The organism is Providencia sp. PROV255 (assembly GCF_028478065.1).
Lineage (GTDB): Bacteria > Pseudomonadota > Gammaproteobacteria > Enterobacterales > Enterobacteriaceae > Providencia > Providencia rettgeri.
In genome coordinates, this window is record NZ_JAMPMI010000012.1 from 1 (window position 1) to 57,671 (window position 57,671).

General features: G+C 39.2%; 52 protein-coding genes, 1 tRNA gene and 3 pseudogenes. 30 read left to right on the forward strand and 26 right to left on the reverse strand.

The genetic code is table 11. From position 1 onward, the window contains the following. Positions 1–555 precede the first annotated feature (555 nt). Positions 556–1,113, reverse strand: a complete 558-nt coding sequence (locus tag PR725_RS14365; RefSeq protein WP_004266220.1) for a tyrosine-type DNA invertase — start codon at positions 1,111–1,113, stop codon at positions 556–558. A gap of 339 nt (positions 1,114–1,452) precedes the next feature. Between PR725_RS14365 and PR725_RS14370 the strand changes: the two genes are divergently transcribed. Together PR725_RS14370 and PR725_RS14375 are read left to right on the forward strand one after the other, a co-directional pair. After that, the gene (locus PR725_RS14370) at positions 1,453–1,815 is read left to right on the forward strand and encodes a YibL family ribosome-associated protein (RefSeq protein WP_109912301.1); all 363 of its coding nucleotides are present in this window, start codon (positions 1,453–1,455) and stop codon (positions 1,813–1,815) included. A gap of 349 nt (positions 1,816–2,164) precedes the next feature. Then, positions 2,165–3,185, forward strand: a pseudogene (locus tag PR725_RS14375) (IS3 family transposase); the annotation flags it as partial. A gap of 876 nt (positions 3,186–4,061) precedes the next feature. On the opposite strand, the gene PR725_RS14380 reads toward PR725_RS14375, so the two are convergent. The 10 genes from PR725_RS14380 to PR725_RS14425 all read right to left on the reverse strand — a co-directional run bounded on the left by PR725_RS14380 (position 4,062) and on the right by PR725_RS14425 (position 13,360). Further along, a complete protein-coding gene (locus PR725_RS14380; protein WP_109912300.1) occupies positions 4,062–5,231 on the reverse strand; it encodes a hypothetical protein in 1,170 nt (389 codons plus the stop codon). 79 nt (positions 5,232–5,310) lie between these two features. Next, the gene (locus PR725_RS14385; protein ID WP_272569519.1) at positions 5,311–7,905 is read right to left on the reverse strand and encodes a fimbria/pilus outer membrane usher protein; all 2,595 of its coding nucleotides are present in this window, start codon (positions 7,903–7,905) and stop codon (positions 5,311–5,313) included. Between the two features lie 114 nt (positions 7,906–8,019). Next, a complete protein-coding gene (locus tag PR725_RS14390) occupies positions 8,020–8,850 on the reverse strand; it encodes a fimbrial biogenesis chaperone (RefSeq protein ID WP_117162897.1) in 831 nt (276 codons plus the stop codon). Then, on the reverse strand, positions 8,826–9,590 hold the full coding sequence (locus PR725_RS14395; RefSeq protein WP_109912298.1) for a fimbrial biogenesis chaperone: 765 nt from the start codon (positions 9,588–9,590) through the stop codon (positions 8,826–8,828). The genes PR725_RS14390 and PR725_RS14395 overlap by 25 nt, the downstream gene beginning before the upstream one ends. A 10-nt stretch (positions 9,591–9,600) precedes the next feature. After that, positions 9,601–10,200, reverse strand: coding sequence for a fimbrial protein (locus PR725_RS14400; protein ID WP_109912297.1), 600 nt, complete (start codon positions 10,198–10,200; stop codon positions 9,601–9,603). A gap of 29 nt (positions 10,201–10,229) precedes the next feature. Then, positions 10,230–10,808 (reverse strand): fimbrial protein, encoded by a 579-nt coding sequence (locus PR725_RS14405; protein ID WP_117162896.1) that lies wholly within the window; start codon positions 10,806–10,808, stop codon positions 10,230–10,232. Between the two features lie 8 nt (positions 10,809–10,816). Continuing rightward, positions 10,817–11,389, reverse strand: coding sequence for a fimbrial protein (locus PR725_RS14410; RefSeq protein WP_196719955.1), 573 nt, complete (start codon positions 11,387–11,389; stop codon positions 10,817–10,819). Next, positions 11,373–12,095, reverse strand: coding sequence for a fimbrial biogenesis chaperone (locus PR725_RS14415; RefSeq protein ID WP_272569523.1), 723 nt, complete (start codon positions 12,093–12,095; stop codon positions 11,373–11,375). The genes PR725_RS14410 and PR725_RS14415 overlap by 17 nt, the downstream gene beginning before the upstream one ends. A 75-nt stretch (positions 12,096–12,170) precedes the next feature. Continuing rightward, on the reverse strand, positions 12,171–12,695 hold the full coding sequence (locus PR725_RS14420; RefSeq protein ID WP_109912293.1) for a fimbrial protein: 525 nt from the start codon (positions 12,693–12,695) through the stop codon (positions 12,171–12,173). A 308-nt stretch (positions 12,696–13,003) separates the two neighbouring features. Next, positions 13,004–13,360, reverse strand: coding sequence for a helix-turn-helix domain-containing protein (locus tag PR725_RS14425; protein ID WP_109912292.1), 357 nt, complete (start codon positions 13,358–13,360; stop codon positions 13,004–13,006). Between the two features lie 1,044 nt (positions 13,361–14,404). On the opposite strand from PR725_RS14425, the pseudogene PR725_RS14430 reads away from it, so the two are divergent. Further along, positions 14,405–14,575: pseudogene (locus PR725_RS14430) on the forward strand (PAAR domain-containing protein); the annotation flags it as partial. 180 nt (positions 14,576–14,755) lie between these two features. Here the strand turns inward: PR725_RS14430 and PR725_RS14435 are convergent. Both PR725_RS14435 and PR725_RS14440 read right to left on the reverse strand, forming a co-directional pair. Further along, a pseudogene (locus PR725_RS14435) lies at positions 14,756–14,920 on the reverse strand (Arm DNA-binding domain-containing protein); the annotation flags it as partial. Between the two features lie 127 nt (positions 14,921–15,047). Continuing rightward, positions 15,048–15,142: transfer RNA gene (locus PR725_RS14440), tRNA-Sec, on the reverse strand. 309 nt (positions 15,143–15,451) lie between these two features. Between PR725_RS14440 and prlC the strand changes: the two genes are divergently transcribed. Both prlC and rsmJ read left to right on the forward strand, forming a co-directional pair. Continuing rightward, a complete protein-coding gene (gene prlC / locus PR725_RS14445; RefSeq protein ID WP_272569526.1) occupies positions 15,452–17,494 on the forward strand; it encodes an oligopeptidase A in 2,043 nt (680 codons plus the stop codon). Continuing rightward, the gene (gene rsmJ, locus PR725_RS14450; RefSeq protein WP_109913165.1) at positions 17,487–18,257 is read left to right on the forward strand and encodes a 16S rRNA (guanine(1516)-N(2))-methyltransferase RsmJ; all 771 of its coding nucleotides are present in this window, start codon (positions 17,487–17,489) and stop codon (positions 18,255–18,257) included. The genes prlC and rsmJ overlap by 8 nt, the downstream gene beginning before the upstream one ends. An 83-nt stretch (positions 18,258–18,340) precedes the next feature. On the opposite strand, the gene gdhA is transcribed toward rsmJ, so the two are convergent. After that, the gene (gene gdhA, locus PR725_RS14455) at positions 18,341–19,675 is read right to left on the reverse strand and encodes an NADP-specific glutamate dehydrogenase (RefSeq protein WP_109913166.1); all 1,335 of its coding nucleotides are present in this window, start codon (positions 19,673–19,675) and stop codon (positions 18,341–18,343) included. Between the two features lie 266 nt (positions 19,676–19,941). Continuing rightward, the gene (gene uspA / locus PR725_RS14460) at positions 19,942–20,376 is read right to left on the reverse strand and encodes a universal stress protein UspA (protein ID WP_004263149.1); all 435 of its coding nucleotides are present in this window, start codon (positions 20,374–20,376) and stop codon (positions 19,942–19,944) included. 450 nt (positions 20,377–20,826) lie between these two features. Here uspA and uspB point away from each other — a divergent pair, with 450 nt between their 5' ends. Further along, positions 20,827–21,162, forward strand: coding sequence for a universal stress protein UspB (uspB, locus tag PR725_RS14465; protein ID WP_004906561.1), 336 nt, complete (start codon positions 20,827–20,829; stop codon positions 21,160–21,162). Between the two features lie 131 nt (positions 21,163–21,293). Here the strand turns inward: uspB and pitA are convergent, their stop codons facing one another. After that, entirely contained in the window at positions 21,294–22,784 is a 1,491-nt protein-coding gene (gene pitA, locus PR725_RS14470; protein ID WP_004906562.1) for an inorganic phosphate transporter PitA, read from the reverse strand. A gap of 375 nt (positions 22,785–23,159) precedes the next feature. On the opposite strand from pitA, the gene PR725_RS14475 reads away from it, so the two are divergent. Together PR725_RS14475 and PR725_RS14480 are read left to right on the forward strand one after the other, a co-directional pair. Then, a complete protein-coding gene (locus PR725_RS14475) occupies positions 23,160–24,362 on the forward strand; it encodes an NAD(P)/FAD-dependent oxidoreductase (protein ID WP_004906564.1) in 1,203 nt (400 codons plus the stop codon). Between the two features lie 496 nt (positions 24,363–24,858). Further along, positions 24,859–25,557, forward strand: coding sequence for a pirin family protein (locus tag PR725_RS14480; protein WP_109913168.1), 699 nt, complete (start codon positions 24,859–24,861; stop codon positions 25,555–25,557). A 67-nt stretch (positions 25,558–25,624) separates the two neighbouring features. Here PR725_RS14480 and pckA read toward each other — a convergent pair whose 3' ends face one another. The 4 genes from pckA to PR725_RS14500 all read right to left on the reverse strand — a co-directional run bounded on the left by pckA (position 25,625) and on the right by PR725_RS14500 (position 30,928). After that, positions 25,625–27,244: a phosphoenolpyruvate carboxykinase (ATP) gene (gene pckA / locus PR725_RS14485; protein ID WP_004906570.1), complete on the reverse strand. Its 1,620-nt coding sequence runs from the start codon at positions 27,242–27,244 to the stop codon at positions 25,625–25,627. 203 nt (positions 27,245–27,447) lie between these two features. Beyond that, positions 27,448–28,320: an Hsp33 family molecular chaperone HslO gene (gene hslO / locus PR725_RS14490; protein ID WP_004263166.1), complete on the reverse strand. Its 873-nt coding sequence runs from the start codon at positions 28,318–28,320 to the stop codon at positions 27,448–27,450. A 39-nt stretch (positions 28,321–28,359) separates the two neighbouring features. After that, positions 28,360–28,770, reverse strand: a complete 411-nt coding sequence (gene hslR / locus PR725_RS14495; protein ID WP_196718880.1) for a ribosome-associated heat shock protein Hsp15 — start codon at positions 28,768–28,770, stop codon at positions 28,360–28,362. Between the two features lie 64 nt (positions 28,771–28,834). Then, the gene (locus tag PR725_RS14500; RefSeq protein WP_210782698.1) at positions 28,835–30,928 is read right to left on the reverse strand and encodes an IgaA/UmoB family intracellular growth attenuator; all 2,094 of its coding nucleotides are present in this window, start codon (positions 30,926–30,928) and stop codon (positions 28,835–28,837) included. Between the two features lie 326 nt (positions 30,929–31,254). Here PR725_RS14500 and nudE point away from each other — a divergent pair, with 326 nt between their 5' ends. Further along, on the forward strand, positions 31,255–31,806 hold the full coding sequence (gene nudE / locus PR725_RS14505) for an ADP compounds hydrolase NudE (RefSeq protein ID WP_004906579.1): 552 nt from the start codon (positions 31,255–31,257) through the stop codon (positions 31,804–31,806). 156 nt (positions 31,807–31,962) lie between these two features. Here nudE and mrcA read toward each other — a convergent pair whose 3' ends face one another. Continuing rightward, positions 31,963–34,479 carry a peptidoglycan glycosyltransferase/peptidoglycan DD-transpeptidase MrcA gene (gene mrcA / locus PR725_RS14510; protein ID WP_004906580.1) on the reverse strand — a complete coding sequence of 839 codons (2,517 nt, stop codon included), beginning with the start codon at positions 34,477–34,479 and terminating at the stop codon, positions 31,963–31,965. Positions 34,480–34,595: 116 nt separating this feature from the next. Here mrcA and PR725_RS14515 point away from each other — a divergent pair, with 116 nt between their 5' ends. The 11 genes from PR725_RS14515 (at position 34,596) to trpS (ending at position 44,344) form a co-directional block, all read left to right on the forward strand. After that, on the forward strand, positions 34,596–35,435 hold the full coding sequence (locus tag PR725_RS14515) for a pilus assembly protein PilM (RefSeq protein WP_109913171.1): 840 nt from the start codon (positions 34,596–34,598) through the stop codon (positions 35,433–35,435). A gap of 3 nt (positions 35,436–35,438) precedes the next feature. Beyond that, entirely contained in the window at positions 35,439–35,984 is a 546-nt protein-coding gene (locus PR725_RS14520) for a PilN domain-containing protein (protein ID WP_196719952.1), read from the forward strand. Next, complete coding sequence (locus PR725_RS14525) at positions 35,977–36,525, forward strand: hypothetical protein (RefSeq protein WP_272569530.1); 549 nt, start codon at positions 35,977–35,979, stop codon at positions 36,523–36,525. Before PR725_RS14520 ends, PR725_RS14525 begins: the two co-directional genes overlap by 8 nt. Beyond that, on the forward strand, positions 36,518–37,582 hold the full coding sequence (locus PR725_RS14530) for a transporter (RefSeq protein ID WP_227024235.1): 1,065 nt from the start codon (positions 36,518–36,520) through the stop codon (positions 37,580–37,582). The genes PR725_RS14525 and PR725_RS14530 overlap by 8 nt, the downstream gene beginning before the upstream one ends. Positions 37,583–38,089: 507 nt before the next feature. Further along, a complete protein-coding gene (aroK, locus tag PR725_RS14535; protein WP_004906592.1) occupies positions 38,090–38,611 on the forward strand; it encodes a shikimate kinase AroK in 522 nt (173 codons plus the stop codon). Positions 38,612–38,656: 45 nt separating this feature from the next. Continuing rightward, positions 38,657–39,745 (forward strand): 3-dehydroquinate synthase, encoded by a 1,089-nt coding sequence (aroB, locus tag PR725_RS14540; RefSeq protein WP_004906595.1) that lies wholly within the window; start codon positions 38,657–38,659, stop codon positions 39,743–39,745. Positions 39,746–40,008: 263 nt separating this feature from the next. After that, the gene (locus PR725_RS14545; RefSeq protein WP_004906598.1) at positions 40,009–40,920 is read left to right on the forward strand and encodes an SPOR domain-containing protein; all 912 of its coding nucleotides are present in this window, start codon (positions 40,009–40,011) and stop codon (positions 40,918–40,920) included. An 82-nt stretch (positions 40,921–41,002) separates the two neighbouring features. Continuing rightward, entirely contained in the window at positions 41,003–41,905 is a 903-nt protein-coding gene (dam, locus tag PR725_RS14550) for an adenine-specific DNA-methyltransferase (protein ID WP_004906600.1), read from the forward strand. 15 nt (positions 41,906–41,920) lie between these two features. Continuing rightward, positions 41,921–42,595: a ribulose-phosphate 3-epimerase gene (rpe, locus tag PR725_RS14555; RefSeq protein ID WP_004263207.1), complete on the forward strand. Its 675-nt coding sequence runs from the start codon at positions 41,921–41,923 to the stop codon at positions 42,593–42,595. Continuing rightward, complete coding sequence (locus PR725_RS14560; RefSeq protein ID WP_109913175.1) at positions 42,592–43,284, forward strand: phosphoglycolate phosphatase; 693 nt, start codon at positions 42,592–42,594, stop codon at positions 43,282–43,284. Before rpe ends, PR725_RS14560 begins: the two co-directional genes overlap by 4 nt. A 16-nt stretch (positions 43,285–43,300) precedes the next feature. Further along, on the forward strand, positions 43,301–44,344 hold the full coding sequence (gene trpS / locus PR725_RS14565) for a tryptophan--tRNA ligase (RefSeq protein ID WP_109913176.1): 1,044 nt from the start codon (positions 43,301–43,303) through the stop codon (positions 44,342–44,344). 481 nt (positions 44,345–44,825) lie between these two features. On the opposite strand, the gene PR725_RS14570 is transcribed toward trpS, so the two are convergent. Together PR725_RS14570 and PR725_RS14575 are read right to left on the reverse strand one after the other, a co-directional pair. Continuing rightward, on the reverse strand, positions 44,826–45,356 hold the full coding sequence (locus tag PR725_RS14570; RefSeq protein WP_222960134.1) for a hypothetical protein: 531 nt from the start codon (positions 45,354–45,356) through the stop codon (positions 44,826–44,828). Continuing rightward, positions 45,271–45,987 carry a winged helix-turn-helix domain-containing protein gene (locus PR725_RS14575; RefSeq protein WP_110731515.1) on the reverse strand — a complete coding sequence of 239 codons (717 nt, stop codon included), beginning with the start codon at positions 45,985–45,987 and terminating at the stop codon, positions 45,271–45,273. Before PR725_RS14575 ends, PR725_RS14570 begins: the two co-directional genes overlap by 86 nt. A gap of 560 nt (positions 45,988–46,547) precedes the next feature. Between PR725_RS14575 and PR725_RS14580 the strand changes: the two genes are divergently transcribed. From PR725_RS14580 to PR725_RS14625, 10 genes are all read left to right on the forward strand, one after another. After that, the gene (locus tag PR725_RS14580; protein WP_109913231.1) at positions 46,548–47,135 is read left to right on the forward strand and encodes a fimbrial protein; all 588 of its coding nucleotides are present in this window, start codon (positions 46,548–46,550) and stop codon (positions 47,133–47,135) included. A gap of 53 nt (positions 47,136–47,188) precedes the next feature. After that, the gene (locus PR725_RS14585; protein ID WP_109913232.1) at positions 47,189–47,713 is read left to right on the forward strand and encodes a fimbrial protein; all 525 of its coding nucleotides are present in this window, start codon (positions 47,189–47,191) and stop codon (positions 47,711–47,713) included. Between the two features lie 56 nt (positions 47,714–47,769). After that, the gene (locus PR725_RS14590) at positions 47,770–50,262 is read left to right on the forward strand and encodes a fimbria/pilus outer membrane usher protein (protein WP_272569531.1); all 2,493 of its coding nucleotides are present in this window, start codon (positions 47,770–47,772) and stop codon (positions 50,260–50,262) included. A gap of 15 nt (positions 50,263–50,277) precedes the next feature. Next, the gene (locus PR725_RS14595) at positions 50,278–51,000 is read left to right on the forward strand and encodes a fimbria/pilus periplasmic chaperone (RefSeq protein WP_109913233.1); all 723 of its coding nucleotides are present in this window, start codon (positions 50,278–50,280) and stop codon (positions 50,998–51,000) included. Positions 51,001–51,012: 12 nt separating this feature from the next. Further along, complete coding sequence (locus tag PR725_RS14600) at positions 51,013–51,630, forward strand: fimbrial protein (RefSeq protein ID WP_109913234.1); 618 nt, start codon at positions 51,013–51,015, stop codon at positions 51,628–51,630. 1 nt (position 51,631) lies between these two features. Next, positions 51,632–52,135: a fimbrial protein gene (locus PR725_RS14605; RefSeq protein ID WP_248445451.1), complete on the forward strand. Its 504-nt coding sequence runs from the start codon at positions 51,632–51,634 to the stop codon at positions 52,133–52,135. A 20-nt stretch (positions 52,136–52,155) separates the two neighbouring features. Next, entirely contained in the window at positions 52,156–52,905 is a 750-nt protein-coding gene (locus tag PR725_RS14610) for a fimbria/pilus periplasmic chaperone (RefSeq protein WP_109913236.1), read from the forward strand. Between the two features lies 1 nt (position 52,906). Continuing rightward, positions 52,907–53,419, forward strand: coding sequence for a fimbrial protein (locus PR725_RS14615; RefSeq protein ID WP_109913237.1), 513 nt, complete (start codon positions 52,907–52,909; stop codon positions 53,417–53,419). Then, positions 53,385–54,233 (forward strand): MrpH family fimbial adhesin, encoded by an 849-nt coding sequence (locus PR725_RS14620; protein WP_109913238.1) that lies wholly within the window; start codon positions 53,385–53,387, stop codon positions 54,231–54,233. Before PR725_RS14615 ends, PR725_RS14620 begins: the two co-directional genes overlap by 35 nt. A 135-nt stretch (positions 54,234–54,368) precedes the next feature. Then, the gene (locus PR725_RS14625) at positions 54,369–54,731 is read left to right on the forward strand and encodes a helix-turn-helix domain-containing protein (protein ID WP_109913239.1); all 363 of its coding nucleotides are present in this window, start codon (positions 54,369–54,371) and stop codon (positions 54,729–54,731) included. Between the two features lie 282 nt (positions 54,732–55,013). Here the strand turns inward: PR725_RS14625 and PR725_RS14630 are convergent, their stop codons facing one another. The 3 genes from PR725_RS14630 to PR725_RS14640 all read right to left on the reverse strand — a co-directional run bounded on the left by PR725_RS14630 (position 55,014) and on the right by PR725_RS14640 (position 57,576). Further along, a complete protein-coding gene (locus PR725_RS14630; RefSeq protein WP_164528237.1) occupies positions 55,014–56,222 on the reverse strand; it encodes a lactate oxidase in 1,209 nt (402 codons plus the stop codon). A gap of 14 nt (positions 56,223–56,236) precedes the next feature. Beyond that, positions 56,237–56,803, reverse strand: coding sequence for a YceI family protein (locus PR725_RS14635; RefSeq protein WP_109913240.1), 567 nt, complete (start codon positions 56,801–56,803; stop codon positions 56,237–56,239). A gap of 95 nt (positions 56,804–56,898) precedes the next feature. Next, positions 56,899–57,576, reverse strand: coding sequence for a hydrolase (locus tag PR725_RS14640; protein WP_004906617.1), 678 nt, complete (start codon positions 57,574–57,576; stop codon positions 56,899–56,901). Positions 57,577–57,671 lie beyond the last annotated feature (95 nt).

Consider the following 57,671-nt stretch of genomic DNA (forward strand, 5'->3'; position numbering starts at 1 on the left):
TTATGTTGCATTATAGATTGATTTTTATAGATATTTTATTTATCCAATTGATTATCATTGATAATTGATTAATTTTTTTGTTATATATTATATTGCTGTATTTTACAGCGGAAATTAAAAGTTTTTAACTTACAAAAACCAAAAACATGAATTTATCATCTAAATAATTTCACTTACATCCTACCATTTCACAGAGTGGCTTTATTTAGCAATCAAAAATGGACTATTATTGTAAAAAAAATGATTAAAATATGATAACAATTAGTTAACAACGAAAGTGATTTGCTGTCACTCTTAATTGGAGTAATTAAATCATGATAATTCAAAAAAAAAAAGAATAAATAAAATTATTAACTAATTTTATTTTTAAAGGCTGTGAAATAAATTAGTTGAGTATGTTGTTTGTGGCTTTCAAAATAATTATTGCCCTTAATATGCACAAGAATACCTCAGTTTTATCAAATCAATTGCCTAAATAACTGAGGTATTCTTGGTGTTTAGTTCATATTATTATGTTTAGTGCTAGCCTTATGTTGATACAAGTCATTAAATTGCTTATTGATTCAACCAAATACCACTAAACCTTTTTTCATTACTCGCAGTATAAATTACAGTATGAGCGATATTTCGATGCCCTAAATAATCTTGAATTAATCGTGTATCCCGGCCCAAATCAGCTAATGCATAGCCGCATGCATGCCTTAGCATATGAGGATGAAGCTTTACAGGAAGCCCAGCTATTTTTCCATACTGCTCAAATAAACGATAAATTTGATAACGAGAAATTTGGCTTCCCTTTTGTGAAATAAATAAACAATCTGATCCCGCTGTTTTCCAAGAATCTCTTTCAGCTAGCCATTTTTCAATCGCATTAAACTCTTCGGGAATTATAGGCTGTACGGTAGACAGCCCTCCTTTTAGTCTCCTAATAAATATCACTTTCTGCACTAAATCAATATCAGCCATTGTGATATGAGTGAGCTCGCTAACTCTTAACCCATGCAAAAAGCTCATTAATAACAAGCAATAATCGCGATTAGGATAGCGACCTTGCTTTGTAGCATCCAATAAAGAATTCACCTCTGTACGTGTAATAAATTTACGTTTAGTCATTATGATCTCATCTATACCTCGTTATATTTTGCTATATACCAACGATAAATTAACTAAAAATAATAATTTTTCAGAAAATTAAATATAATATGTCAGAAAGGTCAGTGATGATACCGAAATGCAAGCACTTAATCATGATATCACTAAGGCATAAAAAAACAGAATTGTGAGTGGTTGAGTGATAAGTTGATTTATAAGGTAATTATGTTGTTTTCATTGCATGAATGATGAGCGATAAAGGCGTCCTCACATGGGGTGTTAGTCTATATCCCTTTTCACCCTCTAATACGAAATAGTGTATACTTGCCGACAAGAAATTTATTCACGGTTAATTAAATAATGAAAGAAATTGAAAAAACACAAATTAAGCTTCTTAGCGACCGCTTAGACCTTATTCGTCACCAGATGGCAAGTATGCAACTGACGAGCGATGCAGAAAAATACGCAGAACTCGAAAAAGAAAAAGTGACGTTGGAAACTGAAGTTACTCGCCTGAAAGCAGTGCGTAACCAAAAGCTCAGCAAAGAAGCACAGAAGTTAGTCGATATGCCATTCAAACGCCCAATCACTAAGAAAGAACAAGCCGATCTTGGCAAGCTGAAGAAGTCCGTGCGAGGTTTGATAATTGTCCATCCAATGACGGCATTAGGCCGCGAAATGGAACTGGATGTTATGACTGGTTTCTCTAAGGCTGATTTTTAGTTAGGGAATCAACCTAACTAAAACCTGTAATGACTCACTAATACTAAAAGGTTCTTAGTACACTTTTCGTGGTTATGAACCGTTAGTGAGTATGAGTTCCCTCTTGTTTACTACGACCACCTCAGGTACTAAGCTAATTTTAGCAATTTAACTAAAAATAGTGATTCTACTATTTTTCTACTTTCCTATTTTCAGTAAATCTTTCAGCGCCGCGATATTCGCTCTCGCTCCTTCCGCTTCTTTTAACCGACGACGTTTTTGAGCAAAAATATCAAATTGAAGTGGCTTAATAAATTTGGCCACCTGAATAGAGGTGATATGCTCACCTCATAACAATAAAGATGCCTTAATGAAAAAACGCAATTTCAGTGCAGAATTTAAACACGAATCCGCCCAGCTGGTTGTGGATCAGAACTATACGATTGCTGATGCAGCTAAAGCGATGAATATTGGTCTTCCCACCATGACTCGATGGGTAAAACAGTTACGAGACGAGCGGGCGGGAAAAACGCCAAAGGCACCCCCATCACGCCCGAGCAAATTGAAATACGTGAATTAAAGAAAAAACTTCAACGTATTGAAATGGAAAACGAAATATTAAAAAAGGCTACCGCGCTCTTGATGTCAGACTCCCTGAACAATTTACGTTAATTGGGAAGCTCAGGAGCCCCACCACCTTAGTCATGGCTCAGCAGGCGCAAGGAGTATCGCTATAATGGCAACATACAGAGGCTTGCCGGTAGGCTCATGAAAAAACTCGGACTTGTAAGCTGTCAGCAACCGAGGCACCGCTATAAACGCAGTAGACAAGAACATATTGTTATACCGAATCATCTTGAACGTCAGTTTGCGGTCGCTGAGCCCAATCAGGTGTGGTATGGCGACGTGACTTATATCTGGACAGGAAAACGTTGGGCATATCTCGCTGTTGTACTCGACTTGTTCGCTCGAAAACCCATTGGATGGGCTATTTCGTTTTTGCCTAATAGTCGGTTGACAATCAAAGCACTGGAAATGGCTTGGGAAAGACGAGGATATCCAACGAATGTCATGTTCCACAGCGATCAGGGTAGCCACTATACCAGTAGACAGTTCCGGCAGTTACTATGGCGTTATCGGATAACACAGAGTATGAGCCGACGCAGAAACTGTTGGGATAACAGCCCGATGGAGCGGTTTTTCAGAAGCCTAAAAACGAGTGGGTACCGGTAACAGGCTACATAAGCTTTAGTGATGCAGTTCATAGCATAACGGATTATATTGTCGGATATTACAGCACACTCAGACCTCACGAATATAACGGCGGGTTACCCCCAAACGAATCTGAAAAAAGATATTGGGAAAATTCTAAAGCGGTGGCCAGTTTTGCGTCTCAATTACCAATGAAAATTACTTCCGGTACACAACAGAGTTCAGGGACTGTGTATCGTACCGTTAACATCACAAGCACGGTGGATAAACTCACGATTAATACTGTGCAAGTCAATCGGGGACAATGCTGAGATAGTGTTGGTAACCCCGTTCGTCCTTACGCATTGCCATTTGGTAAAACACAAACATACCGTTATATGATTTATAACGGTATGAGTAGGACGAATTACAATTGTGACATTATCGAGATTGTCATTAAAACCAATCAAGGCGATTGGACCGTTAAACCTTGATTTCTTAATCGGTTATAACGTCATTTTATTTTCTTCATAACGCGTTACGAGCTATTAGTCAATCACTTCAAAAACACTTACCACCGCTATCGATGCTTTTTATTGCGTCGTTAGCGACCTCATCATCAGAACGATCCATTTTATTTTTATCCGTTTTTGAACACACCCATTGCGGGTCATCCTCACTGTCTTTGAATGTTTTTACGTCGAAATAATAGTTCTAACTCAACGTTATCATTCAGTTCGTAAAAAAAGATCACGAGATGTTACTTAATTAAGGTGTGCGCTGTACGAGTTGAATTTACTGAGTGTCGTGAATAAGGGTAAGTCGTACGCAGATAAATAACCAGCTCTTCTATGTATTTTGCAACGCGTCTTGTTGAATTCTCAAGACAGGGAGTGTGTCCTAAGTCCATTAAATGAGGACTCACTCCCACGGGTTTAAAAGTGAAGTCTAATCATGGCTAAACACACAGATTGAAAAATTGAGAAGATAGCCAAGCGCTAACTATTAAGCCCCATGAAAGTCAGTTAGCAATATACACGTTAGCGTAAATGGCTCGACTAAAATACATTCATTACTTAATCCCAATTAATATTAATTGTGGCTTGTGCATTACCACGGCCGAGTAAACTAGCCCCATTGGAACACAGTGACCAGGTCATCGGCACTTTAGTTATACCGTTTTGTACGCCTTTAATCGTCTTCGTGCCACTCGTTCCATTAAAACCAACCTCATTGACGGTATCTGGAGCACAAGAACCACTGGCATTAATGTATCGACCTCTGATATACCCCATCACTTGACTATCACTGTTTGTCACACTTAAACGCCCCCAATAATTGCCTTCAGGAAATTGGCCAGAAAAAGCAAGGGTCATATCAGCGACCGCATCAACCGTATCTGAGGCACAATTAATTTCTAAATCTTTAGACTGTGTAGCCAAGAGTTGATCTGCTGACTTCCCAGTAATATTAACGGTTCCAAAATCAATTGAGGTTGGTGAGACGATTTGACACGCCAAAGGTCGCCTCACCGTAATTGAACTCCCTTGTAAAGTAGATGCGGTGTATTGAACGGTACCACTATCATTTATTAATCCTTGCCCTATAAATAGCTTTGGTATTGTGTACGTTCCCGCTGCGGCGGTCGATGAAGCGTAAACGCCCCAGCTGACTGAGCCCGTCGAGGTCCCCGAACCGCCTTCGATTCGAACCCACCGGTATGGCTCACCAATGTCTTGTAAAATACTGCACCAAAGAGTAGGATTGGACTTTGTCCCAACATTATTTCTCAGTCCTTTACCGTTGGTACTCACACTCGAGTTGTATTTTTTGATATCAGTCTCATTGCCAGTAACACTGTTCGCAAAGCCGCCGGAAGCCGTGACATTTAAATTCATCGGCACTAAAATAACCCCTTCAGCTATTTTTATACCATAGTACCCATCGAGTGACACAACAGGATAAATAGAATAGGTATCAGTACTCCACTTATTTACGGTACCAGAGCACAAACCTGTTGAATCGACTGATCCAGTAAACCCCACCATATTTGGACCAGCGCTTTCATATTTAGCAAAATTTTTTGCTGGTATAGATGTCGTCCAAGTATCGCCCACGTCTAATGGCTGAAAAGCCCCCGCCTTGACGGTGTAGGTTGCTGCCGAACTCACAGAAATATGCAAGCAAGATGTTAAAAACAATACGTGACAGAAAAAAGAAAAGAAAAAATTACGTGCACTTTTCATCGGATATACTCTTATAAAAACAATAATATTTAGGGCGATGACTGATAAAAGCCGCTCACACTCAATGGGCAGATTTATCTTATTCACAACGGTAAGTTGCTTTACGTATCGGGTTGTCTGGCGTTATCTTTAATGAACCCAATTCGAACCTTACGCGGCATTGACGATCGGGTTCATTCCCCCACTTGACAAGGAGTTCACCTTTTTCAGGTAACCCCGCTAAATAAACCTGTCCACCGTCACTCACAATGCCATTAATCGCCGTCTCTTCTGACGGATTATCAGTAATAAGGGTGGCAATCGCCCCAAAAGGCAGCGGTTGGTGATCCGATTGTTGAAGATTCATCAAGACTTGATAGCCTGCGTGGGTAGCAATGTCGACTTTGATGACCGCGCCTTTGGTCGGATAAACGTTAGCATTAGAATAGGTGACATCCACATCGTCTGGGAGCGTTGTCGGATCAATGCCGACACTATTTTGCATGTAGTTTGATAAATACGGAACCACGGCATAACCTTGCCAATCGACCTTATCATAACCGTTCATTAAGCGAGTTCCTGAAGCCTCGGGGGCATAGATCAGCGCGACGGAATCACCGAGCGAGCTCGAAAAGGTGATACCGCCGGAATGCGCTAATAGACCGCCACTCGCATTCATATTGACTGCTCGCGTCTCATTACTATAGCTATACCCACCGCTCAGCGAGCCTTTGCTCCCTTGATACCCGATGTTGGCATTACTCACCGCGGTTTGATTTTGATTTCCCCAACTCTGAGCGAAGCTATATGACATTGCACTGTCCAATGTATTCCCACTGATCCCCATTTGATTAGTGGTCCGGCCTTGGTTATCATGGGTTGTGGTGGCCGTCGCATAAAGCGACGCTAACCCGTCATCATGCCCAAAAATCCGAAAAGGAATACTGATATTCAGGCTAACCTGGCGATTTTCGGGCCAACGCCCCCGCGTATCTTTTATTCTATCGATGTTATAATTAAGGCCAAAACTGATCCCCTTTGCTGTGCCACTATAGCCAAAAGACAACCCAGTTAACGTTTTGCTATTTCCCCAATAATCATCCCGATTAGCACGAAAACGCAATGTTCCATATTCGCCTAGTTGCTGGCTCAGTTGGGTTTGAAAGCTGCTACGCCGGCGTTGTAATGTCCAAGGATTAAGCCCTGAATCGAGACTATAACCTTGACTATTAAATTCACTAAAATTATAAAAGTGTTCCGTAGAATAACGTAACGCCGTCAAGTCGACCGAAGTACCGGTGGCCATCAAACTTTTAGAATACCGTAAACGGTAGGATTGCCCTGTCCTTTGGCGAGTCTCATCGGCGTTGACAGATAACCTTGCAATAGAATGGGTCATGTCTGCAGAGATTGCGCCAAAGGTACCAAGAGACACGCCCGCTCCCCCGTTAACGGCTTGATAATCGGGAGCGAGTAATGCACCACCAAATCCAGTGATCCCATTTTTCAACCCGTACATCAACGTGCCTAATATAAAATTAGAGTGACGAGATCCTTGTGTTAATGCCCCGTTATAACGTCCCGCCGTTAACTCATATTTCCATCCGCCAGGGCGTAACATGGAGGGTAATGCGGTATACGGCACAGTAAAACGTCGCTCTGTGCCGTTAGACTCTGTCACTAAAACATCATAGTCACCAGATAACCCTGCTTGCTGAATGTCATTGATATAGAAAGGGCCCGGGGCGACATAGGTTTCATAAATAACATTACCATTTTGTCGTATCGTGACTCGCGCATTCGTATTGGCAATACCGCTAATGCTAGGGGCATATCCCCGTAATTGACTGGGTAACATTTGTTCGTCTGACTGTAATGTGATGCCCTTAAATTGAACACTATCAAACACTACCCCCCCAGTACTCGCTTCGCCCATCAATAAAGTAGAACGTAATCGACGAATATCTCTAAATAAATAGGTATCCGAAAAGCGCGTCTGTTGTTCAACACGGTTAGCGTTATTATCTGTCCCGTTATTTTTTGTTCGAGTATACGTCGCAGTACTGCGTAAACGCCAAGACGCTAGGTTTATCCCCCCTCGAACAGACGCAAATATGTTATCTGACTGCGTGGTGCTGCCGTTTGATGGCGAATTTCGATTTCGACCTGCACTGATGTTATAGTTTAATAATAATGCGGGGATACCATTATCCCATAAGGTTGGATTATCGCCTCTTATATACTCGGGATCCATGGCGACTTGAGGGACACTAATATCAAGGCGTAAACGCGCCAAATCTAAGGTTGACGTGGCATAAGGGATATACGCCGATACGTTATTTAATGGGGTATCTTGGGATAATGACTTAAGCTCGGGCAGATTGGCAACATTAACGCCCCATGCCTTGAGTAATTTAGGGGTTAACAAAGGTGAAATTCTGTCTTGGCTATTACGTTCAAAGGTGAGATCAAATTGCCCCATATCTTGGTTATTAACGAACACCGAGACCGTATAATTCCCTTCAGCAATGCTGCCCTCTTTCTCAAAAACGGACAAATCGACAGCGTCATGCTCACCACTGATACTCAAAAAGCTGGGGTCAAAATAGTCGTCAGCGAAAACCCAAGACGAGACGCCCAGCGTAGCCCCCGAACTTAACGTACAAAAATAGAAAAAAAGTGGTAATCTCGGCATCCTCGTTACCATCATAAGGTCTCTTCGCTTTATCCCTTGCATACATCAATTCTCATCATCAAAACAGAAATACGGGAAATGAACCGCCAATATCCCGATAGAAACCATCAGGGGTCACCGTGCCTTTAAGGACAGCGGCTGCTTATATTCCTGGCTCTTCACGCCTTCATCGGTAATCATTCGCCAAGTCACCACGCCCATTTTCCCTGTCGTGATTGACGTCTCATAATCTCGAGAAGAGAAAGGCGCCAGCATATTAGCGGTTGTGAGCAAAACCGGTATGCCATCAATATCCACATCACTGACCGTAATGTAATACGGTGTCGGGTTGTCGATACGAAGTACGCTGTGCTCAAAAGAAAATTGCAGTCCCTTTGCTTGGGCGTCTATATCCATATTCAATAGATGGTCGGGGCGATAAAATAATTTAAGATTATTTTGCAGCGCTAAAATAACTTGAGCACTCCCGCTGTCCATTTTTCCTGCTCTACTTGGCGATTGGCTTGGAATGGCTTTTAATGCCAACATAAAAACAGACTCCTTATCTGAGGATAAGTGACTATCAATCAGCCGAATTCGTAGCGTCATTTGCTCTTTGGGATTAACTCTCACCAGTGGCGGAAGAACAATAAAAGGAGAAGAAACCGCTGATTTTTCTGTCATCTGGTGCGCCTTGTCTAAGGATCCATCCCCCCCATTCGACCAAGGTAGTACTCGAGACTGCAAGAGATACACGTTTGACGTGTTATTCGTAACAGTAAAAGAGATCCCTTTTTTTGCATTGCCCGTGTAAATCACCCGCGTACTTTGTAATGCAATACCAGCTTGATTATCCAATTCGTTAGCCTGGGCCGTCATACCACTCAATAGGCATCCCCATAAAAGACCACACCAGATAATTGTCACACCGCGACATAGGCTCATTGCGTTACTGTATTTGTCCATGTAAACCTCTGACTAAGACCACCAAAATCGTTGATGACTGACCATGAAACCTGTTTAATGATAACTTGGGGGGCGTTATAATATTGCGTTGAGAAGGGGGCCAGCATGGCACCTTGTTCTCGAATACTTATCGGTTGGTCATTAACGAAAAGTTCCGCTAACGTCAGGTAATACGGTGTCGGATTTGTAATCTGTAATTGATTTTTACCTTGCTTAACGGTTAATTTTTCTGGCGCAAGGGAAACTGGCATGTCTAACCCTGTCGGCCGATAAAATAATTTGATCACCGTACGTATACCAAACGATACCTGAGTGGTTGTTATCTCGGGGCTTTCTGCCGATTCAGCGGAGGGTTTTACCGACGGGATCGCCAAAAAACTCAAATAAAAAAGAGATTCGCGATCTTTTGCTAAGGTTGACGTATCATTGCGGTTAATTAGCACCGCATTATTACTGTTTTTTTCAAGACGAAATAACGGGGGCGTGACCATAAAAGGGAGACGGTCTGTTGATCTCGCGAGCCCATCGGGGGTCGATAGAACACGACTATCGATAAGGTAAACTTGATCACTTTGGTTATTAATAAGCACTTTCTTGCTTTTAGCGTTTTGTTCAAACACGACGCGGGTTTGGCTCAGGCTTATTCCGCCCTCCGCTAACCCCACTTTAATACTGGCAAAAAAAAGGGAAATAAAGCCAGCGACGATAGCCACCTTAAGTGTGGAATATTGATTGAGCATATTTATGTCCTTAGTCATAGAGAAATGTGAACGTCACTGTGGCAGAAAATTTACCGCCTTGACGTGCCCCATAGACACAATTACCACAGCGTAATACGGCAAAAATGGGGATCGAGGTATCAATAGTGGCAAGTTGCTTTTCTGTCGACCAATTCTCATTGGCTGAGATGGTACCGTTGTATCCTAAATTGTTGTTTTGTTTAAATGACGTATTGCCGTCTGTTTTTAGGTAGACACCGTACCCATCGGAATCCCCAGAGCCTAATTGATTCGATCGAAATAATGTTGAGCCAAACGCCGTCGTTTTATCCCCCGTCACTTTAATTTTGGGGATAAGCCCCCACCCGCTGCAATTACTCAACATAATATTAAAAGAGGCCGATGTTTTAGGGGTTCCCGCTTCTGTTGCGGCTTCAATCTCGGAAGGTAATAGTGGATTTCCATTGTTAAATTGAATAGTTGGCGGAACACTGATACCACACCCGCCTCCAGCAAATAGGGTTGTAAAATTTAATACACTGCTTGCTGTACCCGCGAATAACGCTGGGGAGGATACGCTGATAGCCCCGCCAAGACAGAAGGCTAAATACATCGAATGTGCTGTTTTCATTTTTTATCGTTATCCTGCCGCTAAATACCCTACTCAAATATCACATTTAACATTAATGAGGCTTGAAAACGCCCAGCGATAATCGTTGACTGAAAAGGCCCAACCATGCCCACCCAGAGGGTTGATTCGCTCTGGTATTGGTTATCCGGCGTTAACGAATTCAGTGAAACGACTGTCGTGGTATTACCGATAGCAACATCCGGGCGGTAAAAATCGGCCAAAGAGATGGGTTTTCCATCGGTAGTTTGACGGACCATAAAACCAATCCCGTTGATTTTCTCATCTAAGAAAATCACCTTATAACTATCGGTAGGATAAGGCGTCACACCTTGCAATGTTAATTTAGGTTGAAGAATTTGAGTTTCATTAACACAGGCTAACCTGACCATTAAAGGCTGGATCTCATAGGTTTGTACGGTCCCTTTTAACTGATTCGCTTGAAGGGGTTTAAATCGCAATAATGTTTGGGGAAGTGTAATCTCACACCCAACACCTTTATTGGCGATCACCGCCTCCATCAAAACACTTGGGTTTGTTGTTGAGGCAAATGCATTGGCGATGAAAATTCCCAGAACAATCGCGCCATATTTCAGAAAAAACAGTCGCATTACTCACCTCATTCATACTGGAAATCAAACGTCACGCTAGCATTCAACTTACCTCCAACGCGATCCGCTGCGGTGCAATTAGCACAAGTCAATGCCGCACTGAGTGGCAATGTTCCATTGATGGTTGCTAAATTGGTATTGACGTTCCAACTTTTAACGGCTGAGATTTGTTTGTTTGTGGCTAAGTTTGAGTTTGCTTGGAATGTCGTATTCCCTGCGGTTGATAATAAAATACCGTATCCCACCGCAGTTGATCCTGAATCTAAAAATAAATCTTGACCGTAAGTGGAGTTGACATTCCCACTCACGATAATTTTGGGGGTGACTTTTATACCTTTACAGTTAGCAAGTATTAAATTGAATGTTTGCTTGGTAACATCGGCTTTTGCTTCAATTTGGCTGGGTAAAATAGCTTGGCCGTTATTAAACGTTATCGTCGGTGTCACTGTAATTTCACAAGCACCTTCGTAAGCTATTTGTGCACTGAAATTTACGGTTGCGGCTGACGCGCTCCCCAAGAAGCTCATCAGATAAGCCCCTGTCCCAAGGCCTGTTCTCACTAATCTATTGAATATTTGCATAAAATTTTTCCACCCCGCCATGATCATTAATTGCTTGCCATGTAATCTTGTTCGCCGTATTCACATTCGGATAAACCACTGACCCAAACGGGGGGATCATGGTATTTTGAGCCTCAAGACTCAGATGGATATTATTTTCCCCCACATGCAAAGACGACAATGTGATAAAGTAAGGGCTTGGATTACTGACTGTTAACGACTGACCTTGTCGTGAAAATTTTAATGACGACATGGCCTGCTGTTGACTGATTTCAAAATTTTTCGGTCGATAAAATAATTTAATAATACTGCCCGTCGAGACAACAACGGCACTCTGTGAGTCTGACTGAGACGGTTCATTCCCAGGGTGCCGAGCAGGCAAAGCCATCACTCGGAGATAAAAGAGTGACTCTTTGTCATGCGGCAATATTTGATCGCCCGTCTTAATAATACGAAGTTGGTTTGTCGCCCCAATTTCTAAACGAAATAATGATGGCGAGACGGAAAAAGGCGTTTGTGTATTGTTCCCCTTAATATCGTCTAAAACCTGTGCTTTAACCAAATAAGGGACGGTTGATTGCTGGCTACTGGTAACCCCAATGGTTTGCCCTTTATCCGTATTAGAAAAAATAAGTCGCGTACTATCCAATGAAATTCCAGTAAAGACACTTGCGCAAAAGAAATAGACACCGACAAAACTGATGTTGATGAAACGAAAAAAAACCATTCGCGTGACCCATTAACGGATTAATAGAACAGATAGAACGGATGTGTTCTATCTGCCTGTTTATTTTTTTGAAAATTAGTTAACGATATAAGCCACTAAAATAGGGGCGGTGTACGCGCCACCTATAGGGGATTCAGTGGTGGATGCCATACCCACTTTAAACGTGTATTGTCCCGTGGTATCTTCTTTACCTAAATTAACAGCGACACCTTGTCCATTTTTAACAATGGTTGAGCCATCACTTTGAGTCACCATAAAACCGACTGTATTGGCATCATTATTAACAAAAATATTTTGGTCATTATTTTTGACGGATGTCATTCCTTGAACAATTAACGTGCCGGTTTCACCCGCCGTACATCCTGTTAAAGAAACGGGCATATCCGTAGAGCCGACTTTTTGGTTAATTTTACCTTTAAAGTCTTCCCCTTTAAAAACTCCCATATTAAGAGTTGACTTACCACCATTGACAATCAGATTACAGGTGCTGTTTGTTATTGCGCCTTGTAATGTCACCTCGGCACTTGTGGCGGCATTCGCAACAACAGCAGAACTCAAACCCAGGGTTAATAACGTTGCTGCGACGATTTTCATATTCATACAATGATTTCCTTTATAGAAAATAAGTTTAAAATTAACGTGTTGCATCCTTGTGCCTTTACCATTTTATTTCGGTTAGGGCTAATGAGTGCTAGCAAATGGGCCTATGCCAACCTTTCGATTTATAGCCCCAAAATCAACCATTCCTGCACTCAGTGAGTGCGGCTCGACTGGATAATTTTGGGGTCACAATTCATCCATACAGAAAACAGTCACATAAGGTGATGCCCTCATTCTCGGTGATGACGCGCCCTTAATCCCCAGGCCGCGTCTCCCTATATCAACATGCCTATACATTTAGTAAGCGGTTAACGAAAGACGCTAGAAACGTCCTTTACCAATTCAGCCTCATTCTGTTGAGACAGCGGAATAATCACATCCTGAATAAAGCACTCCCACGACACCGATAAAATAGACAAAATTTGGTTGAGCTGGTGAAGATTGATGGACGTAACACCACGCTCATAACGTGAAACATGTTGCTGACTAATTTTTAATTGCACCCCAAGTGCTTTCCCTGAAAAACCTCGGTTCACTCGCTTATTACGAATAAATTTACCCGTAGCCACGTTCAGCCGCTTAGGTGAAATACACGGAGAATCAATACATGCACCGGGATCACTGTGCACTAATGCATAGTGTGACGGCGTAGTAATGAAGGTCATAATAATGCTCCTTACACTGTTAGCAAAAAATCACTTAGTATATTGAAAAAAATATGTATCCCCAGAAATCGCGCTAAAATAAAATGCTATAATGTCTTCATTTTCAATAAATATTAATGAGCGGTATTTCACCATTAAATTATAAAAATAAAAAAAAACACTCGCGAGTAAAAATAAAATATAATAAACAATCTCAACCAAGATATTATTTATCAACGAATTTAAAATCAGTGTTAACTGATATTAAAATAACGAGAAATATTAATAAAAAGATAAAAATTAAATGAATAAATAAACCACCTCAAGTGAAATTGACTTATTAGAATATAGAGCCACATCCTAAATGGGTAAAGCTGGTTGTACCTTTGGATAGACTGATAATGATAGTTAGTAGCTATTAATCATATAGTGATTGATCGTCACAACAGATCATAATGGGGCGGCAAATATTAACAATCTTTATAACACATTGTTATATAGTGGTATTTAGGTTTATCCTTTATAGGTGTATTTCATCATTGCCAATCTCAAATTTAATTTAGGGTGGTTATTGTAACGTAATTGACCACTGCGTCAGAAATAATTACTTACATCCTGTAATTAAATGGATGTACTTTATAATATCTTGTAGTCTTATTATTTTAAGATTTTTTCGTTTTAAGAAAAAAAAGAGCGAAAAATGATCAATGATTATTTATTTTTTATTAAGAATAAATAATCATTGCTTCTAAAATAATCGATTTTAACTAGCATAGTTATAAAAATTGATTAATGGGATATGTCACTCTAAATTAATTGCTGAAACACTTGTTATATCGTCATTTATAAATTAGGTATTTTTTATCTGTCATTACTGATTAATCAGATTATTGGCCATGTGTTCAATGTGTTGATGGGAGTATTTTTAAGATAGGCAGAGATTTCTTGCAAATCGATGGATCCGTGCACTGAAGATTTATTTCAAATATAAATATGATTGATGATAAACAGTGCGATCTACATTTTGAATACTTTGGATTTCATGAAATTGGATAAGAGGGGAGTATACGTAGCACAGTGAAGGCCCGTAAAATTATTTTTAAAAATGATACGACGAATACCAGGAGTAAAAAACCTCAGGCTTCTTCTCTCGCCAAACAAACTCAAGACGTCGCTTGTGTGGGCGACTCTGTCTATTGCCCTTCATGTAAAAAAATAGGCACTATCGTTGAAGGGGGATAGCTTAATATTAGCACTCAGAATAAAAAATAAAGTCTAGGTAATAACCACCTTTACGAATATTCGTAAAGGTAGCTAAATGATATTATTTAGTTTGAATTGTGCTCTAACTCATCCATGTAATCTGCATACCACTGCATCATTTCCCTGCGCCCATCTATATACTGAGCAAGGTTAAACACCAATAGAAAGCATTTTTTCTTTGCCTGCAAAGCGATACTTCATTCTCCAATATTTAGAACCATTGCGATTAACTATCAGATATAACCCACCTGAATCAGAAAATTTGTAGGGCTTATCTAGCGGCTTTGCCGTTTTAATTTTTATATCACTCAGAGCCATAACAAAACCTCCGTAAGCCCTGGTTGATGTGGGGTAATTCCAGTTGAACTGAGTTGACTATGATTTGCTTTTATATGTTGAATTTAAAGGGTTTAATTGACTTCAATGGAGGTATGTTGAACTTGAGTGGCGGAAGATCACAGGAGTCGAACCTGCCCGGGACTGCTGGCAGCCCCAACTGGATTTGAAATCCAGCCGCCTCACCGGAGACGACGATCTTCCTCTATAGATTGGAAAGTGATTATAGACTGAATTCATTATTTTCCAAAGCATTGAAACTACAACTATTGCCTTTATTGATAAAAGCCAACAAAAAACCCATTTATTGATAAGTGTTAATAAGAAAAAACGTTAGATTGATATTGAGGTTTGTACATCTGCCCCCATATACTTTCTTATATTCGCTATGGCGTACTGGTTATATGATCCATAACATTAACCCTATTTGGGTATAAGTTCGCCATTTAACTTTTATTGTCAATACAGTAAGCCTTGGCCTACGAGCACAAGCCTGCAATCACAGGATGTTTTATGACAAATTCATTATTAGCCGATTCCGCACTACCCCGCTTTTCTACTATAGAGCCTGCGGATGTTTTCCCCGCAGTCCAACATGTACTCAATGAATATCGCCAAACTGTAGAAAACCTGCTGAGTGCAACGGATCAATACACTTGGGACAACCTGTGCCAACCTTTAGAAGAAGCCAGCGATAAGCTTTCTCGTGTTTGGTCGCCAGTTAGTCATTTGCACTCTGTGAAAAACAGCCCAGAACTGCGCGAAGAGTATGAAAAATGCTTGCCGTTATTGTCTGAATTCAGTACTTGGATGGGGCAACATGAGCCTTTATATCAAGCATATAAGTCATTAAAAGAAGGGGCTGAATTTAATTCCCTTAGCCAAGCTCAACGTAAATCCATCGAAAATACCTTACGTGATTTTGAATTATCCGGCATTGGCTTACCCGCTGAAAAACAGCAACGTTACGGTGAAATCGTCGCACGTTTGTCGGAAATAGCGTCTAAATTTAGCAATAACGTTCTTGATGCTACCATGGGTTGGAGTAAGCTCATTAAAGACGAAAATGAATTAGCGGGTATGCCAGAAAGTGCAATTGCTGCAGCAAAAGCCATGGCTGAATCAAAAGGTGAAGAAGGCTACTTACTCACTCTTGATATGCCAAGCTATTTACCTGTTATGACCTATGCTGACAACGCAGAATTACGTCGTGAGATGAGCCATGCATATAGCACCCGTGCGTCTGACCAAGGCCCAAATGCAGGTAAATGGGATAACAGCGAATTAATTGATGAACTGATGGCTTTACGCCACGAACTAGCGCAATTATTAGGTTTTAAAAACTACGCAGAAAAATCCCTAGCGACCAAAATGGCCGAATCGCCAGAGCAAGTGCTGAATTTCCTCAATGATTTAGCCGACCGAGCTCATCAGCAAGGGGAAAATGAACTGGCTGAACTGACCGCTTTTGCTAAAGAGCATTATGGTGTCGATACGCTTGAATCATGGGATTTAGCCTATTACAGCGAAAAACAAAAACAGCATAAATTCTCATTAAATGATGAGCAGTTACGCCCTTATTTCCCTGAACAGCGCGTCCTGAATGGGTTATTCGAGGTTGTTCATCGTATCTATGGTTTAACCGCTAAAGAGCGCAATGACGTCGAAACATGGCATAAAGATGTACGTTTCTTCGAACTCTATGACGATACCAACACTCTGCGCGGTAGTTTCTACCTTGACCTCTACGCCCGCGAACATAAACGTGGTGGGGCTTGGATGGACGATTGTGTGGGTCGTATGGTGCATAAAGATGGCTCACTACAAAACCCTGTCGCTTACTTAACTTGTAACTTCAATAAGCCACTCGGTGATAAACCCGCCCTGTTTACCCATAATGAGGTCACTACCTTATTCCACGAATTTGGTCATGGTTTACATCATATGTTAACGCAAATTGATGTTGCAGATGTTGCAGGGATTAACGGTGTGCCATGGGATGCCGTCGAACTACCAAGCCAATTTATGGAAAACTGGTGCTGGGAGCCCGAAGCCCTCGAATTTATTTCTGGCCATTATGAAACAGGCGAACCATTACCAACAGAAATGCTCAATAGCATGTTAGCGGCGAAGAATTACCAGTCAGCTATGTTTGTTCTGCGTCAGTTGGAATTTGGTCTATTTGACTTCACCTTACACGCTGAATATGACCCAGCAAAAGGGGCGCAAGTCATGCCAACGTTATATGCAATTAAAGATAAAGTCGCAGTGGCTCCTTCACCAAAATGGTCGCGCTTCCCACATGCCTTTAGCCATATCTTTGCGGGGGGATACGCCGCAGGTTATTACAGCTACTTGTGGGCAGATGTACTCGCGGCAGATGCATACTCACGCTTCAGTGAAGAAGGTATCTTTAATCGTCAAACGGGTCAGTCCTTCCTCGACAATATCCTAAGTCGTGGGGGTTCTGAAGAGCCAATGGCACTGTTTGAACGCTTCCGTGGCCGCAAACCAGAACTCGATGCGATGTTAAAGAGCTATGGTATCCATGGCTAATGACATTGCGATCCAGTTGATCTGTGAAGAGGGTGCCGATCCCGGCACGCTCTCTCAACTTTCTGAAAAATGGCAGCTTTCTCATACCCCTGATGCCGTTATGGCTGTCGTGCTTACGCCTGAAAATTTACAACTGCGTAAGCTAGATGAACCTAAATTAGGGGGAATTTTTGTCGACTTCGTCTCTGGGGCTATGGCCCATCGCCGTAAATTTGGAGGGGGTCGTGGTGAAGCGGTCGCCAAAGCTGTGGGAATCAAAAAAGATTATATTCCCGATGTGGTTGATGCCACTGCTGGCCTAGGGCGTGATGCCTTTGTTCTCGCCGCTCTCGGTTGCCATGTCCGCATGTTGGAACGTCACCCTGTGGTTGCTGCCCTATTAGACGATGGCTTACAACGGGGCTATCAAGATGCAGAAATTGGCCCATGGTTACAAGAGCGAATGTCATTGATCCATGCATCCAGTATTACCGCTCTGAGTGAAATAACCCACGCGCCTGATGTTATCTATCTCGACCCGATGTACCCTCATCGGCAAAAAAGTGCTTTAGTGAAGAAGGAAATGCGAGTATTTCAGTCATTGGTGGGAGCAGATGATGATGCAGATTCATTATTAGCCCCTGCGATTGCTTTGGCTAAACGTAGAGTCGTTGTTAAGCGCCCTGACTATGCAGAGCCCCTTGCGGGACAAAAAGCGCCATCAGCGATTACCACTAAAAACCATCGGTTTGATATCTATCCATGCATTAAAAATAACGAATAAACGTAACGGCGAAGGGCGTATGTACAGGTGAATTTATCAGTATGATACAGCCGCCCTTTCGCGTACGTTTTGAGGTCAGAGAATTACAACACACCCTGCCCAAGCATTGCATCAGCGACTTTTACAAAGCCCGCGATATTAGCACCTTGAACATAGTTTGTTTGTTTCTCTTCGCCACCGAATTCCACACAGTGCTGGTGAATATCCAACATGATATGGTGTAGACGAGCGTCAACTTTTTCTGCTTTCCAGCCTAGACGAGCCGCATTTTGAGCCATTTCAAGACCTGACGTTGCCACACCACCTGCATTAGCCGCTTTACCTGGAGCAAACAGCACTCCCGCTTCAAGGAACAGTTCGGTTGCAGGGATCGTCGTTGGCATATTAGCCCCTTCAGCGACCGCTTTAACACCATTTTTGATTAACACTTTTGCTGCATCAACATCCAGCTCATTTTGTGTGGCACATGGCAAAGCAATATCGACAGACACATTCCATGGTTGCTGGCCCGCTAAGTAAGTTAAGCCAAACTCTTTTGCATATTCTTCAATACGACCATAGTTGTTTTTGATTTCTTCCAAACGTGCAAGTTTTTCTGTTGTAAAACCGTCTTCATCAACCACAGTACCACTTGAATCAGAAGCTGTAACCACTTTAGCGCCAAGCTCCATACATTTTTCAATGGTGTACTGTGCAACGTTACCTGAACCGGAAACTGCTACACGCATCCCTTCAAAGCCTAGGCCATGGCGTTTTAGCATTGCATTTGTGAAATAAACCAAACCGTAACCGGTTGCTTCAGGGCGAATTAAACTACCACCAAAAGACAATCCTTTACCGGTGAATACACAAGAAGTGTCATTAGACAGTTTTTTCATCATACCTGTCATAAAGCCCACTTCACGTCCACCCACACCAATATCCCCCGCAGGGACGTCAGTATTAGAACCAATATGGCGATAAAGTTCTGTCATCAATGCTTGGCAAAAACGCATCACTTCGCCATGGCTTTTACCTTTAGGATCAAAGTCAGAGCCACCTTTACCACCACCCATTGGCAATGTGGTCAGGGCATTTTTCAGTGTTTGTTCAAAACCTAAGAATTTCAGAATGGATAAATTCACAGATGGATGAAAACGCATACCACCCTTGAATGGGCCGATTGCAGAGCTAAATTGTACACGCCATGCACGGTTGACTTGAACTTTACCTTGGTCGTCTACCCAACACACTCGAAATTGAATCACACGTTCAGGTTCAACAAAACGCTCAAGTAATGCTTGGTCACGATACTTCGCATTTTGCTCTAAGAACGGCCAAAGGGAAGTGAATACTTCACGTACCGCTTGTAAAAATTCAGGTTGAGAAGGGTCTCTTTTTTGGACAGACTCCAAGAACGAAGATAGTGATTGTGTCATCTATGTCTTCCTTTTTAACATGTAGTTGTTGTGATGTGCCTCACTCTTTCTTATCATTATTTTTAGGAAATGTGAGGTTGATTTGCGTTTGCCTATTGAATATATCATTAGTTTGTATTCTAAATTCAAGGTTTTTTTTCACTCTATAGCAAAATAAATTGCTTGACCTGCCAATAACTACCTCAAAATACATATTTTGAAACAAAAAAAACGCCTGCATAAGCAAGCGTTTTTAGTGAATAATATTTCAAACAGCGTGATATGGATTATTCTTCATCATCATTTAGTGGCACAATCAACATATCCACATGGACTGTATTGATTAGTTGGCGAGCAGACGACATCAGCTTGCTCCAGAAATCTTGGTGGTGCCCACAGACCACTAAATCCATATTGTATTTTTTGATGGCATCGACCAGTACTTGGCCTAGATCACCACTACCGCTGAGTGTTTCTTGAATTTCATAACCTGCACCTGCAGACAAATCTTTCAGAGCATTACGCGTTTCATCAGTAATACGTTGCTGCATGTCACCAAGATTGACATCAATAAGACCGGTATAGAGGTCTGAATAGTTAACATCAACATGGATCATAGATACTTTGGCCCCGTAAGGTTTTGCCATAGAGACAGCCTTATCCAGTAATACTTTACTTTCAGGTGATAAATCTACCGCAACGAGAATATGTTTGTAAGCCATAAGTAAACTCCTTCCGAATGCTGATTATCTGGTGGTTATGCCTTCACCACATCTTTATGAATACTATACCTGCTAATTGTGATTATTAAGTGTTGCTTTGATCACATCTAAGCAGATTAACCTTAAAATCATCACTTCATATAACATTTTATAAAACAATAACATCATTCATTCAATTTTAATATATTGCCCTAAAAAATTCGAGTTATGGAGACTCTTTAGCTTAGTAAAACAACAAAGTTGCCCAGCAAACTGTGATATTAAAGTTCAGTAACTCAGGTTTATTTTCTTCAATATAAACAAAAGGTCATCACAAATTTGCGCTAATTGCACTTTTTTTAAACAATAATTTATCCTACAATAAAATAACTGAGTATAAGTATAATTTTTCTGCTGTATTTCCTTTGCGACAATTGCTGTGAGCTTGAGCTAGGTTCTAAGGAGAGGATTATGTTCAGTATGATTGCATTGTTTTGGGCATTATGCATTTTGTGCATCTTAAATATGATGCGGTACTTTTCTTCCGTTCGTGTTCTATTGTCTATTTTAAGGGATTCAGACCCTCTGCTTTATCAATCCGTTGATGGTAATGGTTTTTTTACTACACACGGCCAGCTAAACAAACAACTCCGGTTAGTTCGATACATAAATAACAAACAATACCTTGAACATTATGACCCTGAAGTTATTTTGCGTTGTGAGCGAATCCGTAAGCAATTCATGATGATAAGCAGGCTCAGCATACTTGTTATCGTGAGTTTAGCGTATTTATTGATAACAGGTTAACTATGATCGTAACTTTCTAATGAAAAAATAGTGATGGCCTTTCGATCATCACTATTTTGTATATGTAGATTACTGTGTTCATGTAACTGTTAAAGGCTCCATACTCATGTATGAAGCCAAAATTAGCGCGACTAGATAAACAACAGCGATAGCCAGTATAAACCGCCGGATAACACAATGGACACCGGTAAAGTTAATAACCATGCTAGCGCAATGCTTTTAATGGTTTTTGTTTGTACACCACCACCATCGACAACCATCGTACCCGCCACTGCAGAAGATAAAACCTGCGTTGTTGAAACTGGCATACCAGTATAACTTGCCACACCGATAGAGACTGCCGCAGTTACCTGAGCAGATACACCTTGCGCATAAGTCATACCTTTCTTACCAATTTTCTCACCAATGGTCACAGCAACACGCTGCCAACCAAACATGGTGCCTAATGATAATGCTAAAGCAACCGCAATAATGATCCACAATGGTGCATATTCAACGGTATACAGCAAATCATTACTGAGTTTTTTCAGTAAGCTGGCATCTTTGGAACTGGTTTCTGGTAATTTTGCAACCGCATTCGCAGTATCAGAGATACACATCAGCAAACGGCGTGCGTGGTTACGTTGGTCTGGCGTCAGCTCTTCATAACTTTGAATGCCATCAAGCATCGTTTGCGCTTGATTTAAAATAGCGCCAGTACGTGTGCTATCACAATGGAATTCACCACCGGGTTCATCACTACTTTCTGCAACGGTCGGGGCATTTTCTATTGCATGGTTTAACGCTGGTTTATGTGTTTCATAGTATTGTTGCAGGTGGACAACCGCATCATGTGTTTTTGCGATGTCATAACCGTTAGAATTCATATTCATAACGAAACCTGCTGGAGCAACACCAATTAGCACCAGCATGATAAGACCGATGCCTTTCTGACCATCGTTCGCACCATGGGAGAAACTCACCCCAACTGCTGACAAAATCAATGCAGTACGGGTCCAGAATGGCGGCTTACGCTTACCATCTTTTTTCTCACGTTCCGCAGGTGTTAAGTGAATACGACGACGTTTCTTTGTGCCACTCCAATAACGGCGCAAAAAGAAAATCATCAAACCGGCAATCACAAAACCGATAGCGGGAGACAAAATTAATGACATGAAAATACTGATCATTTTCGGTATATTCAAGGCATCAACGACAGACGAATCAGTCACAATCGCGTTGGTTAAACCCACCCCGATTATCGCCCCGATAAGTGTGTGTGAACTGGAAGCAGGAATACCTAAGTACCAAGTTCCAAGGTTCCAAATAATTGCAGCCAAGAGCAATGAGAAAACCATTGCAAGGCCGTGAGCTGAGCTCACATTAAGCAAGAGGTCTGTTGGTAAGAGATGGACAATGGCATATGCAACGCTCAACCCTCCCAGCAAGACACCAAAAAAGTTAAAAACCCCTGCCATGACAACTGCGAACTGAGCCCGCATTGCTCTGGTATAAATAACCGTTGCTACCGCGTTAGCGGTGTCATGGAAGCCATTTATAGCCTCATAGATCAGCACAAACAACAGTGCCAGAACTAATAATAGACCTGTATGAAATTCTAAACCTGTAAAAAGATGTAGCATAGACGTTAAGCCATTATATGTTGGACATGAACGCGGCGCATTATCAGTGACAAACGCTGGCGGTGGAAGCAAAATCTAACCTTTTTTTGATTTAACTACCCATCAAAAAAGCACCTCATAGCAATTACCCCATATATTTCAATGAATTGCAGCAATCAAACTTATTCTGAATTTTTGAAACTTTTTAACGATATTTCCAGAAAATAATCGTTGTTTGCTTTTTTTAGACGAATTTCTCTAATTATAATACGTCCTGTATAGTTTTCATCAGTTCTTCCTCAAAGCTTTACATTACAATCTCGATGAGATGACGTAAAATATCCCAGTTATCAATGTAATTATGCTTAAAATCAAACATATATAGAGACACTTATTGTGAAAAATTTCGACGTTATTATTTTAGGTGCTGGCGCAGCAGGTTTATTTTGTGCCTCACACTCTGGCAAACGCGGTTTGAAAACGCTAGTGGTTGATAACGGGAAAAAATTAGGCAGGAAAATATTGATGTCCGGTGGCGGACGCTGCAATTTCACTAATATGTATACAGAGCACAGTAATTACATTTCTACGAACCCGCACTTTTGTAAGTCAGCACTTGCTCGCTATACACAGTGGGATTTTATTGCCTTAGTCGCTAAATATAATATCCCTTATCATGAAAAAACCTTAGGGCAGCTTTTTTGTGATAATAGCGCACAAGATATCGTCGATATGCTGCAAAGTGAGTGTAACCTACCTAATATCACTATTAAGTTACGTAGTGAGGTCACTGCCGTTGACAAAATAGATGATGGTTTTTTAGTCACGATTAACGGCTCTCAAGTAAGTACCCACTCACTTGTCGTTGCAACCGGCGGCTTATCGATGCCTGGTTTAGGTGCAACCCCCTTTGGCTATCGCCTTGCGGAACAGTTTGGGCATACTATTATTCCAACACGAGCAGCACTGGTGCCCTTCACTTTACATAAACCCCTTTTAGAAACATTGCAGGTACTTTCAGGCATCTCTGTCCCTGCAACGGTAACAGCAGCAAATGGCACCGTATTTAAAGAAAATATTTTATTCACCCATCGGGGGCTTTCTGGTCCAGCCATTTTGCAAATATCCAGCTACTGGAACCCTGGTGAGTACGTAAGTATTAACTTACTTCCCGATATTGCCGTAAATGATTTTATCGCTTCAGAGAAACACCAGCACCCAAATCAATCGTTGAAAAATACCTTAGCAAAAATACTACCTAAACGGCTAATTGAGATATTACAAGCTCAAGGGCAAATCCCTGAATGTGCGCTAAAACAGCTTAACCATCCTCAAATTGAAGCGTTGCACACCACATTACACCAATGGCAGGTACAACCTAATGGAACGGAAGGGTACCGCACAGCTGAAGTAACATTAGGTGGCGTTGATACTCACGAAATATCGTCTAAAACCATGCAATCGCTTAAAGTGTCTGGCCTGTACTTTATTGGTGAGGTGATGGATGTAACTGGCTGGCTCGGAGGTTATAATTTTCAATGGGCATGGAGTTCCGCGGCTGCATGTGCGGAAAGCTTGCCTCTCCCTTTCACTGAATAATAGGAAAAAGACTGGAAACATACTCAGTCTTAACTCGACGCTTAACGGAATTGTTCTGTTAGGAGTATCCTCCTGTATTGATGCCCAGAAAATCTTAATCCATTGAAAAATAATGGTTAATATTTAATTTCATATAAATCATATAATTGCAGTTTTAATTATAAGATATATTATTTTGGTTAAAAATAATGCTTTACAAACGATAGTGATAACTATTATCATTATCATCACTTCCTCGATAGGGTTACTTAGTCACCCTTTTGCAGGGGGTACGACATTGCTCACATTGCTTCCAGTGTTTACTTTAGCCAGCCTTGCGCTGGCTATTTTTTTATCCACACCACAATTTTCTGCAATCACCGCGTATCTTATTCAAATTTTTTGAATCCTATGGTTAATGGGAGCTACTTTTCTCTGCGTATAAATTGGTTAAACTGTCATCAACACATTTAGAGCGAGTTCAACCAAGGTTGAAATCCGTACAGGAGAGAACACGATGATTTATTTACGCAAAGCAAACGAACGTGGTCATGCAAACCATGGATGGCTCGACAGTTGGCATACTTTTTCATTCTCTAGCTACTATGATGAGCAATTTATGGGCTTTTCTGCACTGAGAGTGATTAACGAAGACTTTATTGCTGCGGGCCAAGGGTTTGGAACCCACCCCCATAAAGATATGGAAATATTGACCTATGTGCTCAATGGGACTGTCGAACATAAAGACAGCATGGGCAATATGGAGCAAATCCCTGCGGGTGAATTCCAAATTATGAGTGCAGGTACGGGTATTCGTCATTCTGAATACAACCCAAGCAATGAAGAAGAGCTACACCTGTACCAAATTTGGATCATTCCTGAGAGAACGGGTATTGAGCCACGTTATGAGCAAAAACGGTTCGATTCCAAAGATGGCAAGCAATTGGTGCTATCACCGGATGCACGTGATGGCTCATTAAAAGTTTATCAAGATATGGAACTGTGGCGCTGGGCATTACCTGCAAATGAAACACACACTCATGCGGTCGCTGATAAGCGAGTTGTATGGATTCAAGTCGTCAAAGGGAATGTGGAAATCAATGGCCAAAAAGCAACCACCAGCGATGGTTTAGCTATTTGGCAAGAAACAGCACTCACCATCAAAGCAAGTGAAGATAGTGAAATCCTGTTGTTTGACTTACCATCCGCAGAATAATCATTTTCACAACAAAAAAGGCTCTACATTGGTAGAGCCTTTATTATTTATTGATTCACAAAACTAATTACAGTTTTGGCCCGGCTTTCACCAGTGCAGCACCTGCTGGCGTGTCCGTGTACTTATCAAAGTTATTCACGAAACGTTCTGCTAAGTCTTGCGCTTTTTCATCCCACTGCGCTTTGTCTGCATAAGTATTACGTGGGTCAAGGATATTGGTATCCACACCCGGTAATGCTGTTGGGACTTCTAAATCGAACACAGGCAGTTTAATCATGTCCGCTTTTTCGATATCACCACTTAAAATAGCATCGATGATGGCACGAGTATCTTTGATGGAGATACGTTTGCCTGTACCGTTCCAGCCTGTATTCACTAAGTAAGCTTTCGCGCCAGCCGCTTCCATACGTTTAACTAATACTTCAGCGTATTGTGTTGGGTGCAATGATAAGAATGCAGCGCCAAAACATGCAGAGAATGTCGGAGTCGGTTCCGTCACACCACGCTCTGTCCCTGCTAATTTCGCGGTAAAGCCTGATAGGAAGTGGTACTGCGTTTGTTCAGGCGTTAAACGAGAAACAGGTGGCAACACACCAAATGCATCTGCGGTTAAGAAGATAACTTTTGTTGCATGGCCCGCTTTAGAAACAGGTTTTACAATGTTGTCAATGTGGTAGATTGGATAAGAAACACGGGTATTTTCCGTTTTTGAACCATCATTGAAATCAACAGTACCATCTGCCAACACCATCACGTTTTCCAATAACGCATCACGTTTGATAGCGCCATAGATGTCTGGCTCAGCTTCTTTAGATAAGTTGATCGTTTTTGCGTAGCAACCGCCTTCAAAGTTGAATACGCCGTCATCATCCCAACCGTGTTCATCGTCACCAATTAACTTACGTTTTGGATCGGTAGAAAGTGTGGTTTTACCTGTTCCAGATAAACCAAAGAAAATGGCGACATCGCCTTTTTCGCCGACGTTAGCAGAACAGTGCATAGATGCAATGCCTTTTAATGGCAGCAGGTAGTTCATCATAGAGAACATACCTTTCTTCATTTCGCCACCATACCAAGAGCCACCGATCAGTTGCATGCGCTCTGTTAAGTTGAACGCAACAAAGTTTTCTGAATTCAAACCTTGTGCTTCCCAATTCGGGTTAGTACATTTCGCGCCGTTCATGACGATGAAATCAGGTTCGAAGCCCACTAGCTCTTCATCTGATGGGCGAATGAACATGTTTTTAACGAAATGCGCCTGCCATGCAACTTCAGTGATGAAACGTACTTTTAGACGAGTGTCGGCGTTCGCACCACAGAATGCATCAATGATAAACAAACGTTTACCAGACAGTTGTTCAGTCACTAAATGTTTGAGATCCGCCCAAACTTCTTGTGACATCGGTTTGTTGTCGTTTTTACCTTTACCTTGGTCTGCCCACCAAACTGTATCGCGAGTCACGTCATCACGTACAATATATTTATCTTTTGGTGAACGACCAGTAAAGATACCTGTATCAACCGCAACCGCACCTAAAGTGGTTACTGTTCCACGCTCATAACCTTCAAGTCCTGGCTTAGTTTCTTCCGTGAATAATAGCTCGTAACTTGGGTTATAAACCACTTCAGCTACATCATGAATACCGTACTTTTCAAGTTCCTTCAGGGTAATGCTTTTAGCGCTCATTATATTGCTCCTGGTAAACATAATTAATCTGCGGATGATCATAATTCTTTACGACTAATTAACAGCGATTGCTATCAAAGAATTGAAAATGTATAATTTTTTTTAATTCATAATGAGACTTAGAGCACGTAATAATGCTTTAAAATTATAAAAAAAGGGTGCAGAATTGCACCCTTGTCACATAATTAGGTTGCTAAATCGTATCAGTGAAGTTGCTGATTTAGCTCATTATTTAACCCTTGAAGATCGGATTCAATAAATACGTAATGTGAGCCACAAAATTCACACTCCATATCAATTTTTCCATCTTTGTGTAAAATATCGATAACATCTTCCTTCGGTAACGTCGCTAATGTACTTTCGCAACGCTCCCTTGAACAAGTACAACGAAACTCGACAGATTGTGGGTCATATAACGTGACATCTTCTTCATGATAAAGACGATGTAAAACCTCTTTCACATCCAATGTGCTCAGCTCTTGGCCTTTAATTGTGGCTGTCAGTTGCACTAAGTGGTCAAAGAAATCATGGCTTGTTTCATTTGCCGCTGGTAAAACTTGCAACAACATGCCACCTGCACTTGGTTTCCCATCTACTTCACCCACACGAATGAATAAACGAGTTGGCAATTGCTCTGACTGGCGGAAATAGGCATCAATGCTTTCTTCAATAGAATCCCCTTCGATCGCCACAATTCCTTGATAACGTTCACCTTGATTCGGTGTGATGGTAATCACCATAAAACCATTACCAATCATCTGCTTCAGAGTGCTACCAGCCACAACAGGGCCATCTACACGTGCAACACCACGCATCTGTTGTAAATTATTACCGTTGATAACCGCCAGATTAACCGGCCCATCCCCTTGAATTTGGACAGTAATATCACCATCAAACTTCAACGTTGCCGTCAATAAACTGGTAGCAACAAGTAACTCACCTAACAAACCTTTCACCGCTGTTGGGTAGTCATGGTTTTCTAAAATATGTTCAAAGGTTTCATCAACACTGATCATTTCCCCACGAACGGAATGTTGCTCAAATAAAAAACGGTGGAGTAAGTCTTGGTTTGCCATAATATCTCTCTATTGCTCGGTCTGTTACTCAGGCCGTCATCAAGACGACTCATGAGAATTTGTTTGTTTAAACTTTAATAGAGTACGCCGTTCTTTCTTATCTGGACGTCGCTCTGGATGCGGCATCGTAAGTGCATTCATCTTACGCACTTGTGCCATTTTCTCTCGTTGTTCAATACTTTCTACGGTTTCACAGTACAGCAACTGTGCTTCCGGTGCGCCTTTGCGCTGGCTGCTAATTTGCATGATTTCAACCGTCCGTTCATCATTACCTTGCCGAAGCTTAACGATTCCGTGTAGCTCAACAATCTTCCCGGGCTTAGTTCTTTGCCCATTATAATGAACTTTACCGCCTTCAATCATTTCACGGGCGACTGCACGCGTTTTATAAAATCGCGCAGCCCACAGCCATTTATCAAGGCGAACAGATTCTATAGTGGATTGATTCATGGTGCCTCCTCAACATAAGTCTGAATCAAACTAAGAAGAGGCTCCCTCTATTTTCGGGATGATACTATCGACGATAGGAAGGGGGATTAGCCTCAAAGCATTTATCATAATATTCTGTGATATTACGCAAACGCTTCTTATTATTCAAAACACGTAGCACAATCAACGAACCATTTAACAAAGCACACACTAACAAAAACAGGATAAAAATCGCACTACGTATATACTGAGATACCACTTTTGCATTGGGCTCTTCATGCAACACAATTTGCAATGTGCCATTAGCATCTACTGATAAACTCGTAATGACCCCTTCAATATTGAACGGTGTATTGATTAGAAGATTTGATAACCTTTGCAATTCTTGCCAACGCTGTAATGGCGATAACTCATTAAAAGAAGCTCCCGGTATCGAATCGACTAAAGGCTTATTTTCATCACTAATTAATAAAACACCTCCAGGAGGTGGACTATTAATTTTACGCACTTCTCTGTCTATTTCTGTCCTGATAAAATCATATATGGTGTCTTCCACGATGTTTTCCAAGGCCTCTGCGCTACCCGCACGCAATAAAACATGAGCCCCTTTTAATTTTCCTGTGGATGCTTTCTTTACTAATGTAGGCCAATCCTCTGTACTTCCTAAGTTAGTCAGTGCATTTTTTAATTTTAAGCAGTTATCCGAATTATGGCACAGTTGTTCTGTTCCCATAATAATAGCCGAAAAATCAAAGATGATATTCATCCCAGATTTCATAATATCGCGCTGTAACCTTGGATTAACCCCGACTGAGTTTTTGTCTGGATGTAATTGGCTTTTGACAGTATCAAGCAATGATATTGAACGTTCGACAACCTCTGATTGAGGTTCAGTCAGTAAACTAACATCATTCCAATAAATACCAGAGCAATCAAACGGTACAAATTGAGCTTGGTTTTCTTTATTCAAATTCGGTGGGCGGTAACACATCCCTTTACCTTGGGCAACTAATGTATCCCCAACTTTAAGCTGACGAGCAACGAGATCATTAGGGTTTTCAACCGTGATTTTCTCTGTACCACCTAACCAAGCAAAACCCAGTTTTATCGGCAGCCCCATCGGTTGATATGCAAATATCAGAGACATCGTTAATAATGCCCCAACTAACATCAATACATTCTTCTTGAACCGTTTATATGGGTAATAACGTTCTTCTTCATGCAACGAAAGGTATTTACCGTGTCTAACTACCTCACCCGTTGCATAAAAATCAATATTAACGGCTTGGTTTTCTTCGTATTTTAAATAATTTCCCCAATGACTGGGGTAATGCAAATCAATCCCCGCAATAGAGGTATTTGTTGAGTATTTTTTATCAAGCTCTCCATAAAGTTCCCAACGCTTTGGCTGACCATGAATACATTGAATATCTTGGTATTTTCGAGGAAACATCCTAGAGCGAAAAAGAACAAGTAACCCAATGACAAACGTAATCATTGAAATCACTAACCCCGATTCCTGTAATAACGGGATTGAAACGAGGGTTAAATAACCAAATAAAAAACTCAGGCAAATGATCGCAGCGCCAAGCCAGCCCGTAGAATGGTGTAATCTATGCTCTTCTATCGTCTCTTTACGCACTTTTAATCGTTCAATGCTATGTTGGCCACGTTCTTGAATTGCAGCATCAGGCAATATTGAATCGAGTGGCACGCCAGTTTGCCATTCACTACTAAAATCTTTCAATGAGTGACTATTCATTGAAATAATCAATGGTAAATGATCTGTTTCGACTATCTCCATGACATTTTGGCGCTGCAAAAACGGTTCAAGCTGTGAAGGGAGCTGAACTTCAATGGTATCAATAAAATAACGCCAGCTATTTCCCTGCTCTTGGCGCAAATTAAAACGCGTTAATGAATGGCAAATTGTTGCTATTGTTGAATTTTTTTTGATTTGCCATGGATGTTGAGAAGAATTTATTGATACAGCAGAGCAATAATTTAAATACTGAGAGATGGTTTGGTAATCTGAATCAATCATTTTTCTAAATGATGGTGACGCTACAGAGGGTATTTGATAGACGCCAGAACGCCGCCCCCGCCTAAAATATAGGAAGGAAGCCATTATAGTCAGGCTAATAACAATTATAGCCGTTATAATGACATGGTTCAGCATTGTTTCCCCAATGAAAAATGAATAAGAAAAGCATATCAACCATCAGGCTTTCTAAAAATAAGCCAATTCCTATTCTATTTAGGATTTTTATTTTAAATTACAACATCTTGTAAAAAATTTTTTTATTTATTCATCCGTGCTATTTTTGAACGACGATTATACTAACAGCATTTTATCGACTCGATAATATCTATCATTTTATTTTGATATAGGTCATAGTTGTACGGTGATTTCAAAATACGGGCAGTACTAAGTACAACGCGTCTCGTAAATCAATGAAATATGCTTTTAGCAATAGATTTCACTCATCCTGTTCGGAAATCGTTATGACAGAGTTAAAAAAACCAAAAATCTTGAATATTCAAGATGTTGCTCAATCAAAATTATTCAGCATTCAATCAGTTGATCTCGAATTTAGTAATGGCGAAAAACGAGTCTATGAAAGAATGCGGCCCGCAAAACGTGAAGCGGTTCTTATTGTTCCTATCATGGGTGATAACCTCATCCTCATTCGCGAATACGCTGTCGGGATTGAAAGCTATGAATTAGGCTTTCCCAAAGGTGCTATCGACCCCGGCGAAATCGCCATTGAAGCAGCCCAACGTGAACTCAAAGAAGAAATAGGTTATGGCGCTAATCACATTGTTCAGCTCGCCAAACTTACGATGTCACCATCATACTTCTCAAGTAAAATGAACATTCTTATCGCTCAAGACTTATACAGCGAAAAACTCGAAGGAGATGAGCCAGAACCACTACAACAAGAGCTATGGCCAATATCTCGAATGATGGAATTACTGGAACACCCTGATTTCAACGAAGCTCGGAATATTAGCGCACTTTTCTATCTAGAACGTTACTTAAAAAGTAGTAAGTAAAAACACTTATTATTGTATCAGCTGTATGTGATTTCCATAAACAATTATTAATATTGGCACATAATCGCCTGATATATTAAATGTCTCTATAGAAAACACCCCATGTTTTAAATCAACAATGGGGTGCTAATTGAGAGAGTTTAGCCAACAATAATTTTAAAATAGCTCTTGGCTAGCCCCACCTTCCGTAGAAATTGTCGTGCCTACCTCTTGTACTGCATGTTCTTTCGGTTCTGTTCCTTCAATAAAATACTCACGACGGGAAGAACCTAACTTACCTGTCCGGCTATCAATGGATACAGAAATAACCCCTTTAGGTGGCTTCATTGTTTTCACAGGCACTCCATCCAAAATAGACTTCATAAAGTCATCCCACATAGGCTGTGCACTTTTAGCACCCGCTTCACCACGACCTAGTGTGCGCCTATTGTCATCGAAACCTATCCATGCTGAAGCCACAACATCTGGACCATAGCCAGAGAACCAAGCATCCTTCGAACTATTCGTTGTTCCTGTTTTTCCACCAATATCACGCCGGCCACCTAAGTCTCTCGCTGCACGCCAACCTGTACCAGACCAACCAGGCTCGCCATAGATATTAGTCATCATCGCATCCCTAATTAAGAATGCGAGTGGGGTATTAATCACATGAGGTGCATATTGATCACCGGCGTTCCCGTCTAGGTTAGATGCCGTTGTTAATTCCATTGTTGGCTCTTGTATGACGGTATTATCATCCGATTGCGTCACTTCTTCGGTAGATTCATCATCTATACCTTTACTCGCAATAGTGCGTTCAGTATCCCCATAAATCACAGGAATATTCGTACAATCAGGGCATGCTATTTTAGGATTAGCTTCGAAAATAACCTCATCATTATGATTTTCGATCTTCGAAATGTAGTATGGGTCAATCAAATACCCACCATTGACCATGACGGCATATCCACGAACCATTTGCATTGGTGTAAATGATGGCGCACCTAGCGCTAACGCCTCTGTACGGTTAATATTTTCCGCTGGGAAACCAAAGCGAGTCAAATAATCAGCGGCGTAGTCCACACCCATGGCTCTCATTGCGCGAACCATCACAACGTTTTTTGATTGGCCTAAACCTTGACGCAAACGAATAGGCCCATCATATCGAGGTGGTGAATTCTTAGGACGCCAATCAGAACCTGCGCCCGCATCCCAACGGCTAATCGGCACATCATTAAGTAATGATGATAATGTCAGGCCTTTATCCATCGCAGCGGTATACAAGAAAGGTTTAATATTCGAACCAACTTGGCGTAATGATTGAGTAACCCGGTTAAACTCACTCATATTGAAGTCAAACCCACCAACAAGCGCAATAATTGCACCGTCATTCGGATTCAAAGCAACAAAGGCAGCATTTACATCAGGCACTTGCCCTAACCACCAGTTATCTTTAACTTTTCGAACCCAAATTTGCTCACCCACTTGCATCACTGCATTTACGGCTCTTGGCGTGGCGCCTTGCTGAGTATCTGAAATAAATTTACGTGCCCAACGCACCCCGGTCATCGTAATTGGGATTTGCGAGCCATCAGCTAACATCACTTGTGCTTCTGAAGCCGTTGCAGATGTTACGACGGCAGGCATTAATGGCCCATAAACAGGCATTTTCTTCAATTTTTCAACAATCTGCTCTGCTGTCCAAGCCGTTTCATTCTGTTTCCATAAAACCTCGGCAGGACCGCGATAACCATGGCGAGTATCGTAGTCGATCAAATTATTACGAACTGCAGTTGTTGCTGCTTCCTGATCTTTGCGGATCACCGTAGTGTAAACTTTATACCCATCGGTATAGGCATCTTCACCATATTTATCAAACAAGGTTTGACGCGCCATTTCAGCTAAATACGGCGCAGAAAAATCGATTTTCGGCGCATGATATGAAGCAACTATTTTTTCATTTTTTGCTTGTTCATACTGGTCTTGAGTAATGTATTTCTCCTCAAACATACGAGAAAGAACCACATTACGACGACTTACCGCACGGTCATAAGAATACAGCGGGTTAAATGTAGAAGGCGCTTTTGGCAAACCCGCAATCATCGCGATTTCACTAAGCGTCAACTCATCTACTGTCTTACCAAAATAAACGTACGCAGCCGCCCCGACGCCATAAGCACGGTTACCTAAATAAATTTTATTCAGGTACAGCTCCATAATTTCATCTTTAGTAAAAAGCTGCTCAATGCGAATAGCTAAAAAAGCCTCTTTAACTTTACGCATCAAGGTTTTTTCAGGACTTAAGTAAAAGTTTCTCGCGAGCTGCTGAGTAATCGTACTGGCCCCCTGAGAAGCATGACCAGATGATGCCATGACAGTAACAGCACGGAAAATACCAATAGGGTCAATCCCGTGGTGATCATAAAAACGGCTATCTTCAGTTGCAATAAACGCTTTTATCATTAAAGGAGGAATTTCTGCCAGCGGTAAAGGAATACGACGTTTTTCCCCATATTGGGCAATCAATTCGTTATCCGCACTGTATACCTGCATTGGAATTTGCAGACGAATGTCTTTCATTGTTGCGACATCAGGTAACTCACCTTCGACATATTTATACATGCCATAAATCGAGGCGGTTCCCAAAAAAATGCAACAGAAAACAAGAATAAAAAAGTATTTTACGAACTTCACCGGAAAATTCCCATGCTCGGCTAACAAGAGGGTTTAGATATCACTAACACACAGTATAAAGCTTATACAGCACAATAGAAAACGTAATTTATTTGTTAATGATAAGGAAATTAACTATGTATACATCAAAATGGAACATTGGGATCGACCTATATCGAGATAGAATCCAGCTAGTCGCTGCAAAGCGGCGCAGACAATACTGGCATTTATGTGAATGTTGGCAGCAGCAATTACCATTCGAATTAACGGATAATTCTAGCCATCAGCAGTATGAAATTTTACTGGATATTTTATTACAATGGCGTCAGAAATTACCTAAAAAGTGTTCAGTATCCTTCGCATTACCTGCCGTTCGTACAATAAAACAACAAATTTCATTACCCAGTGAAATCAAATTGCCACAACCGGAATTAGGGTGGTACTTACAATCTCAAGCTGAAAAGCGTTTTTCTATGCACGCCCAAGAGCTGGTTATCGACTATCGCGTCATCAAACAACAAGTTTATTTTAATGGGGCTCGCCAGTCAGATATTACCTTTTGGCAAAATCTATTTACAGAAAGCGGGTTTAACCTACTTGCTATTGATGTCGCCCCCATAGCTTTACGTTATGTGGCAAGAAATGCGGGTTTACCCGATGAATGTTGGGTTATTCATTACCGACAAGGTGAATGGCTTTGGTCAGGGCCAACTAGCCAACCAGCGAATTACAACCATTTACAAGATACCGACATACCGACACTTTCCCACTTGCTGCCCTTTCTTGATCGAGATGATACTCCCCCTACTTCGCCTATCTACCTGATTACAGATCATCAACATATTCATCACACCGCTAAGGTTGCTCATCATTGGGAATTACGTCAAGCTTTTCAAAAGCATAATATTAAATTACCGCAATTATTGGGGGATTTTGTGATTGCCGCCGGCCTTGCTTTACGTCATGGAGATATTTAACTGATGGAACTATACCAAGTTAATTTTCTTCCTTGGCGCCAACAGCAAATAAAAAAGAAGATACGAGAGTTTTTACTCTTTTGTTTTGTGGTTTGCTGTTCAGTAATTATAGCTTGTATTTTTTTACTTTTATTTCAACAAATTGAAATAAATGACCTAAAAAACAGAAAGCATAATAGCCAACTGCAATACGAACAGATACAGCAATTAACATTACAAATCACGGCTCAACAAGCACAGAATAACCGTTTGATGAACAAAAAAAGACAGATAGATAGCATCATGGAAAATAATCAATTTTTACTTAGGCTATTACAAAATCTGTCGACTATAACACCGCCCAAAAGTTGGCTCACAAATCTACAGTTAATGGATAACAAAATAGAGATCAAAGCTAACAGTTATGATTTTCAAGATATCAATTCACTCAGCTTACAGCTTAAAAAACACCCTGGTTTGAGCGATATTCAATTGAAAAAAATCAGCCGAATGAATCAATTAAATCGTTTACACCTAACTGCTAAATACCAAGGGGAGTTCGATGAGTGAATCTACACATTCTTTTTGGTATCGCCCTTTTTGGCAACAAACGCTACCGGTTTGCTTCTTCATGGCTCTTTGTATCACTGCTGGGTATTTTTTATACTGGAAAGAAAACCAAAATCAGATCATGGGATTAGCCACTGAGAACCTGAGTTTAACTGAAGCAATTGCAAAAGAAACAAAAACTCTCCGCCACTCACCTTCGTTGCAACAGCTAGAAAAGCAGGCTCAATTGTTAAAACAATCAGTTGATACTAACGAAGCCCCTCTTGAATTACTTACACAGTTAAATACTTTACTTTCCCGTTCTTCAGTCACACTTAATCAATTGCAACCCATAGATATCAATACCTATTTTATGGAGTTCCAAGGCAATTTTGCTGCTATTTATTACGTTATAGAGCAACTTCTTACTCCTCCTCAAACTCAGAGATGGCATTTTCATGACATAAAAATAAATTTAAAACAAGGAGTTATTGTTACCACCATCTCATTTTCTTTTTTCAACAACACTCTTGCTATCAAGGATGATAACCATAATGAATAGCTCACTAACTAACATTCACATGATAATTATTGGAGGACTCCTCTTTTTATCTTCATTTTTAGTCTCTGCCGAAGAAATTAGAGATCCCTTTGCACCACTTACCCCACCTTTAGTAATAGAAAATCAGCCCACTTCGGAGATTACAATAGCGCCGATAGCGCCAAGTAAAACACCACAAGCCGAAAAAATATTTAAATTAGTCTCAATCAATGTTCAAGAGGTTCGTCTCCTATTAGAACACCCTGATACGTCGTTATTATCAAAAAATGCATCTATCCATCACGATATCACGACAAACAGCCTCATTATTAAAGATGATCCAGACCGATTAGCACTGATTGATGAATGGATAAAACATAAAGATATGCCAAATAAACAAGTGCAAATCACCGCACATATCATTAGTAGCAGCCGAACTGCATTACAAGAATTGGGTTTAGAATGGGGAATGATGGCAGGGGGAAACCTGAGCGCTAATCATTTACATCGTTACAACCGTTACTCTTCAATATCCGGGCAATTTTCCTTCAATGTTCTTAGCCTTGGAGAGGGTTTACTTGAAATGAAACTTAAAGCATTAGAAAAAGAAAATTTGCTTTCTATTATTGCGAGTCCTCGTTTAGTTGCTTCACACCAACAACCCGCAAGTATTCAGCAAGGTACAGAGATCCCCTACGTCACCAGTAATGAAAAGAAAACGCACGTACAATTTAAAGATGCTGTACTCGGGATGGATGTCACTCCCGCTATTGTGCGTGATGAAAAAGTTGAGTTAAATCTAAAAATTAGTCATAACTCGCCTGATACTGCACTCACTAGCAGTCAACATCATCACTTGGCCATCAATAAGCAAGAAATCGCAACGACCGTCACTATCAAAAATAATGAAACACTTATCCTTGGGGGAATTTTTCAGCAAAAACAAGAAAAAACAGAGACGGGGTTACCTTTTTTATCTCACATTCCTTTTCTAGGTACATTATTCACAAATACGGCAGAGCATATAGATAAACGTGTCCTTATCGTTTTTATAACACCAAAACTTATCAATATTTAATATAGAAAAAATAACGCATATACTTCAAATAGTTGAATAAGCAATAAGTCAAAGATGACAAAAAAAAATATTTTTTATGCCATAAACCTACCGGATAAATTTGACGCTGACGTCGTTTTAGCATACAAGGTTATCCATTGAGTGTTCTAACTATCCGTAGATTAAAGAACAAGCTGTCAGTCGCTTATAAAACAGCCACAATTAATGTTGCTCTACACTTAACAGAAATAACTTGCTGATACCAATAGCTAAAAACTGTTAAAAACCATGATAAACAAGGTATTAGACAACATAGACGGCTCAAATATAGAAACCTGCAATTTTAAATATGGCACTTTGCTTGCTTAGTGCCATATTTATATAGTTGCAATTCAGGTTGATGTATTGAGATAATTTTCTTATCTGATCTCACATCATCACTTATGAGGTTTCAGTTTAGGTCCCGCCGCTAATCTGATTGGCGGGGCGGGTAATCATTAACGAATAATCGTAGTAATACCAAAAAACATGGCAGAGAAACGCAATATCTTTCTGGTTGGACCAATGGGTGCTGGCAAAAGTACTATTGGCCGTCAGTTGGCTCAACAGCTTAATATGGAGTTTTTCGACTCTGATCACGAGATAGAAAAACGCACTGGCGCAGATGTAGGCTGGGTATTCGACCTTGAAGGTGAAGAAGGCTTTCGCGATCGCGAAGAAAAAATCATCAATGAGCTTACAGAGAAACAAGGCATTGTTTTAGCAACAGGCGGTGGCTCTGTTAAGTCCAAAGAGACCCGTAATCGCTTATCCGCTCGCGGTGTCGTTGTTTATCTTGAGACCACAATTGAGAAACAATTATCTCGTACACAGCGTGACAAAAAACGTCCACTACTACAAGTTGACGAACCTGCACGTGAAGTTCTTGAGAAACTGGCTGACGAACGTAATCCGATGTATGAAGAAATTGCTGATATTACCATTCATACTGATGAACAAAGCGCTAAAGTTGTTGCCAGCCAAATCATTGAACTATTAGAAAAAAACTAATTATTCATGGTGTTATTTTCAAAAATGAACTTAAGGTAAAGCAAGATGGAAAAAGTCACCGTCACTCTAGACGAACGTAGTTATCCAATCAATATTGCACCCGGCTTATATCAACAAACGGATGCATTTTGGCCATTAACTGCAGGTCAACGAGCAATGGTCGTGACAAATGAAACTCTTGCCCCTATTTATCTTGATAAGATAAAGCATGTTCTTGAATCTTCAGGTGTAAAAGTTGATACCATCATTCTACCGGATGGCGAACAATACAAATCATTATTCATTATGAATGATGTATTTACCGCATTACTTGAAAAACACCATAACCGTGACACCACCCTCATCGCTCTTGGTGGGGGCGTCATTGGCGACTTAACCGGTTTCGCAGCAGCAAGTTATCAGCGTGGAGTGCGTTTTATTCAAGTTCCTACGACCTTATTATCTCAAGTGGACTCTTCTGTCGGTGGTAAAACTGCCGTCAATCATCCATTAGGGAAAAATATGATCGGTGCATTTTATCAACCCGCTTCTGTCGTGATTGATCTCAACTGTTTAAAAACACTTCCCCCAAGAGAACTCGCCTCTGGTTTAGCTGAGGTCATTAAATATGGCATTATCCTCGATAGTGAGTTTTTTAGCTGGCTAGAAGATAATATCGATGCTCTCGTCGCTCTTGATGACCAAGCGATGGCTTACTGTATTCGCCGTTGTTGTGAATTAAAAGCACAAGTCGTTGCGGCAGACGAAAAAGAAACTAGTGGGTTACGTGCACTATTGAACTTAGGCCATACTTTTGGCCATGCTATCGAGGCGCATATGGGCTATGGCGTCTGGTTACATGGTGAAGCTGTCGCGGCTGGCATGGTTATGGCAGCAAAAACAGCTGAGCTACTTGGCCAATTTACTCCTGAACAAACACAGCGGGTGGTCACTCTTTTAGAACGTGCATCACTTCCCGTCACAGGCCCGTCACAAATGAAGCCCGATGATTATCTCCCACATATGATGCGAGATAAAAAAGTGATGGGTGGAAAACTACATTTAATTTTGCCTACCACTATCGGCCATTCGGAAATGCGTTCAGATGTTGATACGCAGACTGTCATTGCGGCAATATCATCCTGTATGTCATAAAACGAAGAAAAACCCGAATTTTTACTGACGTTTTAAAATGTTACTGGTAGATGTTCGCTAAAGTCGTTAAATTATACGGTATGCCTACGCCTATATACGAAACTCTGAAAAAGCGTATTATAAATACCACTTTGGCTAGCGTGGTATTACGAAAGGATATATGCTTTAAAATAAGCAGCGATGCCCTGCTTGGTCGTTAAGAGGTTGTACTGATAAGAGACATTTTATCTCTACTATAGGCAAATTTTATTCGGGAGAGGAAAATGGACGAATTTAAACCAGATAACCAGCCTCAAGGTCAAAATGATCTTAGGCCAGATACATCAGATAGACCGACAGGGCGCTCACGCCAATCATCATCTACTGCAAAACCTAAAATTGCACTCTCACGCCAACATATTATGATTGGTGTAGGTGTTCTGGTTCTATTGCTGCTCATTATTGCTATCAGCTCAGCGTTAAAGGCCCCTACAGAGCATGAAAAGCAACAAACAACGGGTGCAAATAATTCACAGAATATCGACTTATCGGGCTCCTCATCGTTGACAAATTCACAAGGTCAAACGTTATCAGGGCAACCGCAAGAAATTACCGGTTCACAAATCACACCGACACCAACCCAAGGAGAGCCTCAAACTCAACCAAATGGTCTGGGTGAGCGTATCGAAATACCTGGTGATGTCGTTGATGCCTTAAATCAAGGCCAAGTTTCTGTACCAAATACTAACCAACCACAAAATACGACACAGTTAACACCACCAACCGTTAAACCTGTCGAACAGCAACCCGTGGTAAAACCAGTCACACCAGAAAAAACACCTGCAAAACCCGTTGAGCAAAAACATCCTGTGCAGACTAAACAGCCAGCGAAACCTGCATCAACAGCAAGTAGCCAAGGTAGTAATATCATGTCTGCACCAGCTGGTAGCTATACATTACAACTCAGCAGCGCAAGCCGCTCTGATACATTGGAAGCTTTTGCAAAAGAAAACAAACTGGCCAATTACAAAGTCTATAAAACTATACGTAATGGGCAAACCTGGTATGTTCTTATTCACGGAAATTATAGTTCAGTGACCGACGCAAAAAATGCAATAGGAACCTTACCTGCTGCAGTGCAAGCGAAAAAACCGTGGGTTAGAAATATGAAACAAGTCAAACAGGATCAAAAATAACAACGTTTTTCCCCGGGCGCATTATGTTGTCCTGACAGAGTATAGATTTAGTACTCTAAACGATTGTAATAATAAAGACGGCATGAAAAAAAAACGCGCTTTTTTAAAATGGGCTGGGGGCAAATACCCCCTTGTGGAAGAAATCAAAAAACACCTTCCACAAGGTGATTGCTTAATTGAGCCTTTTGTTGGTGCTGGGTCAGTGTTTTTAAACACCAGTTATGATTCCTACATACTGGCAGATATCAACAGTGACCTCATCAACCTCTATAATACAGTTAAAGACCGTGCTGATTCTTTTATCGAAGAAGCCCAGCAAATCTTCACACCTGAATATAATACTTCCGAACAATATTATTTAATGCGTGAAGCCTTTAACCAATCGACCGATACTGAGAAACGCAGTGTCCTTTTTTTATACTTAAACCGCCACTGCTATAATGGGTTATGCCGTTATAATTCTCGTGGTGAATTTAATGTTCCTTTCGGCCGCTATAAAAAGCCCTATTTTCCTAAAGAAGAATTACTGTGGTTTGCTGAAAAATCACAAAATGCGATGTTTATGACTCAGCATTATGGTGAAACTTTGCTCAACGCAAAAGAGGGATCTGTTGTCTACTGTGACCCACCCTATGCACCTTTATCAGATACCGCTAATTTCACCGCGTATCATACGAATTCATTTAATTCGCTTGAACAACAAAACTTAGCGATTTTGGCACAAAAGTTATCAACAGAAAGCAAAATCCCTGTCTTGATCTCAAATCATGATACCCCGATGACGAGAGAGTGGTATCATCAAGCCCAATTACATATTGTAAAAGTACGTCGCACTATCAGTAGAAATATATTGAACCGGACAAAAGTCAATGAGTTACTGGCATTATATCCGGGTATACCAAATAGCCTTTCTCCTAGAAAAATAGATAAGAAAAAAACACAGCGCCTTGTACCTAGCGATGAATGGCTCTCAGATAACGATTAATAATCGGAGACAATAATGAAAAACTTTCTCATTGCCCCATCTATTTTATCTGCTGACTTTGCCCGTTTAGGCGAAGATACTGCCAATGTTCTTGCAGCTGGTGCCGATATCGTGCATTTTGATGTTATGGACAACCATTATGTACCAAACTTAACGTTTGGGGCGCCTATATGTAAAGCACTGCGAGACTACGGAATAACCGCACCTATTGATGTCCATTTAATGGTGAAACCCGTTGACCGCATTATCCCTGACTTTGCTAAAGCGGGTGCAACCCATATTAGCTTCCACCCTGAAGCCAGTGAACACGTTGACCGCTCACTGCAGTTAATTCGCGAGCATGGCTGTACCGCAGGGCTAGTATTTAACCCAGCAACCCCACTTAGCTACCTTGATTATGTGATGGATAAAGTCGATATGATCCTGCTCATGTCTGTCAACCCCGGCTTTGGTGGACAATCCTTTATCCCACAAACACTCAATAAATTGCGCCAAGTCCGTAAATTAATTGATGAGAGTGGTTATGATATTCGTTTGGAAGTCGATGGCGGTGTCAAGGTGAATAATATCGCAGAGATTGCAGCAGCAGGTGCCGACACCTTCGTTGCAGGTTCTGCTATTTTCGACCAACCCGACTATAAAACTGTTATCGACGCGATGCGTAACGAATTACAAAAGGTATCTCAATGACTCAAGTCGTATTAGAGAATATCAAAGCGATAGCTTTCGATTTAGACGGCACTCTCGTAGACAGCGCCAGCGGCTTAGCTGACGCTATCGACAACATGCTCAACGAATTAAATTTCCCTCCCGCAGGTAAAGAACGCGTTTCTATTTGGGTCGGCAATGGGGTTGATATATTAGTTGAGCGAGCGCTTTCTTGGGCAGGAGCCGAAATCACGCCCGAGCTACAAAAAAGAGCGCGAGCCAGTTTTGATAAATTCTATGCAACATCTGTCACAACAGGCAGCCAACTGTTCCCTGAAGTAAAAGACACTTTAGAGCAATTAGCGAAACATGGCCTGCCTATGGGAATTGTAACGAATAAAGCAACCCCATTTATTGCGCCATTATTGAAGAAGTTAGGCATTGAACACTACTTTTCTCTGGTATTGGGTAGCGATGATGTCAAAGCTTTAAAACCGCATCCAGCTCCTCTCTACTTAACGATGGGAACATTCGGTTTACGTAAAGAAGAATTGCTTTTTGTCGGCGATTCTCGTAATGATATTATTGCAGCGAAAAGCGCTGAATGCCCGTGTGTCGGTCTGACCTACGGTTATAACTATGGTGAATCTATTGCACTGAGTGAACCGAACTGTGTATTAACACATTTTTCTGATTTATTACCTGCAATTGGGTTATCTGAAATAAAATAAGCAAGGACATAACTAAATGAGTACTCCCACTGAAAATTTAAAGCAACCCCAAAAACCAATCGTATTCAGCGGCGCACAGCCTTCCGGTGAATTAACCATCGGTAACTATATGGGTGCATTACGTCAGTGGGTACAAATGCAAGATGACTACGATTGCATTTACTGTATCGTTGACCAGCACGCTATCACCGTTCGCCAAGACCCTATCGAGCTGCGTAAAAGAACCCTTGATACACTCGCGCTTTATTTAGCTTGTGGCATTGACCCGAAAAAAAGCACTATTTTTGTTCAGTCCCATGTACCACAACACGCTCAACTGAGCTGGGCGCTTAACTGCTACACCTATTTCGGTGAATTGAGCCGTATGACTCAGTTTAAAGATAAATCTGCCCGTCATGCAGAAAATATCAATGCAGGCCTATTTGATTACCCGGTACTAATGGCAGCCGATATTTTGATTTATCAAACAAATCAAGTACCCGTTGGCATTGACCAGAAACAACATCTTGAATTGAGCCGTGATATTGCTCAACGCTTCAATGCTATTTACGGTGATATTTTCACTGTACCCGATCCATTCATTCCGACTGGTGGTGGTGCCCGTGTTATGGCGCTACAAGATCCAACCAAGAAAATGTCTAAGTCTGATGATAACCGTAACAACGTTATCGCATTATTAGAAGACCCGAAATCTGTCGTGAAAAAAATCAAACGCGCAATGACTGACTCCGAAGAGCCACCGCGTATTCGTTATGATTTAGAAAACAAACCGGGTGTTTCTAACTTATTAGATATCATGTCGGGCGTGACTGGTAAGAAAATCGCAGAACTCGAAGCAGAATTTGAAGGCCAAATGTACGGTCATCTAAAAGGTGCTGTAGCAGAAGCTGTTTCTGGCATGTTAACTACTCTTCAAACTCGCTACCATGAATTCCGTAATGATGAAGCGCTGCTCAACCAAATTATGGATGAAGGTGCAACTAAAGCGGCTGCTCGCGCGCAAGAAACGTTAGATAAAGTTTATGAAGCAATTGGCTTCGTTAAACGCCCAATTTTATAGTTTATTTTTACATAAGTAGGGGAAATGTACGTATTCCCCTACTTTTTATTATAAGGATAGATTAATACCAAAGAGAAATTGATATAATCTATACACTCATTCATTATCATTTCACTATGCCTTGTCCAATAAAACCATTCAATTTTTTAATCAGCTGATAGTTAGGTGTAATTATTATTTAATAATTAAATTCATTTTCTAGAAAGAAGATCTTATTATTCTCTCCTTTCTAATTGATAATAGCATCAGAAAATGATAGTTAACTAAGCATCTTATCAAGACACACTTATCGATAACATAACGAATAATCAAAAAAATCGGTGAGTTTTTAGTGAAAAAAGAGTCGTGGCCAACCTGATTTGACCACAAAAATAATCTAAATTAGATGAGTTAAAATACTATAGGCAATAAGCTAACAACTTTAACTATCAAAGCTAATTAGCTAATTTAAATAAAATATTTTTATTTTCAATATGTTGAATTACTCACTCTGACACACAAAAACAACTCGTTTGACATCAGAGATACTCCAAAGGTTATCTTTTAACAGTGTGAACTTATAGAAAAGAAGATCGTGATTCCCCGCTAAGTATGCCGATATATCAGGCGGCACATTGTCCGTAGCATTTAATTCTACTTTCCCCTTTTTAAAAATGATGGCGTCATCTTTTGTTTTCCCTTGGATAGTCAAAGTTAATACCCTGTCCATGGTATAGCTTTTATTATTATTGTGTACTGTTCCATATTCATTAACGATATATTTATTGTCGTTAACCAAGTGATAAATAACAGAAACCCTACCATAGATCAGCTCTTCTTCTGCTTCATTATTGGTAAAATTAATGACACCATGACAGTTATTCGGTATTGAATATTTTGAGTGAAAAAAATAGAAGCTAGCTACCGCGATAGCCAATATTATGCTACTAACGAACATGTAGATAAATATTGTTTTCGCATTCATAAATATTTTCATCTTTATCTTTTTTGCACCAAGAAAGAATGCTTTCATAAACACCGTTTTTTCCTATAGTCTCACTATCATCATATAAAATGATACCATTTTTATTTTTGCACCTTTCCGCTATATTTTGAGTGTTTTTTTCCATTTCTTTCAAAAAACGCTCTTCATTTGATATTTTTTTTCTTAAAAAAATATCACATCTATCGATGGTTAGCGATTTCACAACAACAGCATTGTACGATTTTGATATATAAAAATAAATTGATATAAACAGTAAAACGATCATTATTAAAATAAAAAAGTATCTCTTTTTTATTTTGATTTTCGTTTTTGCTTTTTTTTCAGAGTTTTTGAACGGCAAGTTTTCGATAGTAGCAGAAGCAACGAATTTAAACCCTTGCTTTGGGATCGTCTCTATTATTTTTTCTAAGCCAAGCTCACTCAAATTCTTTCGTAGCAAAAATATATTTTGACTCAAGTTATGGTTGGAAGATACTCGACCTAATTTCCCCCAGACCTTTTCTAATAAATAGTCTCGACTAATAACTATATTTTGCTTTTTTATGAAAACAGATAATAACTGGCTACAGGGCAATGTTAAGCTTATTATTGTATTATCACGACTTAATGTCTGTGCACTCTCATCATAAATAACTTTATCATTGATAATATATTTCATCACATTAACTTTACTATTAGGTTAACCTTTCATTATATTGCCATATTTGAATACAAAAGATCAACAAACAAATTTCAATTTTTAATGATAACTGAGTGTATCTTTATTTTTCATAAAAAAATTTTTTTATGGATAAAAAGTCACTGACAAGACAATTTTCACCACTATATTTTATTTATTTACATTAAAAATAGATTTCTATAGTACAAAAACAATTAATTTAACAAACTTTTATATCAACAGTTTAGAGTATAAATATTTTTAAATTTATATTTTAGGTAAATATTCCGTTAATCTATAAAAACCTGGTTTTTTATTTTGTTTTTTCTTTACTTTGTAGTGAGCGTTTATTTTGTTGAATTTTTACATTAATATTTGAAACTCAAATAACGGACTTATGCTTATTTATTTTTTAATACATATTTAGCCTCTATTCATTTTAGTAATTGAGTACTACTGAATAAGCTGTAAGTAATAAGCTGAAGTAATAAGCTGTAAGTATTGTTGTTATTAATCCTATTGTTGTTATTCGTTTTTAATTATAGAAGAGTGTAGAAAATATGAAATTTAACAAAATCACAACTGCTTTAATTTTTACTGCTGGTCTTGCTACTTTTGGTGTTCAGGCAGCAAGTGAGCCAAGTCAAGGTTCAGGTAAAATTACATTTACAGGTTCTATTATTGAAGCTGCATGTTCTATCAATCCAGATTCAACAAACCAAGAAATCGATCTTGGTCAAATTGCAAAATCACAATTGAAAGACAATGGCCAGTCAACTCCTCGTAACTTCGATATCTTATTAGAAAACTGTTCTTTTGAAGAAGAAAGCCCAGTTGGTCCTGGTGAAGATACTCGTGCTTTAGTCGGTAATACAGTAAAAATCACTTTTGGTGGTTCACCAGCTGCAGGCAGTGCAGGTCCAATCAATACATTATTAGGAATTACCGGAACAGCTAAAGGTGCGGGTGTTGCAATCACTGATGGCTCAGGTACCGTAATTGAACTAAACAAAGAAAGTAATGGCCGTGAATTAATCAATGGCGATAATACTCTGAATTTCTCTGCATACTTACAAGGTATCGATGATGCTAGCCTTGCAACAGGTGAATTCACAGCAGTAACTAATTTCACATTATCTTATATGTAATAATTTATTGGCCGGTCAATATCGTCCGGCCACTATTAATTAGGTATAGCCAGGTGATAAAAAGATTAACATTAGTATTATTTGCCATTTTTTCCACTAATGTTATGGCAAATAAACAAGGGCATGGGAGTGTCACACTCAATGGCCAGATAATTGAATCTGCCTGTTCAATACTAACTGATGATATTTATCAGGATATTGATTTTGGAGCTATATCTATTAATTATTTATCAGGTAAAAGTTTATCTCCAATTAAAGATTTTTCTATTCATCTTGTTAATTGTGACTTGAATAAAGAATCAGGAGAAAAATGGATTGATGCAAATATAACATTTTCTGGATTACTGGATATGAATGTTGAAAATACATTTTTAACTACAGGCAGTGCTGAAGGTGTCGGTATAAAAATATATGATAATGAATTTAATGTTGCAAAAGATAAAGAAGCAATGCCAGCTATTGAGTTACAAGATAAAAATACAACTCTATATTATAAGATACAATTAGTAAGAAATAATAAACCACTTAAAGCTGGTAATTATAAAAGTTTTATTCGTTATATGGTTTCTTATCACTAAAAGCTGATAGTCATTTACTAATGAATATCGTTGATTATTCAGTTGAGAGGTGTTATGTGCTAAATTTAAAAAAAATCATTTTCAAAGTATTATTATTAAATTTTTCTCTTATGCTTTTATCCACCATTAACACTGCAAAAGCTGTAGAATTTAATACTGATATCCTTGATGATGATATAAAAAAAAATATAGACATATCTCATTTTTCTCAAGCTGGATATATAATGCCCGGCAGTTACCTTCTTCGACTATACATTAATGAATATGATGTTATGGAATCAGAATTTTCTTTTAAAGAAAGAAATGAGAATGATATCGTTGAAGCATGCATTAAGCCAGAATTTCTTCCTTTTATGGGTTTAAAAGAAAGTGTTATTGGTGATATAAAAACCTGGGATAATGGTAAGTGTATTGATTTTAATTCAATTGATGGCGCATTCGTTAAAGGTGATTTATCCGATGCATCATTAAAAGTATCTATTCCTCAGGCTTGGCTTGAGTACAGTGATGAGAATTGGTTACCTCAATCCTTATGGGATAATGGTATTCCAGGAATCATGCTTGATTATAATATAAACGGTAATTTCATAAAACCAGACGACGGTAATAGTAGCAAAAATATCAGTTCTAACGGAACACTTGGAGTAAGCTATGGCGCATGGCGATTCAGAGGAGATTACCAAGCTAGTTATCGTAATTCCTCTAGAAATACTGAAAGCAAGTTCGATTGGAGCCGTATTTATGCATTTAGAGCATTACCGTGGATAACCTCTCAATTAGTCCTAGGTGAAACATATGTAAACTCTGACATATTTGACACTTGGCGTTTTATCGGTGGCTCATTAATTAGTGATGAAAGGATGATACCACCTAAATTGAGAGGATACGCGCCAGAAATTACAGGCGTCGCAAAAACAAATGCAACCGTTATTGTCAGTCAAAAAGGGCGAATTCTTAGTGAAACGACTGTAGCCGCTGGGCCATTTAAAATCTCAGATCTCAATAGTTTTGTTAAAGGCCGTTTAGATGTAAGAGTTGAAGAAGCAGATGGCAGCGTTCAAACTTATACTGCTGACACAGCGACAGTTCCATATTTAACAAGACCTGGGCAAATAAGATATAAATTATTCACCGGTAAACCAAGTGATAATCAACGTCATATTGAAGGACCTTTATTTACATCAGGTGAATTATCTTGGGGTGTTTCTAATGCTTGGTCTGTTTATGGTGGCCTAATACTTTCTAAACCATATCAATCAGTTAGCGTAGGATTAGGAAGAGACTTGTTTTGGCTTGGTGCATTATCAGTCGATCTAACTCAATCTTGGGCTGAGGTCAATAACATAAATGCTAACAATAAAAACCACACAAATAAATTAAATGGTAAATCTTGGCGACTAAGTTATTCCAAACGATTTGATGAATTAGATAGTGATATTACATTTGCAGGATACCGTTTTTCTGAAAAAGATTATATGTCAATGGGGCAATTCATTGATTCATTAAAAGGAAACTATCTATTATCTAAAGGAAAAGAATTATACACTATTACAGCAAGCAAGAATTTTTCAGAACAGCGGTTGAGCACAAATATCAGTTGGAGTCATCAAACCTATTGGGATAAAGATGACATCGATTACTACAGTTTTACCTTAAATAAGTATATAGATATTGGCGATATACGAGATATATCATTAAACTTAAATCTATCAAGAAGTAAATATAATTATAAATGGGACAATGCTTTATTCATTGGAATGAGCATTCCTCTTCAAAAAGCAACCGTAAGCTATAATGCTAATTACAGTGGAAATACTTACTCTCAAACTGCTGGTTATTATAGCAAGCTAGATAATGGAGATAGTTATAGAATTAATGTTGGCGTTCGCAATGATAATGGTGTTAATCCACAAATAAGTGGGTTTTACGCTCATAGGGGTGATTCGTCTGATTTAAGCTTAAATGCTTCAATTCTCCAAGGTGATTATAAATCGATGGGCTTTTCCTCTAGAGGAGGAATGACAGCAACAAGCCAAGGTATGGCATTACACCCAGGAGGAAATGCGGGAGGAACTCGAGTATTAGTTGATACCGATAAAACCAGCGGTGTACCTATAGGTAATGGAATACATTCGAATAGATATGGCTATGGAGTTATTACGGATATTAGTAGTTATTATAAAGTATCAATTAAATTAGATGTAAATAAATTTGCTGATGATATAGAACCAAAAGGAACACCTGTTAGAGAGAGTGCATTTACTGAAGGTGCTATCGGTTATCATCACTTTGATATTTTAAAAGGGGCGAAAATAATGGCCTCAATAAAATTAAATGATGGCTCTGAACCACCTTTTGGAGCCCTAGTTAAAAATGCCAAAGGAGATGAACTTGGTATTGTTGGAGATAACGGAAATACATGGATAGTTGGTGCTAATAGTGAAGAGATAGCCTTTATAACATTTGGTAAAGATCAGCGTTGCCAAATACGTTTTCCTAAAGAACTCACTACAGGCGACTCTTTACTATTACCTTGTACGATTAATTGAGGTTAACTATTTATTATGAATAAATCTATTATCAATATTGGTACTATTTTGATTTCTTTTTTTACTGTCGCTCATAATGGGTATGCTGCGATAGCGCTTGATAGAACTAGAGCTATTTATCCAGGAAATGAGAAGTCCATTGTCCTTAACATTAAGAATGAAAATAAAAAGTTACCCTATTTAGCACAATCATGGCTTGAAAATGAAGCGGGTGAAAAAATAATTAGCCCATTTCTTACAACTCCACCATTACAGCGGGTCGAGCCAGGAGATAAAAGTGTTATTAAAATAACTAAAACAGCAAATATCAGCCAGTTACCACAAGATAGAGAATCTGTTTTTTATTTCAATGTTAGGGAAGTGCCACCTAAAAGCGACAAACCAAATGTAATGCAATTAGCATTGCAAACAAAGATAAAACTATTTTATAGACCCGAGTCTATCATTCCAGAAAAAAATACTAGATGGGATAACAAAATTATTCTTAATAAAGAAAATGATGGATATATGGTCGAAAACCCAACTCCATATTATATTAACTTGATAGGTATTACAGGTGCAGAGAATCAACCATTAGAGAAAAATTTTGAAGCTGTAATGATTGAACCTAAATCAAATAAAAAAGTAAAGAGTCGGACCTTTCAAAAACCATTTATTAGAACTATCAATGATTTTGGTGGAAAGCCAATTTTAGGCTTTCATTGCCAAGGAAATCGATGTGTTGCTGATGATATTTAAGTAGGAATAATTATGCTACTGATAAAAAATATATACTTAAAGGCTAATTACATTTTATTATTAGTAGCTATCCTATTTTTAACATTTGAAACCTACTCTGATGTTATTGATCGGAATTGGGATGTAGACGGGCTAAACGGGGAACTATATGTACATGGTGAACTACTTGAGTCACCATGTACTTTAGATGAAGAATCGTTAGAACAAGAATTTTCTCTAGGAGAAAGCAATACATCCCAATTTCGTCACGTTGGAGATATGTCATTACCTACATTGATTAACTTAAGATTTAAAGGATGTGGCATAAATAATGGCATTGCTGTTGATGAATTCCACTCTGGTAACTTAATATACACGCCAGATGAAGCAATCATTAAATTACATTTTAATGGTATTCCTGATAGATCAGACTCTAACTTTTTTAAAATTAATGGTGAAGCAAAAGGGATAGCTATTCGTCTTGAAGATAATAGAGGTAACATCATTATACCGAATAAACATCATCATCCTATGATTATATCCAAAGGAAAATCAGGAGTATCATTCACAGCTCAAATTGTAAAAACAAATAATGAGCTAAAAGTCGGTGAATTTAATTCAGTTATAAATATATCTTTGGAATACAAATAAAATGAAAAATGTTTTTTATTTAGTGATTGTATTTTTTATTCCTCAGCTAACTTTTTCGAAAGATACTGATATTCATTTTTATGGAACACTCATATCTGAACCTTGTACATTATCATTGGACTCCGAAGAGCAATTAATTGATTTTGGCCCTATAATAAAATCAACATTTAATAATAATACAGTCGCAGCTAAAAGAAATGTCAATATTACATTAAATGGTTGTGATATATCGATAAGTAAATTTGTTAAATTTACATTTCATGGCGATAAATTTTCTGATAATGAAGAGTTATTTGCAGTTACTGGAGAAGCTAAAGGCATTGCAATTAAACTTATCTCTGAAGATGGTGATAATATTTCACCAGATGTACCAATGAGTGACATTGAACTTTCTTCAGGAACAAATCAATTAAATATTGAAGCTATGTTAGTTGGATATGACCTATCTAAAATTTCAACAGGTAGCTTTTCTTCAGTTGTAACTTTCTCTATGAGTTATGATTAAAATATTGGAGTGATAGTTATATGAAAATTAAATTACATATGATTTTTTTATTGTTATCATTAGGTATGAGTATTGCATTTCAATCTAATGCTGCTCTATCTCTAGATCGCACTCGACTTATTTTTAATGGAAATGAAGAGTCTGTTGAAGTTACAGTTACAAATAATGATAAAAAATCACCTTATCTCATTCACTCTTGGGTTGAAAATGCTAATGGAGAAAAAATAAATGAACCATTAGTAGCTTTACCACCAATACAACGGATTGAGGCTGGAAATAAAACTTTAATCAGATTAAGAGGTTTAGCTAATATACAAAACTTACCTCAAGACAGGGAAAGCCTTTTTTTTCTAAATATCAGAGAAATCCCACCAAAAAGTAATAATAAAAATGCATTACAATTTGCATTACAGACTAGAATTAAAATATTTTATAGACCCGAAAATATTGTTATAAGAAAAAGCACATTAGCAACACCAGGAACCCAAAACATTACCATTTCAAAAGAAAAAAATAAATTTAAAATTTTCAATCCAACTGATTATAACATTAATATGGTTGCTATTAAAAATGGAAATAAAATGCTACATGGGTTTAACCCAGCAGTAATACCACCTAAAGATAACTATGAACTGGATATTCCAAATAATATCGTTCTTCAAACTCCAGTTATTTCAATCGTAAATGATTATGGGACTAGTATTAACATTTCATTTTTATGTAAAAACAATGAATGTAATGTAGAAAAAATAAACCATAAGAGTAATTAAAATGTTAGCAATCAAAAAATTTAATTTAATTATTCTTCCATTATGCTTATTCATTAGTAATACAATAATGGCTAAAGATACTGAAACAATAAAATTTTCTATTGTGGGTAGTGTGGTATCTAAACCACAATGCCAAATTAGTGATAGCAAAACAATTGAAATAAACTTTGGTGATAATATAGGAATTAATAATATTTCATCAGGAAAATATGAAAGAGAAATACCTTACGATATAACATGTGATGGAGAATCGGATGAGCTGCAATTAACACTTAAAATTAGTGGTAATGCCGTGAGTTTTGATCCTGATAACGCAACAGTACGAACTAATGAACAAGAGAATTTAGGAATAAAAATATTTCATGATGGTAAGCCATTTGAATTAGACAAAAGTATTCCGATTAATGCCAATAATATACCTAAGCTTCATGCGGTTCTCATTAAAAATGATGAAGGGGAGCTGATAGAAGGGGAGTTTAATGCTAATGCAACAATTGAAGCTGAATACCAATAAAATTATTAACACAATTTTATATATACTGTTACTAACCATTTTACCATATAGTTCAATGAGTCACGCTGGTTTCGAAGGGGAAATATTTAAGCTTATTAGACACGCAGATGGTTCCGCTACCATTGAAATGGGCGCTGACTTTGAGTTCTACGCATCACTGGCACAACCAGAAGGTTCTGGTTTTAAAGGCTGCTATTCAGGTGATACCGTATCATTAATGGCAGGGAATAAATCTGGTGGTTGGAGTATTATCGATGTTCCTGGAACAGCAGACGGTAACTGTTTCACCCCACTAAGACCAAAGTTTCCAGTAAAAATTGCTGCGGGCAATACAGCTTTACTATTTATAAAAGAAGGAATATGTATAGGGCGTGGGAAGTTAGGGCAAGTCGAATGGCAGTTTATCGACTTTTGTGTTGGTGACGATTCTATTATTGAAATCATTGGCGATGCTGTTTGTAAAATCACACCAATTGAGATTGTTCATGACTACGGACTAGTGAACACGAGTGAAATTAATGGGAAGTCAATAACAACTGATGCGACTATAACCTGCACTCATGAAAAAATTACCACTGGCGATGTCTCTGTCAGCCTGGAGTTTCAAAATTTAGTTGATGACAAATTATACCTTAGAGATGATAAAAGTATTTACTCTACGTTAGATCTTGATGATAAAGGTCCATCCGAAAACATTAAAGTACCGGTTAATCAATCCATCAACGTAAAGGTTAGAAGCACCTTATCTGCAAATGATAATGTCATTGGCGGTGATTTTTCTGGCAGTACACTGTTAGTAATGACTTATAATTAACCCAATATTATAAACTGTTATTAATAATATTATTGTATTTTGAATATATGATATTACGCGATTTAATGAAAATGCTTGATGTTTAATCCAAAATAGCCTTCAATTTTCATTTGTCATATAAGGAATTAATTAACGATGTTTACACTTAAAAAACCCTTAATAATTAAAGATGATCGTTTAGCTCTCACCATGCTAATTGGCCGTGAAATCGCTTATTTGAGAAAAGCAAAAGGCTTATCAGGAGCTGAATTAGGTAAATCTGTCGGCCTTAGTCAACAACAGATTTCTCGCTATGAAAGAGGGATAGCAAGGTTAGACTTAGGTTTAATGATATATTTACTATCAAAATTAGATATATCTTTCAATGACTTTATTACTCGATTAGTTAAAGAAGTCAAAGTAAATTACCCAGCATTATATCGAAAATACCATTTTTTATTTTCATCCGATAGAAATATAGAAAGTACAGACATTTTTTATTTTAAACCCATAAATTAGCATAGATAATTTTTAATTTATAACCATATGAGCCATGAACTTTATTATTTCAACACTTCTATAAAACATAAGTTAATTAATTAAAAAATTCATATGAATGTAATATTATTAATATATTTTTGATTTTCTTTAGTTATGAAAAACCATGCTAATATCGAAAACATGAAACAACAGATAATTTGCATTGGAAATTAAAATAACGATTTAAAAAAAACATTATACTACGCATAAAAAAACGGGAAAATTTTCCCGTTTTTAATTAACCAATGAGTTTAACTTTAATTATTGAAAATCTTTGTCGGTATACAGCTTAGTCGCCTTAACACCTTCAATATTTTTCGCACCACCTAACATCATATTGATAGAAAGTTCTTTATTCAGCTGTTGGATCACTGAGTTCACCCCTTCTGCTCCACCTAAATTCAACCCGTAGAGAATAGGACGACCAACAGCCACAACATCCGCACCGCTCGCTAAAGCTTTAAATACATGGGAGCCACGGCGTACACCACTGTCGAATACAATTGGAACACGCTTATCTACGACTTTAGCAATTGACGGCAGTACATCAAAAGACGCAGGACCACTGTCTAACTGGCGACCACCGTGATTAGAGACCCAAATCGCATCGGCACCGGCTTTGATCACAACATTGGCATCTTCAGGTGATTGAATACCTTTAACTATTACCGGTAATCCTGATAACTTTTTCACGTATTGAATATCGGCTGGTGTAAAGGCTTGTTTCGCTTGTGCATAAATTTCACTGATCCCTGCACCTTTACCTGTTTTCGAACCATCACTATTTTGCTTAGCAAATAGCTCTAAGTTGGCAAAGCCCAGTGGGAACTGGAAGTTATTACGAATATCATCTTCACGATACCCACCAACAGGGGAGTCAACAGTTAAAATAATCGCTTTAGCACCACTTTCTTTAGCTCGCTTTAACGTAAATTCGTTAAAAGCATTATTTTTGCTCATATAAAGCTGGAAAAAGAACGGGTTTTCCCCTGAAACTTCAGCCACTTCTTCAATCGTTTTATTCCCATAAGTACTTAACGAGAAAATAGAACCTGCTTTAGCCATACCTTTTGCTGTCGCTATTTCCCCATCTTTATGCGCTAATCCTTGAGCTGCCATCGGCGCTTGAATAATAGGGGTTTTTAGTTTAATTCCTAAAAAATCAGTTGAAAGGTCAATATCTGAAATTTCAATTCCCTGCATCACTCTTGGCATAATATATTTATTATCAAAGTGTTGCGTATTCTTCTTCAGGTTTAATTCATCTTCAGCACCACCGCGAATATAACCAAAAGCACCTTTATCCATACTTTTGGCAACCTGGCTTTCTAATTCATCCAAGTTCACAATTTTAATTGGGCCTTCTTTATCGCTCGCTTTGTATTCTGCCGCCTGAGCAGTACCGAATGTCAATGCAACAGCCAATAAAGTTGATGTAACAACAGTATTTTTTCTTTTAAAATTCAACATAGTTAGTATATCCCTTACTGTTTAATTGCTTCAGCTTGAATCTTGATGGTCACATCTTTTGTCATACCTTCTTTAACTAGGTAATCTACCCCCCATTGTGTACGGTCAATGGTTGTTTCAAAATCACCACCACACACATCAGCTTTAAAGATTGGGCTGAAATAACAACTAAATTTGGTCGCTTTCAGCTGAACTGGGTGTGATTGGCCTTTCATAGTCAGAACACCATCAATAGATACAGGTTTGTTGTCTGCAAAGTTCCATTTAGTCGATTTAAACTCAATAGTTGGATATTTTGCGACATCTAGCATATCTGCACTTTTAATATGATTATCAAAGGCTGATAACCCAGTATTTAATGTCTCCACTGGAATTTTCACACTGACGCTACCCGTTTGTTTTTCCGGAGAATAGCTCATATTCCCAGTGATATTGTGAAAACCGCCGCTATTGGTAGAAGTATTGAAATGGTCAATATAAAACACCGCTTTGGTATGCGTTGAGTCTAATTTATAGTCTGCTGCCTGTGCTGTACCAAACGCAAACAAAGAAACCAGCAAAGGTAATGCAAGCTTTTTCATCGTATTTCCTTAAAATTCAATTGCAAATAGGCAGCTTTATAGTCATAACGCTACCTGATTTAATTTCGTAAGTTAAATGTGAGGCCTATCGCGAATTAACGTTCAGAATCTAATTGCTCATTATTTTTCAGAACATCTTGCGCTTTGCTGTAGCTTTCAATTAATAATTGATAAGCAGGGAAAATTTGTGTGTAAGCCATTGCCCACTCCGCCGCATCTTCACGGTTCCAAGTCCCTTGTAATTCTGAAGCAACAGCCGCAGTATCCATTGGAACGACACCCGCTTGAACGACACGGGCTAAGGTGATTTCTTGCGCCATTTTGCTGTAAGTACCTGATGCATCAATGACCACAAATACTTGATAACCATCCATCACCGCACTAATCGCAGGGAAAGCCATACAAACACTGGTAATGGTTCCTGCAATAATTAATTGTTTTTTACCTGTTGCTTTTACCGCTGCCACAAACTCAGGGTTATCCCATGCATTAATTTCGCCACGGCGTGCAATATATTGTGCATGTGGCGCATTTTGATGAATTTCTGGGATCAACGGACCATTTGGGCCTTGAGGTACAGAAGCCGTTGTTATTACTGGAATTTTAGCTAGAGAAGCCATTTTAGCCAGAACAGCTGCACGAGCACGCAATTCCGTCATTGGCATGTCACCTACGGTTTGGAATAAGCCACTCTGGTGATCGATTAATAACATCACCGCATCTTCTGGGTTAATAGCAGGACGTTGACCGTTAAAATTAGCTGGGCTACTCATGATGAAACCTCTCAATCGATAAAATATGAAATCTGTTTTTGATTTAAAAATAGAACGATAGCCGCTCTGTTTTCGTGTTATTTAGATTAATTCAT

Coding starts and splice junctions, on each gene's coding strand:
- PR725_RS14365 (WP_004266220.1), bottom strand. CDS start 1,113: ATGACTAAACGTAAATTTATTACACGTACAGAGGTGAATTCTTTATTG.
- PR725_RS14370 (WP_109912301.1), top strand. CDS start 1,453: ATGAAAGAAATTGAAAAAACACAAATTAAGCTTCTTAGCGACCGCTTA.
- PR725_RS14380 (WP_109912300.1), bottom strand. CDS start 5,231: ATGAAAAGTGCACGTAATTTTTTCTTTTCTTTTTTCTGTCACGTATTG.
- PR725_RS14385 (WP_272569519.1), bottom strand. CDS start 7,905: ATGCCGAGATTACCACTTTTTTTCTATTTTTGTACGTTAAGTTCGGGG.
- PR725_RS14390 (WP_117162897.1), bottom strand. CDS start 8,850: ATGGACAAATACAGTAACGCAATGAGCCTATGTCGCGGTGTGACAATT.
- PR725_RS14395 (WP_109912298.1), bottom strand. CDS start 9,590: ATGCTCAATCAATATTCCACACTTAAGGTGGCTATCGTCGCTGGCTTT.
- PR725_RS14400 (WP_109912297.1), bottom strand. CDS start 10,200: ATGAAAACAGCACATTCGATGTATTTAGCCTTCTGTCTTGGCGGGGCT.
- PR725_RS14405 (WP_117162896.1), bottom strand. CDS start 10,808: ATGCGACTGTTTTTTCTGAAATATGGCGCGATTGTTCTGGGAATTTTC.
- PR725_RS14410 (WP_196719955.1), bottom strand. CDS start 11,389: ATGCAAATATTCAATAGATTAGTGAGAACAGGCCTTGGGACAGGGGCT.
- PR725_RS14415 (WP_272569523.1), bottom strand. CDS start 12,095: ATGGTTTTTTTTCGTTTCATCAACATCAGTTTTGTCGGTGTCTATTTC.
- PR725_RS14420 (WP_109912293.1), bottom strand. CDS start 12,695: ATGAATATGAAAATCGTCGCAGCAACGTTATTAACCCTGGGTTTGAGT.
- PR725_RS14425 (WP_109912292.1), bottom strand. CDS start 13,360: ATGACCTTCATTACTACGCCGTCACACTATGCATTAGTGCACAGTGAT.
- prlC (WP_272569526.1), top strand. CDS start 15,452: ATGACAAATTCATTATTAGCCGATTCCGCACTACCCCGCTTTTCTACT.
- rsmJ (WP_109913165.1), top strand. CDS start 17,487: ATGGCTAATGACATTGCGATCCAGTTGATCTGTGAAGAGGGTGCCGAT.
- gdhA (WP_109913166.1), bottom strand. CDS start 19,675: ATGACACAATCACTATCTTCGTTCTTGGAGTCTGTCCAAAAAAGAGAC.
- uspA (WP_004263149.1), bottom strand. CDS start 20,376: ATGGCTTACAAACATATTCTCGTTGCGGTAGATTTATCACCTGAAAGT.
- uspB (WP_004906561.1), top strand. CDS start 20,827: ATGTTCAGTATGATTGCATTGTTTTGGGCATTATGCATTTTGTGCATC.
- pitA (WP_004906562.1), bottom strand. CDS start 22,784: ATGCTACATCTTTTTACAGGTTTAGAATTTCATACAGGTCTATTATTA.
- PR725_RS14480 (WP_109913168.1), top strand. CDS start 24,859: ATGATTTATTTACGCAAAGCAAACGAACGTGGTCATGCAAACCATGGA.
- pckA (WP_004906570.1), bottom strand. CDS start 27,244: ATGAGCGCTAAAAGCATTACCCTGAAGGAACTTGAAAAGTACGGTATT.
- hslO (WP_004263166.1), bottom strand. CDS start 28,320: ATGGCAAACCAAGACTTACTCCACCGTTTTTTATTTGAGCAACATTCC.
- hslR (WP_196718880.1), bottom strand. CDS start 28,770: ATGAATCAATCCACTATAGAATCTGTTCGCCTTGATAAATGGCTGTGG.
- PR725_RS14500 (WP_210782698.1), bottom strand. CDS start 30,928: ATGCTGAACCATGTCATTATAACGGCTATAATTGTTATTAGCCTGACT.
- nudE (WP_004906579.1), top strand. CDS start 31,255: ATGACAGAGTTAAAAAAACCAAAAATCTTGAATATTCAAGATGTTGCT.
- PR725_RS14515 (WP_109913171.1), top strand. CDS start 34,596: ATGTATACATCAAAATGGAACATTGGGATCGACCTATATCGAGATAGA.
- PR725_RS14520 (WP_196719952.1), top strand. CDS start 35,439: ATGGAACTATACCAAGTTAATTTTCTTCCTTGGCGCCAACAGCAAATA.
- PR725_RS14525 (WP_272569530.1), top strand. CDS start 35,977: ATGAGTGAATCTACACATTCTTTTTGGTATCGCCCTTTTTGGCAACAA.
- PR725_RS14530 (WP_227024235.1), top strand. CDS start 36,518: ATGAATAGCTCACTAACTAACATTCACATGATAATTATTGGAGGACTC.
- aroK (WP_004906592.1), top strand. CDS start 38,090: ATGGCAGAGAAACGCAATATCTTTCTGGTTGGACCAATGGGTGCTGGC.
- aroB (WP_004906595.1), top strand. CDS start 38,657: ATGGAAAAAGTCACCGTCACTCTAGACGAACGTAGTTATCCAATCAAT.
- PR725_RS14545 (WP_004906598.1), top strand. CDS start 40,009: ATGGACGAATTTAAACCAGATAACCAGCCTCAAGGTCAAAATGATCTT.
- dam (WP_004906600.1), top strand. CDS start 41,003: ATGAAAAAAAAACGCGCTTTTTTAAAATGGGCTGGGGGCAAATACCCC.
- rpe (WP_004263207.1), top strand. CDS start 41,921: ATGAAAAACTTTCTCATTGCCCCATCTATTTTATCTGCTGACTTTGCC.
- PR725_RS14560 (WP_109913175.1), top strand. CDS start 42,592: ATGACTCAAGTCGTATTAGAGAATATCAAAGCGATAGCTTTCGATTTA.
- trpS (WP_109913176.1), top strand. CDS start 43,301: ATGAGTACTCCCACTGAAAATTTAAAGCAACCCCAAAAACCAATCGTA.
- PR725_RS14570 (WP_222960134.1), bottom strand. CDS start 45,356: ATGAAAGCATTCTTTCTTGGTGCAAAAAAGATAAAGATGAAAATATTT.
- PR725_RS14575 (WP_110731515.1), bottom strand. CDS start 45,987: ATGAAATATATTATCAATGATAAAGTTATTTATGATGAGAGTGCACAG.
- PR725_RS14580 (WP_109913231.1), top strand. CDS start 46,548: ATGAAATTTAACAAAATCACAACTGCTTTAATTTTTACTGCTGGTCTT.
- PR725_RS14595 (WP_109913233.1), top strand. CDS start 50,278: ATGAATAAATCTATTATCAATATTGGTACTATTTTGATTTCTTTTTTT.
- PR725_RS14600 (WP_109913234.1), top strand. CDS start 51,013: ATGCTACTGATAAAAAATATATACTTAAAGGCTAATTACATTTTATTA.
- PR725_RS14605 (WP_248445451.1), top strand. CDS start 51,632: ATGAAAAATGTTTTTTATTTAGTGATTGTATTTTTTATTCCTCAGCTA.
- PR725_RS14610 (WP_109913236.1), top strand. CDS start 52,156: ATGAAAATTAAATTACATATGATTTTTTTATTGTTATCATTAGGTATG.
- PR725_RS14615 (WP_109913237.1), top strand. CDS start 52,907: ATGTTAGCAATCAAAAAATTTAATTTAATTATTCTTCCATTATGCTTA.
- PR725_RS14620 (WP_109913238.1), top strand. CDS start 53,385: ATGCTAATGCAACAATTGAAGCTGAATACCAATAAAATTATTAACACA.
- PR725_RS14625 (WP_109913239.1), top strand. CDS start 54,369: ATGTTTACACTTAAAAAACCCTTAATAATTAAAGATGATCGTTTAGCT.
- PR725_RS14630 (WP_164528237.1), bottom strand. CDS start 56,222: ATGTTGAATTTTAAAAGAAAAAATACTGTTGTTACATCAACTTTATTG.
- PR725_RS14635 (WP_109913240.1), bottom strand. CDS start 56,803: ATGAAAAAGCTTGCATTACCTTTGCTGGTTTCTTTGTTTGCGTTTGGT.
- PR725_RS14640 (WP_004906617.1), bottom strand. CDS start 57,576: ATGAGTAGCCCAGCTAATTTTAACGGTCAACGTCCTGCTATTAACCCA.